Origin of the sequence: Streptomyces albicerus, assembly GCF_008905045.1 — a bacterium.
In the GTDB taxonomy this organism is placed as follows: Bacteria; Actinomycetota; Actinomycetes; order Streptomycetales; family Streptomycetaceae; genus Streptomyces; species Streptomyces albicerus.
Window position 1 is genome coordinate 1 of sequence record NZ_VWMY01000002.1, and the last position, 57,671, is coordinate 57,671.

The 57,671-nt window shown below is 69.9% G+C and carries 44 protein-coding genes and 5 pseudogenes; 37 read left to right on the forward strand and 12 right to left on the reverse strand.

The annotated features are described in order from the left end of the window. Window positions 1-105 precede the first annotated feature (105 nt). Window positions 106-1,545, reverse strand: a complete 1,440-nt coding sequence (gene gndA / locus GAS53_RS01550) for an NADP-dependent phosphogluconate dehydrogenase (protein WP_151475553.1) — start codon at window positions 1,543-1,545, stop codon at window positions 106-108. Between the two features lie 317 nt (window positions 1,546-1,862). On the opposite strand from gndA, the gene GAS53_RS01555 reads away from it, so the two are divergent. Further along, complete coding sequence (locus tag GAS53_RS01555) at window positions 1,863-3,026, forward strand: transglycosylase family protein (RefSeq protein ID WP_151475554.1); 1,164 nt, start codon at window positions 1,863-1,865, stop codon at window positions 3,024-3,026. Here the strand turns inward: GAS53_RS01555 and GAS53_RS01560 are convergent. After that, the gene (locus tag GAS53_RS01560; protein WP_151475555.1) at window positions 3,016-4,308 is read right to left on the reverse strand and encodes a DMT family transporter; all 1,293 of its coding nucleotides are present in this window, start codon (window positions 4,306-4,308) and stop codon (window positions 3,016-3,018) included. The two genes, GAS53_RS01555 and GAS53_RS01560, sit on opposite strands and share 11 nt — an antisense overlap. 221 nt (window positions 4,309-4,529) lie before the next feature. On the opposite strand from GAS53_RS01560, the gene GAS53_RS01565 reads away from it, so the two are divergent. The 8 genes and pseudogenes from GAS53_RS01565 (at window position 4,530) to GAS53_RS01600 (ending at window position 12,109) form a co-directional block, all read left to right on the forward strand. Then, a complete protein-coding gene (locus GAS53_RS01565; protein ID WP_151475556.1) occupies window positions 4,530-5,258 on the forward strand; it encodes a (2Fe-2S)-binding protein in 729 nt (242 codons plus the stop codon). A 115-nt stretch (window positions 5,259-5,373) separates the two neighbouring features. Continuing rightward, entirely contained in the window at window positions 5,374-6,525 is a 1,152-nt protein-coding gene (gene glgA / locus GAS53_RS01570) for a glycogen synthase (RefSeq protein ID WP_151475557.1), read from the forward strand. A 60-nt stretch (window positions 6,526-6,585) separates the two neighbouring features. Continuing rightward, complete coding sequence (gene glgC / locus GAS53_RS01575) at window positions 6,586-7,806, forward strand: glucose-1-phosphate adenylyltransferase (RefSeq protein WP_151475558.1); 1,221 nt, start codon at window positions 6,586-6,588, stop codon at window positions 7,804-7,806. 26 nt (window positions 7,807-7,832) lie between these two features. Beyond that, window positions 7,833-8,270: an HIT family protein gene (locus tag GAS53_RS01580; RefSeq protein WP_151475559.1), complete on the forward strand. Its 438-nt coding sequence runs from the start codon at window positions 7,833-7,835 to the stop codon at window positions 8,268-8,270. Between the two features lie 39 nt (window positions 8,271-8,309). Beyond that, a pseudogene (locus GAS53_RS01585) lies at window positions 8,310-8,674 on the forward strand (glycoside hydrolase family 2); the annotation flags it as partial. 86 nt (window positions 8,675-8,760) lie between these two features. Further along, complete coding sequence (locus tag GAS53_RS57550) at window positions 8,761-8,886, forward strand: hypothetical protein (RefSeq protein WP_263974095.1); 126 nt, start codon at window positions 8,761-8,763, stop codon at window positions 8,884-8,886. A 173-nt stretch (window positions 8,887-9,059) separates the two neighbouring features. Next, window positions 9,060-10,421 (forward strand): wax ester/triacylglycerol synthase family O-acyltransferase, encoded by a 1,362-nt coding sequence (locus GAS53_RS01595; RefSeq protein WP_151475560.1) that lies wholly within the window; start codon window positions 9,060-9,062, stop codon window positions 10,419-10,421. Window positions 10,422-10,612: 191 nt separating this feature from the next. Beyond that, window positions 10,613-12,109: an SDR family NAD(P)-dependent oxidoreductase gene (locus GAS53_RS01600; protein WP_151475561.1), complete on the forward strand. Its 1,497-nt coding sequence runs from the start codon at window positions 10,613-10,615 to the stop codon at window positions 12,107-12,109. A gap of 220 nt (window positions 12,110-12,329) precedes the next feature. Here GAS53_RS01600 and GAS53_RS01605 read toward each other — a convergent pair whose 3' ends face one another. Continuing rightward, window positions 12,330-13,985 carry an IS1182 family transposase gene (locus tag GAS53_RS01605; protein WP_151475562.1) on the reverse strand — a complete coding sequence of 552 codons (1,656 nt, stop codon included), beginning with the start codon at window positions 13,983-13,985 and terminating at the stop codon, window positions 12,330-12,332. 271 nt (window positions 13,986-14,256) lie between these two features. Between GAS53_RS01605 and GAS53_RS01610 the strand changes: the two are divergent. From GAS53_RS01610 to GAS53_RS01630, 5 genes and pseudogenes are all read left to right on the forward strand, one after another. Further along, a pseudogene (locus GAS53_RS01610) lies at window positions 14,257-14,631 on the forward strand (transposase); the annotation flags it as partial. Window positions 14,632-14,934: 303 nt separating this feature from the next. Then, the gene (locus GAS53_RS01615; protein ID WP_151475564.1) at window positions 14,935-16,134 is read left to right on the forward strand and encodes a hypothetical protein; all 1,200 of its coding nucleotides are present in this window, start codon (window positions 14,935-14,937) and stop codon (window positions 16,132-16,134) included. 11 nt (window positions 16,135-16,145) lie between these two features. After that, on the forward strand, window positions 16,146-16,736 hold the full coding sequence (locus tag GAS53_RS01620; RefSeq protein ID WP_151475565.1) for a hemerythrin domain-containing protein: 591 nt from the start codon (window positions 16,146-16,148) through the stop codon (window positions 16,734-16,736). Window positions 16,737-16,897: 161 nt separating this feature from the next. After that, entirely contained in the window at window positions 16,898-18,106 is a 1,209-nt protein-coding gene (locus tag GAS53_RS01625) for a PP2C family protein-serine/threonine phosphatase (protein WP_151475566.1), read from the forward strand. Between the two features lie 102 nt (window positions 18,107-18,208). Continuing rightward, window positions 18,209-18,616, forward strand: a pseudogene (locus GAS53_RS01630) (DUF2071 domain-containing protein); the annotation flags it as partial. Between the two features lie 8 nt (window positions 18,617-18,624). Here the strand turns inward: GAS53_RS01630 and GAS53_RS01635 are convergent. Next, entirely contained in the window at window positions 18,625-19,827 is a 1,203-nt protein-coding gene (locus tag GAS53_RS01635) for an IS110 family RNA-guided transposase (RefSeq protein WP_151475567.1), read from the reverse strand. 261 nt (window positions 19,828-20,088) lie between these two features. On the opposite strand from GAS53_RS01635, the pseudogene GAS53_RS01640 reads away from it, so the two are divergent. From GAS53_RS01640 to ctaD, 3 genes and pseudogenes are all read left to right on the forward strand, one after another. Further along, window positions 20,089-20,391: pseudogene (locus tag GAS53_RS01640) on the forward strand (DUF2071 domain-containing protein); the annotation flags it as partial. Beyond that, window positions 20,388-20,956, forward strand: a pseudogene (locus GAS53_RS01645) (hypothetical protein); the annotation flags it as partial. The pseudogenes GAS53_RS01640 and GAS53_RS01645, both read left to right, overlap by 4 nt. Before the next feature lie 274 nt (window positions 20,957-21,230). Further along, on the forward strand, window positions 21,231-22,943 hold the full coding sequence (ctaD, locus tag GAS53_RS01650) for an aa3-type cytochrome oxidase subunit I (protein ID WP_192582903.1): 1,713 nt from the start codon (window positions 21,231-21,233) through the stop codon (window positions 22,941-22,943). 63 nt (window positions 22,944-23,006) lie between these two features. Here ctaD and GAS53_RS01655 read toward each other — a convergent pair whose 3' ends face one another. The 4 genes from GAS53_RS01655 to GAS53_RS01670 all read right to left on the reverse strand — a co-directional run bounded on the left by GAS53_RS01655 (window position 23,007) and on the right by GAS53_RS01670 (window position 26,207). Continuing rightward, the gene (locus GAS53_RS01655) at window positions 23,007-23,819 is read right to left on the reverse strand and encodes an SDR family oxidoreductase (protein ID WP_151475568.1); all 813 of its coding nucleotides are present in this window, start codon (window positions 23,817-23,819) and stop codon (window positions 23,007-23,009) included. A 60-nt stretch (window positions 23,820-23,879) separates the two neighbouring features. Next, entirely contained in the window at window positions 23,880-24,335 is a 456-nt protein-coding gene (locus GAS53_RS01660) for a hypothetical protein (RefSeq protein ID WP_151475569.1), read from the reverse strand. Window positions 24,336-24,489: 154 nt separating this feature from the next. Then, window positions 24,490-25,119: an MBL fold metallo-hydrolase gene (locus GAS53_RS01665; RefSeq protein WP_151475570.1), complete on the reverse strand. Its 630-nt coding sequence runs from the start codon at window positions 25,117-25,119 to the stop codon at window positions 24,490-24,492. Next, window positions 25,119-26,207: an S-(hydroxymethyl)mycothiol dehydrogenase gene (locus tag GAS53_RS01670; protein WP_151475571.1), complete on the reverse strand. Its 1,089-nt coding sequence runs from the start codon at window positions 26,205-26,207 to the stop codon at window positions 25,119-25,121. Before GAS53_RS01670 ends, GAS53_RS01665 begins: the two co-directional genes overlap by 1 nt. A gap of 393 nt (window positions 26,208-26,600) precedes the next feature. On the opposite strand from GAS53_RS01670, the gene GAS53_RS01675 reads away from it, so the two are divergent. Further along, a complete protein-coding gene (locus GAS53_RS01675; RefSeq protein WP_151475572.1) occupies window positions 26,601-26,774 on the forward strand; it encodes a hypothetical protein in 174 nt (57 codons plus the stop codon). A gap of 65 nt (window positions 26,775-26,839) precedes the next feature. Next, window positions 26,840-27,322 (forward strand): GNAT family N-acetyltransferase, encoded by a 483-nt coding sequence (locus GAS53_RS01680; protein WP_151475573.1) that lies wholly within the window; start codon window positions 26,840-26,842, stop codon window positions 27,320-27,322. A gap of 151 nt (window positions 27,323-27,473) precedes the next feature. Here the strand turns inward: GAS53_RS01680 and GAS53_RS01685 are convergent, their stop codons facing one another. Then, the gene (locus GAS53_RS01685) at window positions 27,474-28,835 is read right to left on the reverse strand and encodes an amidase (protein WP_151475574.1); all 1,362 of its coding nucleotides are present in this window, start codon (window positions 28,833-28,835) and stop codon (window positions 27,474-27,476) included. Window positions 28,836-29,089: 254 nt separating this feature from the next. On the opposite strand from GAS53_RS01685, the gene GAS53_RS01690 reads away from it, so the two are divergent. Together GAS53_RS01690 and GAS53_RS01695 are read left to right on the forward strand one after the other, a co-directional pair. Next, window positions 29,090-30,961 carry a family 20 glycosylhydrolase gene (locus GAS53_RS01690; RefSeq protein ID WP_225858663.1) on the forward strand — a complete coding sequence of 624 codons (1,872 nt, stop codon included), beginning with the start codon at window positions 29,090-29,092 and terminating at the stop codon, window positions 30,959-30,961. Window positions 30,962-30,979: 18 nt separating this feature from the next. Then, window positions 30,980-32,548, forward strand: a complete 1,569-nt coding sequence (locus GAS53_RS01695; RefSeq protein WP_151475575.1) for an alpha-L-fucosidase — start codon at window positions 30,980-30,982, stop codon at window positions 32,546-32,548. A gap of 235 nt (window positions 32,549-32,783) precedes the next feature. Here GAS53_RS01695 and GAS53_RS01700 read toward each other — a convergent pair whose 3' ends face one another. After that, the gene (locus GAS53_RS01700; protein ID WP_151475576.1) at window positions 32,784-33,827 is read right to left on the reverse strand and encodes a LacI family DNA-binding transcriptional regulator; all 1,044 of its coding nucleotides are present in this window, start codon (window positions 33,825-33,827) and stop codon (window positions 32,784-32,786) included. A 223-nt stretch (window positions 33,828-34,050) separates the two neighbouring features. On the opposite strand from GAS53_RS01700, the gene GAS53_RS01705 reads away from it, so the two are divergent. From GAS53_RS01705 to GAS53_RS01730, 6 genes are all read left to right on the forward strand, one after another. Further along, the gene (locus GAS53_RS01705) at window positions 34,051-35,343 is read left to right on the forward strand and encodes an ABC transporter substrate-binding protein (RefSeq protein ID WP_151475577.1); all 1,293 of its coding nucleotides are present in this window, start codon (window positions 34,051-34,053) and stop codon (window positions 35,341-35,343) included. 5 nt (window positions 35,344-35,348) lie between these two features. Next, on the forward strand, window positions 35,349-36,266 hold the full coding sequence (locus GAS53_RS01710; protein WP_151475578.1) for a carbohydrate ABC transporter permease: 918 nt from the start codon (window positions 35,349-35,351) through the stop codon (window positions 36,264-36,266). Next, window positions 36,263-37,174 carry a carbohydrate ABC transporter permease gene (locus tag GAS53_RS01715; RefSeq protein WP_404829162.1) on the forward strand — a complete coding sequence of 304 codons (912 nt, stop codon included), beginning with the start codon at window positions 36,263-36,265 and terminating at the stop codon, window positions 37,172-37,174. The genes GAS53_RS01710 and GAS53_RS01715 overlap by 4 nt, the downstream gene beginning before the upstream one ends. Before the next feature lie 71 nt (window positions 37,175-37,245). Further along, window positions 37,246-38,475, forward strand: a complete 1,230-nt coding sequence (locus GAS53_RS01720; RefSeq protein ID WP_151475579.1) for a glycoside hydrolase 5 family protein — start codon at window positions 37,246-37,248, stop codon at window positions 38,473-38,475. A 35-nt stretch (window positions 38,476-38,510) separates the two neighbouring features. Further along, window positions 38,511-40,529 carry an endo-beta-N-acetylglucosaminidase gene (locus tag GAS53_RS01725; protein ID WP_151475580.1) on the forward strand — a complete coding sequence of 673 codons (2,019 nt, stop codon included), beginning with the start codon at window positions 38,511-38,513 and terminating at the stop codon, window positions 40,527-40,529. Window positions 40,530-40,597: 68 nt separating this feature from the next. Next, window positions 40,598-43,615: an alpha-mannosidase gene (locus GAS53_RS01730; RefSeq protein WP_151475581.1), complete on the forward strand. Its 3,018-nt coding sequence runs from the start codon at window positions 40,598-40,600 to the stop codon at window positions 43,613-43,615. A 130-nt stretch (window positions 43,616-43,745) separates the two neighbouring features. On the opposite strand, the gene GAS53_RS01735 is transcribed toward GAS53_RS01730, so the two are convergent. Next, window positions 43,746-44,468, reverse strand: a complete 723-nt coding sequence (locus GAS53_RS01735; protein WP_151475582.1) for a FadR/GntR family transcriptional regulator — start codon at window positions 44,466-44,468, stop codon at window positions 43,746-43,748. A 166-nt stretch (window positions 44,469-44,634) separates the two neighbouring features. Between GAS53_RS01735 and GAS53_RS01740 the strand changes: the two genes are divergently transcribed. The 8 genes from GAS53_RS01740 (at window position 44,635) to GAS53_RS01775 (ending at window position 52,623) form a co-directional block, all read left to right on the forward strand. After that, window positions 44,635-45,720: a sugar ABC transporter substrate-binding protein gene (locus GAS53_RS01740; RefSeq protein WP_151475583.1), complete on the forward strand. Its 1,086-nt coding sequence runs from the start codon at window positions 44,635-44,637 to the stop codon at window positions 45,718-45,720. Next, a complete protein-coding gene (locus tag GAS53_RS01745) occupies window positions 45,717-47,216 on the forward strand; it encodes a sugar ABC transporter ATP-binding protein (RefSeq protein WP_151475584.1) in 1,500 nt (499 codons plus the stop codon). Before GAS53_RS01740 ends, GAS53_RS01745 begins: the two co-directional genes overlap by 4 nt. After that, on the forward strand, window positions 47,209-48,249 hold the full coding sequence (locus GAS53_RS01750; protein ID WP_151475585.1) for an ABC transporter permease: 1,041 nt from the start codon (window positions 47,209-47,211) through the stop codon (window positions 48,247-48,249). Before GAS53_RS01745 ends, GAS53_RS01750 begins: the two co-directional genes overlap by 8 nt. Window positions 48,250-48,337: 88 nt before the next feature. Then, window positions 48,338-49,678: an L-fuconate dehydratase gene (locus GAS53_RS01755; protein WP_151475586.1), complete on the forward strand. Its 1,341-nt coding sequence runs from the start codon at window positions 48,338-48,340 to the stop codon at window positions 49,676-49,678. Next, a complete protein-coding gene (locus GAS53_RS01760) occupies window positions 49,675-50,430 on the forward strand; it encodes an SDR family NAD(P)-dependent oxidoreductase (RefSeq protein ID WP_151475587.1) in 756 nt (251 codons plus the stop codon). Before GAS53_RS01755 ends, GAS53_RS01760 begins: the two co-directional genes overlap by 4 nt. A gap of 20 nt (window positions 50,431-50,450) precedes the next feature. Continuing rightward, on the forward strand, window positions 50,451-51,461 hold the full coding sequence (locus GAS53_RS01765; RefSeq protein WP_151475588.1) for an aldo/keto reductase: 1,011 nt from the start codon (window positions 50,451-50,453) through the stop codon (window positions 51,459-51,461). After that, complete coding sequence (locus tag GAS53_RS01770) at window positions 51,458-51,772, forward strand: L-rhamnose mutarotase (protein ID WP_151475589.1); 315 nt, start codon at window positions 51,458-51,460, stop codon at window positions 51,770-51,772. The genes GAS53_RS01765 and GAS53_RS01770 overlap by 4 nt, the downstream gene beginning before the upstream one ends. Then, entirely contained in the window at window positions 51,769-52,623 is an 855-nt protein-coding gene (locus GAS53_RS01775) for an amidohydrolase family protein (protein ID WP_151475590.1), read from the forward strand. Before GAS53_RS01770 ends, GAS53_RS01775 begins: the two co-directional genes overlap by 4 nt. Here GAS53_RS01775 and GAS53_RS01780 read toward each other — a convergent pair. Then, window positions 52,611-54,032, reverse strand: coding sequence for a lipase maturation factor family protein (locus tag GAS53_RS01780; RefSeq protein ID WP_151475591.1), 1,422 nt, complete (start codon window positions 54,030-54,032; stop codon window positions 52,611-52,613). The two genes, GAS53_RS01775 and GAS53_RS01780, sit on opposite strands and share 13 nt — an antisense overlap. A gap of 136 nt (window positions 54,033-54,168) precedes the next feature. Between GAS53_RS01780 and GAS53_RS01785 the strand changes: the two genes are divergently transcribed. Together GAS53_RS01785 and GAS53_RS01790 are read left to right on the forward strand one after the other, a co-directional pair. Continuing rightward, window positions 54,169-55,452 carry a DUF6777 domain-containing protein gene (locus GAS53_RS01785; RefSeq protein WP_151475592.1) on the forward strand — a complete coding sequence of 428 codons (1,284 nt, stop codon included), beginning with the start codon at window positions 54,169-54,171 and terminating at the stop codon, window positions 55,450-55,452. 60 nt (window positions 55,453-55,512) lie between these two features. Continuing rightward, the gene (locus tag GAS53_RS01790) at window positions 55,513-57,588 is read left to right on the forward strand and encodes a SpoIIE family protein phosphatase (protein ID WP_151475593.1); all 2,076 of its coding nucleotides are present in this window, start codon (window positions 55,513-55,515) and stop codon (window positions 57,586-57,588) included. The last annotated feature ends 83 nt before the right edge of the window (window positions 57,589-57,671 follow it).

The following is a 57,671-nucleotide window of genomic DNA, read 5'->3' on the forward strand; positions in this document are numbered from 1 at the left end:
CAGGGCGCAGCCCGTCTTTCAGGGGCGCGGGGCTGTGACATCATGCGGCTCCGCCGCGTGGGCGCGACCAGCCCCCACGACCCGCAGACAACAAACCGGCCACGTTCAGCCCGCTACTTCGGACCGATCCCCACCCCACAACGTGTGGAACGACCCCTCCCGATCGGTCCGCCGATACGTGTGCGCCCCAAAGAAGTCCCGCTGCCCCTGCGTAAGCGCCGCAGGCAACCGCTCCGCACGCAACGCGTCGTAGTACGCGAGCGCCGCAGCGAACCCCGGCGTAGGCACACCCTCGCGCACGGCGGCGACGAGAACCGCCCGCCAGTCGTCCTGAGCCGCCCCGATCTCCTGCGCGAAGGTGTCGTCGGACAGCAGACTCGGCAGGTCGGCCCGCGTGTCGTACGCGGCGCGGATGCGATCGAGGAACGCCGCGCGAATGATGCACCCGCCGCGCCAGATCGCCGAGACCGCACCGAGGTCGACGTCCCAGCCGTACTCGGCACTGCCGGCCGCGATCTCGTGGAACCCCTGCGTGTAGGACACGATCTTCGACGCGTACAGTGCCTGCTCCACCTGGTCCGCGAAGGCGGAGGCCTCGGCCTCGCTCAGCGCCGTGGCCTTCGGTCCGGCGAGCCCGCGCGAGGCCTCGCGCAGCTCGGTGTGACCGGAGAGGGACCGCGCGAAGACGGCCTCGGCGATGCCCGACACCGGAACGCCCAGGTCAAGCGCGATCTGTACGGTCCAGCGGCCCGTGCCCTTCTGCTCGGCCCGGTCCTGCACCACGTCCACGAAGGGCTTGCCCGTGGCCGCGTCCACGTGCGACAGCACCTCGGCGGTGATCTCGATCAGGTAGGAGTCGAGCCGTCCCGTGTTCCAGGTGCGGAAGATGTCCGCGATCTGCGCGGGGGAGTAGCCCGCCACATCGCGCAGCAGCTGGTACGCCTCGCCGATGAGCTGCATGTCGGCGTACTCGATGCCGTTGTGCACCATCTTCACGAAGTGCCCGGCCCCGTCGGGACCGACGTGCGTGACACACGGCGCGCCGTCGGCGGCCTTCGCGGAGATCTTCTCCAGCATCGGACCGAGCGACTCGTACGATTCGACCGGACCGCCCGGCATGATGCTCGGCCCGTGCAGCGCGCCCTCCTCGCCGCCGGAGATGCCCGCGCCGACGAAGTGGATGCCCTGCTCGCGCAGTTCGCGCTCCCGGCGCCGGGTGTCCGCGAAGTGTGCGTTGCCGCCGTCGATGATCATGTCGCCAGGCTCCAGGAGCGGGGCGAACTCCTGGATCACCGCGTCGGTCGGCTCACCGGCCTTCACCATGATCACCAGGCGCCGCGGCCGTTCGAGGGCGGCCACGAACTCCTTGGCGGTCTCCGTCGAGATGAAGTCGCCCTCGCTGCCGAATTCCTCCACCAGCGCGCGCGTACGCGAGGCCGTGCGGTTGTGCAGGGCGACCGTGTATCCGTTGCGCGCGAAGTTACGGGCGAGATTGCGCCCCATGACCGCGAGACCCGTGACGCCGATCTGGGCTGAACTGCTCATACGGTTGGCTCCTAAAAGGTCCTGAATCGGTGGTGCCGGTCGTGCCCGCCAGTTTGCCCCACTGACCATCCTGACGTGCCGGTACGCCGACCGCACATCCTGACTTGCCGATGGTGTGTACGCAGCGGAGCCGCCCCTGCCTCAGCCACGCGCCGAACTTCGCCGTCACACCTGCCACGGGCATACACAGCAACACCGGCCAACGAGGGTCCATTCCAGGTCACTTGGCGAGTCAGAGCGGCCGATAGCCCTCTTGTCATGGCCAGTTAGCAGCGTTTACTTTTGCCGCTCCTGACGCTTGTCGAGGGGGCTCCGTCATGGCCGTACGCGGTCGGCATCGCCGGTATCAGCCGAACAGGATCAACCGCGCCTCACTCACCGTCACGGTGGGCGGCGCCGGAATGGCGATACCGCTCATCGGTACCGGCGTCGCGCACGGGGCCGACGTGGACACCTGGAACAAGGTCGCCGCCTGCGAGTCCACCAACAACTGGAAGATCAACACCGGTAACGGCTACTACGGCGGGCTGCAGTTCAGTCAGTCCACGTGGGAGGCATTCGGCGGCAGGACCTATGCGGCACGCGCCGACCTCGCCACCAAGGACCAGCAGATCGCCGTCGCCGAGAAGGTCCTGAAGGGCCAGGGCCCCCGTGCCTGGCCGGTCTGCTCGGTACGCGCGGGCCTCACGCTCGGCGGCGACACCCCCGACATCAACCCGTCGGGCAGCTCCACCCAGACGACCAAGCGCACCGTCCGCGACGTACAGCCGCAGACCACGCCCCAGTCCCAGGCCGGCACCGCCGAGATGTACACGGTCGTCCGCGGCGACACCCTCTCCGGCATCGCGGGCGCCCGCAAGGTCCCGGGCGGCTGGCGGCAGTTGTACGACACCAACCGCAAGGCCGTCGGCGCCGACCCGGACCTGATCGTGCCCGGCCAGCGGCTGAACGTGAAGCCGAAGGCCGCGCCGGGCAGCGGCGGCCCGTCACCGTCGACCGACAAGGCCTCGACGGAGAAGGCTTCGACCGACAAGGCCCCCACGGAGAAGACCGAGAAGAAGACCCGCCCGTCGACGCACACTCTCACCGCACCGGTGGACGGCGGCACCGGAACGCCGTACCACGCGGCGGGCTCCTCCTGGTCGAAGGGCTACCACACGGGCGTCGACTTCCCGGTGCCCACCGGCACGTCCGTCAAGTCGGTCGGGTCAGGCAGTGTCGTGACCGCGGGCTGGGGCGGATCCTTCGGCTACCAGGTGGTGATCCGGCACGGCGACGGCCGCTACACCCAGTACGCCCACCTGTCGGCGATCTCCGTGAAGCCCGGGCAGAGCGTGGTGAGCGGCCAGCGCATCGGCCGCTCCGGTTCCACGGGCAACAGCACGGGCCCGCATCTGCACTTCGAGGTGCGGACGGGGCCCGGTTTCGGCAGCGACATCGATCCGGTCGCGTATCTGCGCGCGGGTGGCGTCAGGATTTGACGTAGGAGCGGATCACCACTGGGGCGGGCAGCAACGGTAGGTAGGGAGCCGCGTAGTAGACGCCGCCGGGCCATTGAGCTTTGTCCACCGTGTCGTCGTCCGGCGTATCGCCAAGGGGCGGCGGCCCGTTGGACCCCGGTGGCGGCAGGAGGGCATCCTCCCGTGCGGAGCCGGAGCCGGAGCCGGAGCCGGAGCCGGAGCCGGAGGCAGCGGCGGCAAGCATCTCGGCGGGCGCGAACGTCTCTTCCCCTACCTGAGCCTCCTCCCGTACCCCCGCGGAGACCAGCCGCTCCGTCCGGACGGGCTGCTTGGGCAGAACGGCGGTCTCCTCGAAGCCCTCGAAGCGGTTCGTCCCGGCACCCAGGCTCGGCTCGCCACGCAGGCCGGGTTCGGCCCTCAGGGATCCGTCGGCCGCCGCCACGGCCGCCACGGGAACCGGCTCGGTACGCCCCGTGCCGCTGATCCGCTCCGTGGTGAGCAGGATCAGGCCGCCCGCGGCGACGACCCCGCAGCCCAGCGCGAGGGCGGTGCCCGTCTCGCCGTAGCGGAACGTCTCGCCGAACATCGTGAGGCCGACTGCGGCGGCCACTATGGGGTTCACGACGGTCAGCGTGGCCAGCGGCGCCGCGAGTCCGGCGCCCCGGTAGGACGCCTGCGACAGCAGCATCCCGGCGGTCCCCAGGACGCCGATCACGGCCAGGCTCGGTACATCGACGAGCGAGACGCCGCCCGTCCAGTCCACCGCGACCGACTTCGTGAACACCGACGACATACCGAAGGCGACGCCCGCCGCGATGGCCAGCAGCACACTGCGTACGGCCGGGTGCCGGTGCGCCGCGCGGGCCGCCATCATCAGGGCCACCACCACGCCGCCGGTGACCAGGGCCACCACCACGCGCTGGGTGCTGTTGAGGGACTGCGAGTCGGCCGTGCCGACCAGCGCGAGGAGACCGGCCAGGCCGACCGTCGCCATGATCGCGCCCCGCCAGGCGGTCGCTCCGGCCTTGCGGCGCACGAAGAGCGCCGCCATGGGAAGCGCGAACACGATGGTCAGCGCACCCAGCGGCTGGACCAGGCTGAGCGGTCCGTAGGCGAGCGCCACCACGTGCAGCAGCCCGCCGAGGCCGTTCAGACCCACCGCGGCCCACCAGACGAGCTGGCGCATGGGAGCGTACGTCGTGTCGGGCGTGTTCGCCGCGACCCGCTCCTGCACGATGGCCCCGCCGGCGTAGGCGACGGCGGAGACGAGAGAGAGCAGCACCGACAGCACGAGGGCGTTCATGTGTCACTCCTCCTCGTGTGGCGGACCGGCTCCGGTGAGCGGAGCGTCCGGCGCGGCGAACGGTCGGCTTCCATGGTTAATACGATCCCTCGCAAAAGCTCCCGTGTCGTCGTACCTGAGGATTCATTGGGTCCTACTGCCGATGGAGTACGACCTACGCCCACTCCTCCCCAGGTTGGGTGCAGCGACTACAACCCCCCTAGTGGCTCCCTTATGCCCGCTTGGTGTACTTGATCTCTGTGGACCTCGACCCCGATCTCGCCCGACTCGCCTCCCTCGAAGGTTTCTTCGCCCTGCGCACAGGACGGCCGCCGCTGCCGACGCTCGCGGAGGCCTACGCGACACAAAGCGTCACCGACGAGTCGGATCCGCTCACTTTCCGTGTCCGCAAGGTCGTACGGCTGCTGGACGCCCCCGAGACGCGGATCGGGGTCTCGGTGGCGCAGCAGGGGCTTGCCGCCCGGCTGTGGTCGGTGGCTCTGGGCGCGGCCGCGCTCTACGGGCAGGTGCCCGATCTCGACCCCCGGCTGCTGCGCTGGGACGTGGACGGCAGCGCGCCCGACGACCTGTGGCTGGCCGAGGTGCGCGCGCTCCCCGGCGACGCGGCGACGATCCGGCAGGTCGTGCAGCACGGCCACCTCGACCCCCTCGCGGCGGCGCTGCGGGCCCGGCACCCCGTCTCCGCGGGCCTGTTGTGGGGCAACGCCGCCTCGGCCCTCGCGGGCGCCGCACGCGAACTCGACAAGTGGTCCCGCGCCAACGGCCGTACCGAGGCGGGCGATCGCGCCCGCACACTCGCCGCCGAACTCCTCGACCACCCCGACCTGCGGGACACCGGCACCCTGAACGGCACGGTGTTCCGCAGGCGCAGCTGCTGCCTCTACTACCGGGTCCCCGGCGGCGGCGTATGCGGCGACTGCTGCTTCGTACGTCCTCCCCGTCGCGTCTGAGCCCGATTCCGCCGCGGCGGGCAGCGTCATGACCGCGGGCTTCCGTTGCGGTCTTCCCCACGGGCCACTTCTGGGTGACCATGAGGGAGTCAGCCGCTGAGACAGGGGGTTCCGGGTGCGAGTGGGACTGCTGACCCGGGAGTACCCGCCGGACGTGTACGGCGGTGCGGGGGTCCATGTCGAGTTCCTCGCCCGGGAGTTGAGGCCCCTCACCGACCTCGACGTGCACTGCTGGGGCGAGGGTGCCTCTGGCGGAGTCGTACGGCACCGGCCCTGGCCCACGCTCGACGGCGCGAACGACGCGCTGCGCACGTTCTCCGTGGACCTTTCCATCGCCGCCGCCCTCGAAGGCCGCGAACTGGTCCACTCGCACACCTGGTACGCGAACCTCGCCGGCCACTTCGCGAAACTGCTGTACGGCATCCCGCACGTCATGACCGCCCACTCCCTGGAGCCGCTGCGCCCCTGGAAGGCCGAGCAACTCGGCGGCGGCTACGCCCTCTCCAGCTGGGCGGAGCGCACCGCCGTCGAGGCCGCCGACGCGGTGATCGCCGTCTCCGGGGCCATGCGCGAGGACATCCTCGGCTGCTATCCGTCCCTGGACCCGGCGAAGGTGCGCGTCGTGCACAACGGCATCGACACCTCCCTCTACAAGCCGGACCACGGAACGGACGTCATCGACCGCATCGGTCTCGACCCGAGCCGCCCGTTCGTGCTGTTCGTCGGCCGCATCACCCGCCAGAAGGGCGTGCCCTATCTGCTGCGCGCGGTACGGGACATCGACCCGGCCGCGCAGGTCGTGCTGTGCGCGGGCGCCCCGGACACCGCGGAGATCGACCAGGAGTTCCGCGATCTGTTCCAGGAGCTCAGCCGCGTACGCGAGGGCGTGTTCTGGATCCCGCAGATGCTGCCGCGTCCGGACGTGATCCAACTCCTCACGCACGCCGCCGTGTTCGTCTGCCCCTCGGTGTACGAGCCCCTGGGCATCGTCAACTTGGAGGCGATGGCCTGCGGAACGGCCGTCGTGGCCTCGCGGGTGGGCGGGATCCCCGAAGTCGTCGCCGACGGCGAGACCGGTCTGCTGGTCTCCGTCGAGGACGATTTCGAGGCGCAGTTAGCGCGTGCCCTCGACTCGCTGCTCGCCGATCCGGAGGCCGCCCGGCGCATGGGCGAGGCCGGACGGGAGCGGGCGGTGCGGGAGTTCGGCTGGGACGCGGTGGCCCGGCGCACGGTCCAGCTGTACGAGGAACTTCTCAAAGAGGGGTAGTCCTCTGACAGGTGTAGTTCGAGAAAGTGGCACAAACCGGGCGGGTAGAGGGGCGGCGGCATGCGACGCGGTGGACCTTCGGTGCTGGGAATCGTACTGGCGGGCGGAGAAGGCAAACGCCTGATGCCCCTGACCGCGGACCGCGCGAAACCCGCGGTCACTTTCGGCGGAACGTATCGCCTGGTGGACTTTGTACTCTCCAATCTCGTGAACGCCGACGTCCTGCGGATCTGCGTCCTGACGCAGTACAAGTCGCACTCGCTCGACCGGCACATCACCACGACCTGGCGGATGTCCAGCCTCCTGGGCAACTACGTGACACCGGTCCCGGCGCAGCAGCGGCTCGGCCCGCGCTGGTACCTGGGCAGCGCCGACGCGATCCTGCAGTCGCTGAACCTCGTGCACGACGAACAGCCCGAGTACGTCGCGGTGTTCGGCGCCGACCACGTGTACCGCATGGATCCGCGGCAGATGCTCACCCAGCACATGGACAGCGGGGCGGGCGTGACCGTCGCCGGGATACGGGTGCCGAGAGGCGAGTCGTCGTCCTTCGGCGTCATCGCCCCCGGAACCGATGGCCTGACCGTCGACAGCTTCCTGGAGAAGCCCGCGGACCCGCCGGGCCTGCCCGACGACCCCGAGTCCGTCTTCGCTTCGATGGGCAACTACATCTTCACCACCAAGGCCCTGATCGAGGCGCTCCAGCGGGACGCCGAGGAGGAGAACTCCGTACACGACATGGGCGGTTCGATCCTGCCGCAGCTCACCGACCGCGGCGAGGCCCAGCTGTACGACTTCAGCCAGAACCACGTGCCCGGCGAGACCGTCCGCGACCAGGGCTACTGGCGTGACGTCGGCACCCTCGACGCGTACTACGACGCCCACATGGACCTGATCGCAGAGCGGCCCGCCTTCAACCTCTACAACCGCAGCTGGCCCATCTACACCCACTCCGGCCAGCTGTCGCCTGCCCGGTTCAACGCGGGCGGCATAGCCAGCGAGTCCATCATCAGCGCGGGCTGCCTGATCCGCGGCCAGGTCACCCGCTCGGTCCTCTCGCCGGGCGTCGTCGTCGACCCGGGCGCCGTCGTCCAGGGCTCGGTCCTGCACGACAACGTGCACATCGGCCGGGGCGCCGTCGTCCGCGGCGCGGTCCTCGACAAGAACGTACAGGTGCCCCCGGGAGCGACGATCGGCGTCAACCCGGAACGGGACGAGGAGCTCTACACGGTCTCCAAGGGCGGCGTGATCGCCCTCGGGAAGGGCCAGCAGGTGTCGTAGACGGTCGTCGCGGAGAGAGCCGGGTCGTGAGCGAGTGCGTCTTCTGCGCCATTGCGCAAGGTGAGGCCGAGGCCAGCACCGTCTACGAGGACGAGGCGGTAGTGGCCTTCATGGACCTCCAACCCGTCACGCCCGGCCATCTCCTCGTCGTCCCCAAGGCGCATGCGGTCGGCTTGGAGGACCTCGAGGAGACCCTGGGTGCCCATGTATGGGTGGTGGCCCACCGGCTCGCCCGTGCGCTGCGTCGCTCACCCCTGCGTTGCTGTGGCATCAACTTCTTTCTGGCCGACGGCGAGGCCGCCATGCAGGAGGTCTTCCACGTGCACCTGCACGTCTTCCCCCGCTTCCTCGGGGACGACTTCCGGATCGACGCGGACTGGCGGGTGCGCGAGCGTGCCGAGCTCGACGAGAGCGCGGCCGCGGTCCGCGCCGGCCTCGCGGCACTCGCTCCCCGGCAGACCTGAGGAGCCTGTTGGCTTGTCATGAGCTCGGACAGGACGCGCGCCGAACAGACCAAGGCCTGGGACCCGACGCGGCCGGTCAACGACATGTCGGGCCTCAACCTGGGGGCCGACGGCGGCACCGGCGACCTCGTGGACGAGCACGGCTGTCCGAGCCCCGCCCTGCTGCCCGCGCCCGACGGGGCGACGACTACGTGGCCCGCCTCGCCGAGGTGCGTGCGCTGGTCTGCCTGGGTGGCAACGGCGCCGTCTACACCCAGATATCCGATGTGGAGGGCGAGCTGAACGGTCTCATGACGTACGACCGCAAGGTGATCAAGCCGGACGTGCCACGGCTGAAGGCCGCGCACGAGGCGCTGATCCGCGACGCGTCCCAGGCAGCCCCGGCGGGTTGCCCGGCTGCCTGACCCGACGAGGACGGAGGTCTTCCGTATGAGACCGACAACGGAGGCCTTCCGCATGCGATGGACCCGGCGCCTGCACGGGGCCGGGGGTGACGGCTGCCGCCAAGCAGGGCGGCGGCCTCGCCGCTCCCGCTGTCCGCGCCGCCGGGCTGGCCGGGGGCGGCTCACTGGCGGTCCTGGCGGGCACGGCCGTGGACGCCGCGCCGCCGCCCTGAAGTGATTCCGCCCACCCTGACGGGACCTCATAGGCCACACGAGTCCCGCCCCCTTTCACCGGCGGCCGGACTTAATCTGCTGTTAACTGTGCGTAGCTTGATCGTACTTGACCGTAATCGCCCAGGCGGGTTTGACTGCTTGCTCACCCGTCGTCGACGCGAGAGCCAAGCCCTTGACCTCTGACCTTCTCGCACCACTCGACCTGGCGTTCTGGAACATCGAGTCCGCCGAGCACCCGATGCACCTCGGGGCTCTCGGGGTCTTCGCGGCCAACTCGCCCGCCGCGGCCCCGCACGCGGCGGACCTGCTCGCGGCCCGCGCGGCCGGTGTTCCCGGGCTGCGCATGAGGATCCGGGACGTCTGGCAGCCGCTCGACCTGCGGCAGCCGCTGGCCTTCGATCTGCGCCGACCGCTCGCCTTCGGAGGCGCCGCCCGCGAGCCCGCCCCGGACTTCGAGCCGTTCGACCACGTTCGGCTGCACGCCCCCGCCGCGGACTTCCACGAGGCCGCGGGCGCGATCATGCAGCGCCCGCTGGAGCGCGGCAAGCCCCCGTGGGAGGCCCACGTCGTGCCCGGCGTGGACGGCACCTCCTTCGCCGTGCTCTTCAAGTTCCACCACGCCCTGGCCGACGGGCTGCGGGCCCTGACGCTCGCGGCGGCAGTCCTCGACCCCATGGACATGCCCACGCCCCGCCCGCGCCCCGAGGAACCCTCGCGAGGCTTCCTCCCCGACGTGCGCAAGCTGCCCGGCTTCGTCCGCGGCACACTCTCCGACGTGAGCCGGGCCCTCGACATCGGAGCCTCCGTGGCCCGCGCCACCTGGGGCGTACGGTCCTCCTCCGCCCTGGTCTCGGAGCCGACCGGCACCCGCCGCATCGCGGGCGTGAACGTGGATCTCGACGAGGTGCACAAGATCCGCAAGAGCGCGGGCGGCACCGTCAACGACGTCCTGATCGCCGTCGTCGCCGGCGCCCTGCGCCGCTGGCTGGACGAGCGCGGCGACGGCAGCGAGGGCGTGGCGCCCCGGGCCCTGATCCCCGTCTCGCGGCGCCGTCCGCGCACCGCGCATCCGCAGGGCAACCGGCTCTCCGGTTACCTGATACGGCTTCCCGTCGACGACCCGGACCCGCTCGGACGGCTCGACACGGTGCGTACGGCCATGAACCGCAACAAGGACGCGGGCCCCAACCGGGGCGCGGGTGCCGTCGCGCTGCTCGCCGACCACGTTCCGGCACTCGGCCACCGGCTCGGCGGGCCGGTCGTCGGCCAGGCGGCCCGGCTGCTCTTCGACATCCTGGTCACCAGCGTGCCGCTGCCCAGCCTCGGCATGAAGCTCGGCGGCTGCCCGCTGACCGAGGTCTATCCGCTCGCCCCGCTGGCCCGCGGTCAGTCCCTGGCGGTCGCGGTCTCCACGTTCCGCGGGCGCGTCCACTACGGGCTCGTCGCCGACGCGGAGGCCGTGCCGGACCTCGACCGGTTCGCCAAGGCACTGACCGCCGAGGTGGAGGAGCTGCTCGCCGCCTGCGTGCCCTGAACCGTCGCCTCCGGGTCCAGTGGCGGGCTGCGGTCGCCTTCCCTGGGCCCGGAACAGGTGGCTTCTCCGGGCCCGGAAACGGCCGGTGATCACCGCGGGTTTGGTGCCTTTGCCCTGAGCTCCGTAAAATTCCGCCTTCGAAAGCGAGCGCGGTTCGAGCGCGGCGCGGAACCTGAGGAACGGCAACGGCGATGACGGTGACAGAGGACAGCCAGGCGGCCCCCGCCGTGGACACGGCAGAGGCCCCGGCAGGCTCGTACGGTCCCGGCATCGACCCGGAGCGGCTGGCCGTCTGCCTCAGCGTGCTCGAGGAACTCGACAAGCTGGAGGTCGACCACCCCGACGCCGTCGCCGTGCGCCGCGCCACCGCGGGCGTCTACCGCACGGTCAAGCAGCGCCGCCGCCAGGAGCGCAGGGCCGCCAAGACCGCCCATGACAAGGCGGTCACCGAGTCCACGGCCACCGGCTCCGCCCAGCGCATCGACGACGAGACCGAGGGCATCCTGCCGTCGTCGGTGACGGACGAGGGCCAGATCGCGGGGATACTCCAGCGCCCGCGCTCCTGCTACACCTGCAAGACCCGGTACGTCGAGGTCGACTACTTCTACCACCAGCTCTGCCAGAACTGCGCCGCCGAGAACCGGTCCCGCCGCGACGCCCGCACCGACCTCACCGGCAAGCGCGCGCTGCTCACCGGCGGCCGCGCCAAGATCGGCATGTACATCGCGCTCAGGCTGCTGCGCGACGGGGCGCACACCACGATCACCACGCGCTTCCCGAACGACGCGATCCGCCGCTTCAAGGCCATGCCCGACAGCGACGAGTGGATCGGCCGGCTGAAGATCGTCGGCATCGACCTGCGCGACCCGGCCCAGGTGGTCGCCCTCGCCGACTCGGTCGCCGCCGCGGGCCCGCTCGACATCCTGATCAACAACGCCGCCCAGACCGTACGCCGCTCCCCGGGTGCCTACAGCGAACTGCTCGCCGCCGAGTCGGGACCGCTGCCCGCCGGTGAACTGCCGCCCGCCGAGGTGATCGGCACCTTCGGCTCCGGCGCCGTGGCCGCGCTTCCCGTCGCCGGGGGCAGCGCGCTGACCGCGCAGGACGTCACCGACCTGGCCCTGGTGTCCGGCTCCGCCTCGCTTGAGCGGATCGCCGCCGGTACGGCCATCGACGCGGGCGGCCTCGTGCCCGACCTGCACGACACCAACAGCTGGATCCAGGCCGTAGAGGAGGTCACGCCGGTCGAGCTCCTGGAGGTCCAGCTCTGCAACTCCACCGCGCCGTTCATCCTCATCAGCCGTTTGCGCGCGGCGATGGCGGCCGCCCGGGCGAACCGCACGTACATCGTGAACGTCTCCGCCATGGAGGGTGTCTTCAACCGTGGCTACAAGGGCGCGGGCCACCCGCACACGAACATGGCCAAGGCCGCGCTCAACATGCTCACCCGCACCAGCGCCCAGGAGATGTTCGAGAAGGACCGCATCCTGATGACCGCCGTCGACACCGGCTGGATCACCGACGAGCGGCCTCACCCGGACAAGATGCGCCTCGCCGACGCGGGGTTTCACGCGCCCCTCGATCTGATCGACGGGGCGGCCCGCGTGTACGACCCGATCGTGCGCGGTGAGCAGGGCGAGGATCTGTACGGGGTCTTTTTGAAGGACTACGCGCCCGGCAAGTGGTAACGGGTCGCTGCGCGGGACTTGAGCAGGGTGTCTGGGCGCCGTCGTGAGGCTGCGGGTCGGGTGTGGCTGGTCGCGCAGTTCCCCGCGCCCCTAGCCCCAATGCCGTGACTCTGTTGGCGATCTTGCCGGGGTCAGTTGAGGGCGGTACAGAGGGCGCGGAAGTGGCTGGGTGCCCGTCGGGGACGNCAATGCCGTGACTCTGTTGGCGATCTTGCCGGGGTCAGTTGAGGGCGGTACAGAGGGCGCGGAAGTGGCTGGGTGCCCGTCGGGGACGGGTCGGTTCGGCGATCCAGTCGGCGATGCGGGTGACATTGCAGGCCAGTGCGGTCAGGACGTGCCCGATGTGCGTTTTCGGCAGGCCGCGGTAGCGGGTTCGGCGCAGGCCGTAGGCGTGGACGTTCTGGGAGAGGGTGGCTTCGACGCCGGCGCGGATCGCGTACCGGCGCTGCCAGTCCTCGGTGCGCTGGTCGAGACGGTTGTGCTGCTGGATCTCATGCAGTTCGCGGGTGGGCAGCAGCGCGAGTGAGCGCGGACCACTGACCGCGTCGGTGCACTGCGGGCGCACGGGGCAGGCCAGACAATTGGCCTTGTCGAACTTGACCTGGATGTAGTCGTGCCCGCTGATGCGCAGAGGCCGCCACTCGCGGCTGAGGTTGCCCTGGGGGCAGGTGGCCCGGCGGTGCTCCCAGTCGATCGAGAAGGCGGCCTTGTCGAACCCGGCTCCGCTTTTGGCCTGGTGGCTGTGGTCGGGTGCGACCGGGCCGAGCAGGGTGATGCCGTGCACCCGCCGGGCGCGTTCGATCTGCACGGGGCTGACGTAGGCGGCGTCGACCGCGTGCTCGGCCGGAGTGAGGTCGATCGCCGCGAGGTCGTCGTGGATCTGGGCGGTGAGCTTGCCGTCCTGGACCGGGGCGATCGTGGTGGCCACGTGCACGACCACCTCCGGCAGTTCTGACGTGCACGTTTCGGTGAAATGGGTGCGGTAGCCGGACCAGGTGGTGTCCCGTTTGACGCAGTAGTGCGCATCGGTGTCGTACGGGGAATCGAACCGCAGCGACGCGGGTGGCAGCGCGTGGCCGTCGCGCCAGCGCAGCAGCCCGCGGGCGTCCCAGTAATAGTGGTGCACCCAGACCCGGCGCAGGATCTCCACCTGCGTCAGTGTCCGGAGCCTGGTCGGGGCGCCGGCCGCCCACGCGGCGGCCAGGATCTTCTGCCCGTCCCGGCCGATGGCCTCTGCCAGGGCGGTGACCCCGGCCTTCCCGCCGGGGACCTTGCCGATCTCCACCTTGCGCCCGTAGCGCTTGTCCCACTCCGGCTCGACCAGCGGCAGCAGCCAGTCCGGGTCCGCCTGGGCGAGCTGTTCCAGAGCGGCCCGCAGACTCTCGCCGACCAGCTCCAGCCGGCTGAGCGTGCGTACCGCCGCGAGCACGTGGGTCGCGTCGGTGCGCTGCCGTCCGCCGGATTTGAGCAGTCCGGCCTCGGCCAGCCGGTGCAGCATCACCTGCAGCAGCCGGTCCGCGGCGTCGGCCTCGGCCAGCCGGGCCCGGAACTCGCACAGCACCGAATGGTCGAAGCCGGGATCGTCCAGCTCCAGGCCCATCGCGTATTTCCAGTCGATCCTGGTGCGGACCGCGTTCGCGGCCGCACGGTCGGACAGGTTCTCCGCGAACTGCAGCACCGACACCAGCGCCAACTGCCCCGGCGACAAGCCCGGTCGACCGTCCTTGGGGAACAGGTCCGCGAACTCCTCGTCCTTGAACACCACATCCAGCCGGTCCCGCATCAGCATCGCCGGCGTGCCCTTCGGGCACGCCGCCCACGCCGTCAACACCGTTCGCGTCGGGATCCGTTGGTAACTCCTGGCCCGCAAGGACATCTCCGGCCCTCTCCCCGGAACCACCCCGCCTCATCCCAGCAAACCGCCGAACAGACGACCTGTCAGCATCCCCGGCAAGATCGCCAACAGAGTCACNCTCTCCCCGGAACCACCCCGCCTCATCCCAGCAAACCGCCGAACAGACGACCTGTCAGCATCCCCGGCAAGATCGCCAACAGAGTCACAGCATTGCCCCTAGGGCACGTATCGAGTCGTGATCAATCTGTGGCATTCGCTCTTGTGGCGGGGTCTGGACCGTAGGTCTTCTTGCGTGACGCGAGTGCAACTGACTGATGAGGAATGGGAGTTCATCGGGCCGTACCTGCCGACCGGTGAGTACGGCCCGTATCCCGAGCGGCTGCTGCAGCAGTTCGAGGGCGTGATCTGGCGGTTCAGGACCGGCGGGCAGTGGCGGGAGATGCCGATGGAGTTCGGCGCCTGGTCGACCGGTCACAACCGCTTCCGGCAGTGGCGTGACGCGGGTGTCTTCAAGGCCCTGCTGGAGGGCCTGATCGCGGAAGCCGCGAAGCGGGGTGAGGTGGATCTGTCCTTGGTCAGTATCGATTCCACCACCGCGCGCGCCCATGACGACGCTGCCGGGACGCACATGGGCGAGGACGTCCTCACCACCCTGGAGAAGGCCGCCGCAGGTCGCCTGGTTCACGGTTGATCGTCACTGCCAGCCACCTGTCCGTACCGGGCGGTGCCGGCGGGTGCGTCCGCGACCGTTGTTGCCCCGGCACCGCCACGCAACCCTGCCGAGGAGCCGTGGCCGAGCGTTCAGGTGCCTTGTGCCGGGCCGCCGACCGAGTGACGGCCAGTAGCGGCCCGGCGGGGAAGCCCGGGCTCGTGCCCGGGCGCCGAACATGGCTGACATTTTCCCTGCGGAGAGTGATCTCCTCGAAGTGGGAGACCCGCCGTATCCACCATCGGCTGTCAGGAGGCACAGGTGACCTTCAATCCCCTGGATCAACGCGGTATCCCCTTGGACCGTCAGCTCAGGAACTGGCGCGAGCTGAACGTCAAGCCGATCGACCCCGACCACGGTGATCCTTACACCCGCTGCCGGATCATCACGATGAACGGCATTGAGGTCGAGTCGATCCTGTTCAGTCATCAACTGGCCCGCAACACGGTCGATCCCGAGGTCAAACGGCAGCTGGCCGAGGTCCGCTACATCGAGCACCAGCAGCAGAAAGCGGTCAACTGGCTGCTTCCCGGGGTGTCTTCGGTGTTGGAGACCACCATCGCCTACGAGCAGGTGGCGGTCGATCTCACGGCCTGGGTCGCCCGGATGGAACCGGATCCGTACCTGAAGCAGGCCTACCAGTTCGGTGTGCTCGAGGACTTCGACCACCTGTACCGGTACGCCAACCTCTACGAGATGATCGAGCACCGCAAGGCGGAGTCGATCGTCGAGGGCCTGACCGAGGTGATGCCGGGACGGCCCACGAAGTTCCACCACCGTCACCCGACCGACAACGTGCGCGACCCCTACGACACCATGCGCACCGACCCGCTGTCGAAGCTGCACGCGTTGACGATCATGTCGGCGGAGCAGCAGACCATGAACTTCTACATGAACGTCGGCCCACAGTACATGGAGCCGATCGCCCGCCAGCTTTACCAGGAGATCGGCCTCATCGAGGAGGAGCACGTCACCCACTACGAGTCCCTCGTCGACCCGGGCGAGACCTGGTGGGAGCAGCTCGTCAGCCACGAGTACAACGAGTGCTACCTCTACTACTCCTTCATGGAGCAGGAGAGCGACCCCAAGGTGAAGGCCATCTGGGAGCTGCACCTGAACCAGGAGCTGGAACACCTGCACATCGCCTGTGACCTGATGCGCCGTCACGACGGCCGGGACCCCGGGTCGGTCCTGGCGCCGCAGCTGCCCGACGTGCTGACCTTCGAGCCGAACAAGGGCTACCTCCGCGAACTGCTGGACACCCAGATCGACCTGACCACGCTCGGCGCCGGCTACGTACAGGAGGCGCACGAGCGGTTCGAGCGGATGCAGGAGCAGATCCACGGTGGCGAGGAGCCGCCCAGCGAACGGGTGATGGCAGAGCACGACGAGATGTTCGGGCGCGAGTACCGCATCGAGACCGAAGGCGAACACCCTGACCCCGCCCTGCGGGAGAAGTGAGGAGGCCCGCCATGTCCGAGCTTCACACGCCGCAGGCCGGCGAGGACGCCGCCTTGGACGACGATGTAGTGGCCCTCCTCATGCGTCAGCACGGGGACATCCGCAATCTCTTCGACGAGGTCGAGGCAGGCTCCGGGGACGAACGGCAGGAGGCCTTCCGTCGGCTGGTGCGCCTGCTCGCCGTCCATGAGACGGCGGAGGAAGAGGTGGTGCACCCGTTCGTCCGGCGCAACGTCACGGCCGGGGACGACATCGTGGACGAGCGTCTGCGGGAGGAGCGCTCGGCGAAGGAGACGCTGAGCGCTCTGGACGGTATGGACACCAAGGACCCCAAGTTCATGCCCCAGTTGCTGGCGCTGCGCACCGAGGTCCAGGAGCACGCCCGCGCGGAGGAACGCTACGAGTTCATCCACATCCGGCGCAGCGCCGACACCTCGACTCTCGCCTCACTGGCCAAGGGCATCAAGGCAGCGGAGGCCATGGCGCCCACCCACCCGCACCCGGGCGTGGAGTCCGCGGCGGCCAACGTGGCGCTCGGTCCGGTCGCCGCGTTGATGGACCGCACCCGGGACGCCGTCCGTAAGGCGATGGGCCTCGACTGATCTGTGTTCGTCCGGCCCGTCGGCGGCCGGGGCCCGGCCGCCGACGGGATCGGTACCCGGAAGGTGCCGATGTTCGGTACTGCCGACGGTAGCCTCGTGGTACCAGCGCTTTGCTGGCCCACACCTTCCTGCTTCCCGGTACCCGGGCCGAGGCGGTGATCATGACCGGCGACGGTACAGCGCTGATGCTGGGCGGGCTTCTGGACGACGCGCACCTGGCCGCGCTGGAGGACCTGCCCGATCTGCTGGCCGAGCACGCTGCCGTCGGCGGCCTGCACAACGCCCGGCTCTACGTGGCCGACCTGCGCCAGGTGACGCTGCGGGAACTGACCGGGCGGGGCCTGGACGCGTGGGAGGGAGGCCACGAGTACCCGATCGAGTCCTCCCTGCCGGGGCGGGCTTTCCGGTACACGCGCACGCTGTCCGGCCCGGAACCCGCCGGAGAGCGCCGCGTGTACTGGGTGCCGGTGCTGGACGGCACGGAACGCCTGGCCGTTCTCCGCGTCGAGGCCGCCGCCGACGGGCCGGACGCGGCGATGCGCCACCTCGCCTCACTGATGGGTCACCTGCTGGTCAGCAAGCGCCCCTTCAGCGACTCCTACGCGCGCCTCGTGCGCGGGCAGCCCATGAACGTCGCCGCCGAGATGCAGTGGAAGCTCACTCCTCCCCTGAGCCACGCCAACCGTCATGTGGTGATCGCGGCCGCCATGGAACCCGCGTACGACATCGCCGGCGACGCCTTCGACTACGCCGTGGCCGGCGACACCGTCCATCTGGCGATCTTCGACGCCATGGGCCACGACACCGCCGCCGGCCTGACCGCCAACCTGGCCGTTGCCTCCTGCCGGGCCGAACGCCGCCAGGGCACCGATCTGGCCACCATCAGCGAACGCATCGAGCAGGCCCTGTCGCAGGAGTTCGGCATCCAGCGCTACGTGACCGGGATCCTCGCCGACCTCGACGCCGCCACCGGCTCCCTCACCTGGATCAACCGCGGCCACCATCCCCCCGTACTGATCCGTGACGGCCGCTGGACGACCACCCTGCGATGCCGGCCGGCACACCCCATGGGCACCAGCCTCGGACTCGATGTCACGGTGTGCACCGAGCAACTGCAGCCCGGTGACCGGCTGCTGTTCCACACCGACGGCATCACCGAAGCCCGCGACCTCCGCGGCCGTGAATTCGGCCTCGCCCAGTTCACCGACTTCATCATTCGACACCACGCCGACGGGCTGCCCGTCCCCGAAACGCTGCGCCGGCTCATGCGGGCGGTTCTCGACCACCACCACGGCAGCCTCTCCGACGACGCCACCGTCCTGTTCCTCGAATGGCACGGGCCCGCACGAAACACGCAGCTGATCCCCTGACCTCGGCTGCGGAACGGCAGTCCCGGGCCCGTGACTTGGGCGTTTTCCCCGACCGTGGGTGGGGACTCGCCGACTGTGGTGGCTTATGGAGCGGAGCAGAGGGTGCGGGTGCCGGCCCTGCGGGCAAGCTGGCTGACCCAGACGTTCATCCACTGGCCCTTCCGGCCGGAGGTGGTTCAGGCCCTGCTGCCCGAGGAACTTGTGGTGGACGAGTACGACGGAGCCGCCTGGGTGGGGCTCACCCCCTTCGTCATGGCGGACGTGCGCCCTCCCGGCGTCCCCGCCGCGATGCCCGGACTCCCGACCTTCGAGGAGACCAATCTGCGCACCTACGTCCGCCATCGGAACGGGCGGGACGGGCTGTGGTTCCTGTCCATCGAGGTCGCCTTTCCCCTGATGGTGGCGGCTCGGGTCATCGGCGCGCCGTACAACCCCGGCAGCCTGAGCATCACCACGAGCGCGGACACCGTCTCGTACGCCGGTTCCAGGTGGACCGGGGGGTGCCTCTATGTCTTTGGTCAAGCGAGGCGTGGGGTTCGGGGTTCGTAGAAGGTGCCGTCGCGGAGCATCGCGAAGAGCACGTTGATCCGTTGCCGGGCCAGGCGGAGAAGTGCCTGCGTGTGGGTCTTCCCGCGGGCGCGGCACTTGTCGTAGTAGGTGCGGGAGGCGGGGTCGTGCAGGGCGGCGAACGCGGAGAGGAACATCGCGCGTTTGAGCTGCCGGTTGCCGCCGCGTGGGGCATGTTCGCCGTGGATCGAGGTCCCGGAGGACTTCGTGGTCGGGGCAAGGCCGGCGTAGGAGGCCAGGTGGGCGGCGGTGGGGAAGCTGGTGCCGTCGCCGACGGTGACCAGCAGTGTTGCGGCGGTCCTGACCGCGACCCCTGGCATCGAGGTCAGGACCTTGGCAAGAGGGTGGTCCTCCAGCAGGGTGCTGATCTGGGCTTCTGTCGCCCGGCGTTGTTCATGGACGGCGCCGAGGGAGCGGGCCAGCGACGGGATCACGATGTCGAGGGTGCCGGTGCCCGGGACGACGACGGTCTGCTCGTCGAGCGCGTCGAAGACATCGTCGATCAGCCGCTTCGCCATGCGCGGGGCCTTCGGGCGGATCACCTCGACCAGCCTGCGGCGTCCGGCCTTTCGCAGCGCGGCCGGGGATCCGTAGCGTTCGAGCAGCCAGGTCACGGCTTGGTGGTCCAGACGCGGGCCCAGGACTCGTTCCAGCGACGGGTGGAACTGGGTGAGCAGGCCGCGGATCCGGTTGGAGGTGCGGGTGGCCTCGGCCGCGAGATCCTGGTCGAAGCCCACCAGCACGGTCAGCTCGGCGGTGATCTCGTCGGTCAGTTCCAGCGAGCGCAGGGTGTTTGGCATGGTGCGGGCCGCGTCCGCGATCACCGCGGCGTCCTTCGCGTCGGTTTTCGCCTCGCCGGGGTAGAGGTCGGCGATCCGCCGCATCGCCAGGCCGGGCAGGTAGGCGACCTTGCAGCCCGCGTCCCGGGCGACGGACAGAGGCAGAGCGCCGATGGAGGCCGGCTGGTCCACGATCACCAGGACGGTGCCGAACTTGGTCTTCAGCTTGTCGAAGACGTCCCGCAGCTTCGGTTCGGTGTTGGGCAGCTGTTTGTCGAAGACCTTCTTGCCTGCTGGGGTGAGTCCGTGGCCGTGGTGGGCGCTTTTGCCCACGTCCAGGCCGAGGAAGACGCCTATCTCGTCGCTGTCGTTCAAGCCGTCCTCCCGAACGGATGTCGTGCGTGCTGGCCTGGGCGTTGGCGTCGTGCGCGCATCCACGTTATGCAGACCTGCCGCCCGCGTACGGCCGGGCGTTGCGCTCGGCGGGGCGGTAGTCGGACCTCTCATCAGCGTCTCCAACGGCGCCTCTCGGGCCCGGTGGCACCACCCCCCAGGTCATCGGTTCGACAGGGGGGACCAGTCATGCCGGGCCCGGAGGCCAGCAGTCCTCTTGCAGGACCGCGAAGAAGATAACGGGGGGGGCGTTCCTACCGCCTCGTCGTCCGTCACGGAGATCCCATCGCGCCTACGGAGCGGGACGTGTGGCTGACCTCGCGGTGGCGGGCGTACACCCGCCGACTGGGGGTTCTCTGGGAGACGCCCGTGGAGCACGAACCGTGGCCGCTGACCGACGCCACGGTCGATGTCATGGAGGAGACGCTGACCACTGCGGCAGGCCTCCCCTCACCCGTCGGTGAGCCTCTCGTGCATTTCTCGAAAGGAGTCAGGCACGTACGGCTCGGGGCTTCCAGGCCCTGTCTCCCGGAAGCCAACGGATGAGCCGGATCTTCGGCGAAGCCACGCGACACCCACGACTGCGTTTCGACGGCTGGATCGCGGGCCTGGGTACCTCCTCCGGTACGCGCGTCGTGCTGGGGCGCTGGCTGCGGTCGCCGTTCGGGCCGTGCAGCGACGTGATGCTGGAGTGGGCCGACGGGGAACGGCTGTTGTTGGCTCCCACCCGCCGGACGGCGGAATTCATCAGCTGCACCGACATCTTCGACACAGTGCGTGTCGTGCTGGTCGGCGTGAGCGTCGCGGACGACACCTGGAACGCGACCGCCGACCCCCTCCGCCTGCGCTTCACCACCGGTCGCCGGGGGCTTCTGGGCTTGCTGCTGCGTGCCGTCCCCTGCGCGCTCGTCCGCCGTCCGGTCTGGAGTGCGCTGACGGACCGGCCCGCCCGCGTGTTGCTGGTCGGCGTACGGACTCGTGGCACTGCCGGTGGGGCCGCGAGGAGCGGTACGGCGCACGGGATCTGCGGCCGATCCGCGCGGTGTCGGGCGTCTTCGAGGGTAGGGGCCTGGGCGCGGTGGCGGCTGTCGAACCGCCCCTGCGGTTCGGACGCGCACACCCCTCGCGGATTCACCCCCGGCAGCGCCCTGGCCGTGACCCGCCGCGCCGCGTATCAGGGCTCGCGCACAGGGCGTCGGGAAGGACCCCGGGGCGGCTGACGGGGCCACGGGCCACACGTCCATTCTGCCCCCATTGGGCCGCTCCCCGGTGTGGTGCCGAATCGGCAGGACTGAATTCCGCCGGGCTGGTTACGCGCTGCGCCACGCGAAGGCAGGCAGGGCCTGCCCGTGCACCGCACCGATTGCTGCCGAGTGAGGGAACTGATGGCGCCCCGTACCGAACCCGTTGCTCCGGTCCCGGCGGCCGAACGCCGCAGCAGAGGCCAGGTCATCGTCACCTGGCTGACCACGACCGACCACAAGAAGATCGGCCATCTCTACCTGATCACATCCTTCGGATTCTTCCTGATCGGCGGGGCGCTGGCGATGGCGATCCGGGCTGAGTTGGCCCGGCCGGGTCTGCAGTCGCTGTCCTCCGAGCAGTACAACCAGGCGTTCACGATGCACGGCACGATCATGCTGCTGTTGTTCGCCACCCCCACCTTCGCGGGGTTCGCCAACGCGATCATGCCGCTACAGATCGGCTCGCCGGACGTGGCCTTCCCGCGGCTGAACATGTTCTCGTACTGGCTGTTCCTCTTCGGCGGGCTGATCGTTCTGAGCAGTTTCCTCACCCCGCAGGGCGCCGCCGACTTCGGCTGGACCGCTTACACGCCCCTGAGCGGCGGCGAGCGCACCGCCCATGTCGGCGGCGACCTGTGGATCATGGGGCTGGCACTGGCCGGCTTCGGCACGATCCTCGGCGCGGTCAACTTCATCACCACCATCATCTGCATGCGCGCCCCTGGTATGACCATGTTCCGCATGCCGATCTTCACGTGGAACGTACTGCTCACCTCGGTACTGGTGTTGCTCGCCTTCCCCGTCCTGGCCGCCGCCCTGTTCGCACTGGAGGTGGACCGGAAGTTCGGCGCGCACATCTTCGACCCGGAGAACGGCGGAGCGATCCTGTGGCAGCACCTCTTCTGGTTCTTCGGCCACCCCGAGGTCTATATTCTCGCCCTGCCCTTCTTCGGCGTGATCACCGAGATCCTCCCCGTCTTCTCCCGCAAGCCGATCTTCGGCTACATGGGGCTGGTGGGCGCCACCATCGCCATCACTGGCCTGTCCGTGACCGTATGGGCGCACCACATGTTCGCCACCGGGGCCGTGCTGCTGCCCTTCTTCTCCTTCATGAGCTTCCTGATCGCGGTGCCCACCGGGGTGAAGTTCTTCAACTGGATCGGCACGATGTGGAAGGGCTCGGTCTCGTTCGAGCCACCGATGCTGTGGGCGGCCGGCTTCCTCGTAACGTTCCTCTTCGGCGGCCTGACCGGCATCCTGCTCGCCTCGCCGCCGCTGGACCTCCACGTCCACGACAGCTACTTCGTGGTCGCCCACTTCCACTACGTGCTCTTCGGCACGATCGTCTTCGCCATGTTCGGCGGATTCAGCTTCTGGTGGCCGAAGATGACTGGCACGATGCTCGACCACCGACTGGAGAAGATCCACTTCTGGACCCTGTTCGTCGGCTTCCACACCACCTTCCTCGTCCAGCACTGGCTCGGCGCCGAGGGCATGCCCCGCCGCTACGCCGACTATCTGGCCGCCGACGGCTTCACCGCCCTCAACACCGTCTCCTCCATCGGCGCCTTCCTCCTCGGCCTGTCCACCCTGCCGTTCCTCTACAACGTGTGGAAGACCGCCAAGTACGGCGAGCGGATCGAGGTCGACGACCCCTGGGGATACGGCCGCTCCCTGGAATGGGCCACCTCCTGTCCCCCGCCTCGCCACAACTTCGCCGTCCTGCCGCGCATCCGCTCCGAATCCCCCGCCTTCGACCTGCACCACCCGGAGATGGCAGAGCTCGACCAGCGCGAGCACACCGGCAAGCGCGACGTCATCGACGCCGAGGGCCACGGAGGCGAACGGCCATGAGGCGCAAGGCGCACCCACCCCGTACGTCGACCGGGACCGCGCACTGGTCGACGAGGTGGAGGGCTAGGGGGCGCCCTGTCCCGGGGCACGCGATCGCAGGCGTTCATGCACGGCGTACGCCGTTGCCGTGTGCGCCGCTCTGACCCGTGTACCGCCGTCCACCAGCAGGTCCGCCCCCGTGATCCAGTCCGCCGCGTCCGAGGCCAGCCATACGACGGCCCGTGCGATGTCCTCGGGCTCGCCGATGCGGCCGAGTGGGAGCCCGGCGGCCAGCTCTTCCTCCGCCGACTCCCACACAAAGCGGGCCATCTCGGTGCGTACGAGACCCGGGGAGACGGAGTTGACCCGCACCTTCGGGGCCAGCTCGCCCGCGAGCTGTCGGGTGAGGTGCAGCAGGGCCGCCTTGCTCGTGCCGTACGCGCCCACGTTCGGGCCGACGTGGGCCGCGCCCTCGGTGCAAATGTTGACCACCGAGCCGCCGTGCTCGCTCATCCAGGCCCGCCACGCGTGCTGCACCAGCCGCAGCGGTGCCTCGACGTTGACGGTGAAGGCCTCGCGCCAGCGGTTCGGGTCGGCGTCCATGAGGGGGCCGTAGGGCTGGTTGGTCGCCGCGTTGTTCACCACGATGTCGATGCGCCCGAACTCGCGCAGCGCCAGCCCGGTCAGCTCCCGCAGATGCGCCGGATCGGCGACCGAGCCCGCGAGCCCCACGGCACCGAGTTCCTCGGCGGCCCTGCGCACCCCGTCCGGATCACGAGCCGTCACGCACACCAGCGCCCCCGCAGTGCGGAGCGCCTCGGCGACGGCCAGCCCGATCCCGCGCGAGGCCCCGGTCACGATGGCGACCCTGCCTTCGAGTCCGTACGGCGACGTCATCCGCGTACGGTCTCATGACGGGCCGTCAGTCAACAGTCCTCGGCCGGGAGCAGATGGTCGTCAGTCGACAGCCCCCAGCCGTGCGTGGCCGGCCGAGACGAGTTCCAGCACCGTGCGCCAGTCCTCCAGGACCCCGGCGTCCAGACCGGCCGTGCGGGCGGCTTCGTCCGCCTGCCGCAGGATCAGCACGTCCTCCATGACCGGGTCGTTCTCCCAGCCCTCCCTCTGGAGGCGGACGAGACGGGCGACCCGCTCGCCGAGCAGCGGCCGTACCACGTCGGCCGCGAGGTCCGTGTGCCCCGCCACGTCACCGGGGCGCAGCAGCTGCCCTATGCCGTGCACCAGGCCAGCCACCTGGAGTTCCTTGTCCGCGGGACGACTTCGGCGCAACAGTGCGGCGGTCTGCAGCGCGTGATCGTGCAGATTGACCGGAGGGCCGCCGTGGTGGGCGGTGTCCCAGGCCCCTCGGCAGGCGTGCAGCAGATCCATCAGCTCTTCGACACTGCGCAGCTCCATGCGCCAGTCCTCCCTGCGGGCGAGAAAGGCCGTTGTCTCGCGCCAGCAGATCATGGCCAGCTTTCGACCGGACCAACGGGAACTGAACTGCGAACCGTGGAATGCCCCCGCCCCGGGGCCGCCATGCCCGGGGGCCGGGGCGGGCAGACCCGTCTCAGTGACCCCGGTCGATCCACTCCTGAAGATGCGGGGCCTCGGCGCCGACCGTCGTCGAATCGCCGTGACCCGTGCGGACCACCGTCTCGGCGGGCAGGGCGAGCAGCCGGGACCGGATGGACTCGACGATCGTCGGGAAGTGGGAGAACGACCGCCCCGTCGCACCCGGCCCGCCCTGGAACAGGGTGTCGCCGGTGAAGACGGTGCCCAGCTCCGGAGCATGCAGGCACACGGCACCCGGAGCATGACCCGGTGTGTGCAGGACGGTCAGCTCCACACCCGCCACGGAGAGCCGTCGGCCGTCGGAGAGCTCACCGTCCGGCAGACGGTCCGGGTGGGTCTGCTTCCACAGGGGCAGGTCGTCCGGGTGGAGCAGGATCGGTGCGCCCGTACGGGCCGCGAGGGCCGGGGCCGCGTCGATGTGGTCGTTGTGGGCGTGGGTGCAGACGATCGCCCGGAGCGTACGGTCGCCCAGCGCGTCGGCGATGGCGTCGGCGTCGTGTGCCGCGTCGATGACCACGGCCTCGGAGTCGTCGCCCACGATCCAGACGTTGTTGTCGACGTCCCAGGTGCCGCCGTCCAGGCTGAACGTGCCCGAGGTGACGAGGTGCTCGATACGGGCGGCCATCACAGCACCACCACCGAGCGCAGTACGTCACCCTGGTGCATACGGTCGAAGGCCTGCTCCACCGCGTCGAGTTCGATGGTCTCCGTGACGAAGGCCGCGAGGTCGAGGCGGCCCTGCTGGTGCAGGTCGACGAGCATGGGGAAGTCGCGGGAGGGCAGGCAGTCTCCGTACCACGAGGACTTCAGCGAGCCGCCGCGGCCGAAGACGTCCAGCAGCGGCAGTTCGAGTTTCATCTCCGGGGTGGGGACGCCGACCAGGACGACCGTGCCGGCCAGGTCGCGGGCGTAGAAGGCCTGTTTGTAGGTCTCGGGGCGGCCGACCGCCTCGATGACGACGTCGGCGCCGAAGCCGCCGGTCAGGTCGCGGATGGCCTCGACGGGGTCGGTCTCCTTGGAGTTGACGGTGTGGGTGGCGCCCATGGTGCGGGCCTTGTCGAGTTTGCGGTCGTCGATGTCGACGGCGATGATCTTCGCGGCGCCGGCCAGGTTCGCCCCGGCGATGGCCGCGTCACCCACGCCGCCGCAGCCGATGACTGCCACCGAGTCACCGCGTCCCACCCCGCCGGTGTTGATCGCCGCGCCGATGCCGGCCATCACGCCGCAGCCGAGCAGCCCGGCGACCGCGGGGGACACGGACGGGTCGACCTTGGTGCACTGGCCCGCCGCGACCAGGGTCTTGTCCGCGAAGGCGCCGATGCCCAGGGCGGGGGAGAGTTCCGTGCCGTCCTCCAGGGTCATCTTCTGCTGCGCGTTGTGGGTGTTGAAGCAGTACCAGGGCCGCCCGCGCAGACAGGCCCGGCACTGACCGCACACCGCACGCCAGTTGAGGATCACGAAGTCGCCGGGCTCGACGTCCGTGACGCCCTCGCCGACCGCCTCCACCACGCCCGACGCCTCGTGGCCGAGCAGGAAGGGGTAGTCGTCGCTGATGCCGCCCTGTTTGTAGTGCAGGTCCGTGTGGCACACCCCGCACGCCTGGACCTTCACCACGGCCTCGCCGGGACCCGGGTCCGGGATGAGAATCGTCCGGATCTGCACCGGCTCGTTCTTGCCGGGTGCGATGACACCGCGTACCTGCTGGGCGGCCATGTCGGGCTCCTTCGCGTGGACATTGGGGCGTTTGATCATGTTGGCACAGGGCCGGAAGGGTGGATCCGTACCTGTGGACAACCGAGTGAAACACGCCGAACCGAAGGCCGAAGGACCCCGAACGACTTCAGACGGTTACACCTTGTTTTCAGCCCCATCGAGCGGGCACCCGCTCATATGGGTACTCTGTACGGGACGGACAGCTTATTTGGGTCCCACCCACACCCACGGTCCGTCCCGGGACAAGCCGGTCACCACGGCCTGCTCTCACATGAGTTGACAGGCGCCACCGCGTCCGAACGGCCTCTACTCGAACCCGAGCGGGCGTCAGGCGACCGGTAGCAGAGTGGTCCTGCACGCCCCGAGGGTGACCCGACACATAAGGAGTGCGCGGTGACACCGGAGACGACGAATCGCGATCAGCGCCCCAAGGAACGCACGGAGCACACGGGCCGCAGGCCCGAGGAGCTCGGCAGCCTCGAGGTCTGGGCCAGGTCCGCCCCGATCCGCCTGGCGGGTTACGAGGACGACCTCGCCGAGCCCCACATCCTGCCCAGCGTGGACTGACCGCCCGAGGCCACCGCAGGACCCTCTCGAATGCTGATCGGCATGGGCGTGCCAGACTCGCGTCCATGCTGATCAGGGAAGCCGCGGCCGACGACTGGCCGCGGATCTGGCCTTTCTGGCACCGCATCGTCGCCGCCGCCGAGACCTACGCCTGGGACCCGGACACCTCCGAGGAGGACGCCCGGGCCCTGTGGATGGCACCGGGCAAGCGCGTGTACGTCGCCGAGGACGACACCGGAGCCGTGGTCGGCTCCGCCTACGTCACCCCCAACTACGGCGGCCCCGCAGCTCGCATCGCCAACGCCGGCTTCATGGTGGACCCGGACCACTCCGGCCGTGGCATCGGCCGAGCCCTGGCCGAAGACATCCTCAGAACGGCCAAGGCGGACGGCTACCGGGCGATGGTCTTCAACACCGTGGTGGAGACCAACCCCGCGGTAAAGCTCTGGACGTCCCTGGGCTTCACGATCCTGGGCACGGTCCCGGACGCGTACGACCATCCGCGCCACGGGCGGGTGGGCCTGCACATCATGCATCGAGCGCTCTGATCACTCATGGGTGCAGGCGGCTGCTTCCTCAGGGGTAAAGACAGCCGCCTTCTTCAGGGGTGCGGGACGCGGCTCTTCTTGGGGCGCGCGGAGCGGCCCCTTCAGGGGCGCGGGGAACTGCGCGACCAGCCCCCACCGGCCCGAACCTCCCCTACGACCCTTCTCGCGCAGCCCCCAGCGGAGCAGTCCGCCTCCAAGGCCGCAGCTCCTCCAACTGCCCCGCAAGTTCCAGCAGTGTCCCCTCGGACCCGGGCAGCCCCACCAACTGCACAGAGCACGGCGCCCCCGACGGCAACGCACCGAACGGCACCGCCATCGCCGGCCACCCCGTCAGATTCCACGGCGGCGTCAGCGGCGAGTAGTTGCTGTTGGCCCACACATTCCGCAACCACCCCCGCTTGTGCCAGTCCGCGGCAGCGGGCCCCCGCCGAGCAAGCGCCGGAGTGAGCAACACCTCGTGCTCGGCAAAGAACGGCTTCATCCGCTCCCGCAACTGCTCCCGCCGCGCCCCACCCCGCACCGACTCCACGAACCGCCGCCCCACAGTCGCGTGGACCCGCGTCCGCCGCGAGAGCCGCCGCAGATCAAGATCCTCCGCATCCACCGCCGTCCCCGCCGTCCAGTGCACGAGCGAGGTCGCACCCAGCCACACCGGATACGGCGGGTCCGCCCGCCGGACCCGATGCCCCGCACCCGCAAGCAGCTCACCCGCCTCACGGGCCGCGGCCGCGTAGCGCCGACTGACGGTGATCCCCACCAGAGGGCTGCGCACGGAGACGGCGACCGTACGAGTGACGGGCTCCTCGGCGCGTACGACATCGGTCGCGGCCAGCACCGAGAACATCAGCCGCGCATCCTCGACGGTCGTCGCCAGCGGCCCGTTCTCCGACATCCCGAACCAGTCACCGTGACCGATACCCGCCGGTATGACGCCGTGCCCCGGCTTCACCCCGATCAGCCCGCAGTTGGCAGCGGGTATGCGCAGCGACCCCATTCCGTCATTGCCGAGGGCCAACGGCACCATGCCGGCGGCGACCGCCGCCGCGCTGCCGCCGGAGGAGCCGCCCGCCGTGCGCGTGGTGTCCCACGGGTTGCGGGCCGTACCGTGCACGCCCTCCGTGGTGCCGAAGACGCAGAGCTCCGGCACGTTCGTCAGACCCACTACGACAGCGCCCGCCGCACGCAGTCGCGCCACGGTGGCGTGGTCCTCGTCGGCCGGAGAGTCCGGGGTCGCGGCCGAGCCGTTGCGGGTGGATTCGCCGCGTACGGCCAGGTTGTCCTTGACCGCCACCGGCACACCGGCGAGGGGGAGTTCGGCCAGATCGGTGCGGGCCGCCACCTCGTCCGCCTCGGCGAGCGCCGCCGTCGCGCGCAGGTGACGGAAGGCGCCCACGCGGGCGTCGAGCAACTCGATCCGCGCGAGGTGCTCGGCCACCACCTCGCGGGGCGTGACCCGCTTCTCGCGTACGGCGGCGGCGATCTCGGCGGCGGTCCGGCCGGCCCAGCTGGTCACGGTGGCTCCTCGGGGGCGTGTGCTTACTGGCGAGTACGAAGAGCACTGTGCCCGGACATGCGGCGTCCCGTCGAGAGCCGTCACGCTTGGACATTCGCTCCGCTCTTCTTGGACTTTTCGTGCCACGGCTGTCCGGTCGTACACATGGAGTGGCAGGTCATCCGACCACTGGCTCAACTTGGCTGACTTCACACCCCATTGACAGGCCCTGGAGCCAGCCCAATCATCACACCTCCGATGAATGGAGGGTGCCCGTGAGCACGGAAGCCAGGAGTACGTATCCAAGACGGTCCCGGCTGGTCGGTGTCGTGACGGCCCTACTGCTGCTCACGGCGCCGGTCCCGGTGGCCCAGGCGGCCGAGAGTGCGGAGGCCGCCGCGCCTCCCGTCACCGTCCCCGCGCTGTCCGACTGGACGCCGGGAGCCGGAAACTATCTTTACGGACGCGGTACACGCCTCATCGCGGACGCCCCGGCGGAACGCCGCGTCGCCGACACCCTCGCCGACGACCTGCGCGCGGCGGGACACGGCACCGTCCCCGTCGTGAGCGGGGGAGCACGTACGGGTGACATCGTTGTCGACATCGCATCGACCAGGACCGCGCTCGGGAAGGAGGGGTACGAACTCCGCGCGAGCAAACGCCTTTCAGTCACCGCTGCCACCGAGACCGGCGCCTTCTACGGCACCCGGACCGTGCTCCAACTCCTGGCCCAGGGCGACCGGTTGCCCGCCGGACGCACCGTTGACGTCCCGCAGTACAAGGAGCGGGGCGTCGGCGTCTGCGCCTGCTACATCCACATCACGACGGACTGGCTGGAGAACCTCGTACGCGACATGGCGTACCACAAGCTCAACCAGCTGCTGCTCGAACTGAAGGTGAAGAGCGACGCGCACCCCGAGGCCAACACCTGGGGCTACTACACCAAGGACGAGATACGGCGTCTCGTCGCGCTCGGCGAGAAGTACCACGTCACGATCATCCCGGAGATCAACTCCCCGGGGCACATGGACCCGTGGATCGAGAACCGCCCGGATCTCCAGCTCACGGACTCCGACGGGAACAAACAGCCCTCCCGGCTCGACATCACGCGCCCGGAGGCCTTCGACTACTACACCAGCCTGATCGACGAGTACGGGGAGGTCTTCAAGGCCGACTCCTGGCACATGGGCGCCGACGAGTACATGCTCGGTTCCGACTTCGCCAAGTACCCGCACATCCTGGAGTACGCCCGGGCGAAGTACGGCCCGAACGCCACCCCGCAGGACGCGTTCATCGACTTCGTCAACCGCGTCCACGCCTACGCGGCGGGCAAGGGCAAGAAGCTGCGCATCTGGAACGACGGGCTCACCGGCGCCAACACCGTGCCCGTCACGGCCGGGACGACGGTCGAGCACTGGCTGAACGTGGCGACGAAACCGAGCCAGCTCATCGCTCAGGGCTACCCGTTGATGAACGCGGCGTACGCCCTCTATCTCGTGCGCGGCGGCTTCCACACGGACACCAAGGCGCTGTACGACCAGAGTTGGGATCCGCGCAGCTTCGAGGGCGAGAAGCTAGCCTCCCGCGCGGGCATCACCGGCGCGAAGATCAGCCTCTGGCCGGACAACGGGCGCGGCGAGACCGAGAACGAGGTCGCCGTCGACACCGATCCGGCACTGCGCCACGTCGCGCAGGCCACATGGGGGAGCCCTCATCCGGACGCCACGTACGCGGAGTTCACCTCGCGCGCGGCGTCCGTCGGGCACGCCCCCGGGTGGCGCGACCTCACACGTGTGCCGGTCGCGGACGGGACGTACACCTTCCGTGCCGGGACCAAGGCCGTCACGGCCGAGGTCGGGCGCACCCCGGACGGTTACGTGACCTTGAAGGCCGCGAACGGCTGTCTGGACGTACGCGGCGGCAAGCTCACCCTCAACGTGCCGCTCCAGCCCGGCGTCGAGGTGACGCAGCAGACCTGCGACGCGGCGAACACCTTGCAGCGCTGGCAGTTGGTGCCCGCGCAGGGCGGTTATCGGCTCGTCAACGCAATCACGCAGATGGCCGTACATGTCACCGGCGACGGACGGCTTGTGCAGTACCCGCCGGACCAACAGCCCCCTGCCATATGGACCTTGACCGCCAACTGACCTGAGGAGTCCACCCGCATGGCCGTCTCCAGACGTCTCTTCGTCACGGCAGCCGCCGCTGTCGTCGCCTCGAGCGGTACGTCCCTCGCCCTCGCGGCACCCGCCTCCGCGTCCTCCGCCGCCGCGTTCTCCGCCGAAGAACCGCAGTACCGGATCCCCGTCAGCCCCGACGACACCCCGGAGGAACTGGTCCGCAAGGCCTCCCAAGTCCGGCCCACGGAACGGCAGATCGCCTGGCAGGCCCTAGAACGCACCGCCTTCCTGCACTTCGGCGTGAACACCTTCACCGGTCTCGAATGGGGCACCGGGGATGAGGACCCCGAGGTGTTCCAGCCGGTCGGCCTCGACACCGACCAGTGGGCGCGAGCCCTGCGCGACGGCGGCTTCAAGCTCGCCATCCTCACCGTCAAGCACCACGACGGCTTTGTGCTCTACCCGTCGCGCTACACCAACCACACGGTGGCGTCGAGCAGTTGGCACGACGGTCAGGGTGACGTGCTGCGCTCGTTCGCCGACTCGATGCGGCGGCACGGCATCAAGGTCGGCGTCTACATCTCACCGGCCGACGAGAACCAGTACCTGCACGGCGTGTACGCGAACGGCAGCGCCCGCTCCGAGCACACGATCCCGACACCGGTGGAGAACGACGACCGTACGGACAGCGGGCCGCAGTTCACGCTCCCGGCCACCGACTACGGCGCCCACATGCTCAACCAGCTCTACGAAGTCCTCACCGAGTACGGGCCTGTCGACGAGGTGTGGTTCGACGGCGCCCAGGGCCACATCCCGCCGGACAAGGTCGAGAAGTACGACTGGGACAGCTGGTACGAGCTGATCCGGACCCTCGTGCCGGACGCCACGATCGCCGTGTCCGGCCCCGACGTGCGCTGGGTCGGCAACGAGGGCGGGTTCGCCCGCGAGAACGAGTGGAGCGTCGTACCCGTCCAGGAGAAGGACAACGGGCGCATGGACTTCGCGCTCTCGTACGACGCGCCCGACATGGGGGGCCGCGACGCCCTGGTCGCCGCGCAGCCCGTGGCCGACTACCTGCAGTGGTGGCCGGCCGAGGCCGACGTGTCCATCCGGGACGGGTGGTTCTACCACGCCGACCAACGGCCCAAGTCGGTCCAGCAGTTGACGGACATCTACTTCGGCTCGGTGGGCCGCAACGCGGTACTGCTGCTGAACGTGCCACCGGACATGGACGGTCTCCTCCCGGCCGCCGACGTCACCCGCCTGCGGGAGTTCCGCGAACGGATCGACCACGAACTGCCGGAGGACCTGGCACGCGGAGCCCGGGTGACGACCTCGCCGGGAACGATCACCGTCGACCTCGGCCGAACTCGCGAGGTGAACCGGATCCGCCTCGCCGAGGACATCCGACAGGGCCAGCAGGTGGAGGGCTTCGTGGTCGAGGCGTACTCCGGCGGCTCCTGGACAAGAGTGGCCGAGGCGGGCACGCTCGGCGCAAGCCGCATCCTGCTCCTGCCGACTCCGGTACGAGCCCAGCGCTGGCGCGTACGAGTAACGCGCTCACGCCGACCAGCTCGCCTCGCCCAGTTCGCGCTGTACCGCTCACAAACCTGACAACTCGCGAACCTGGTGGCGTCGGGCAGGGTCGCGCCCTTCAGGGGCGCGGGGAACTGCGCGCCCAGCCACAACGAACCCGCAGCCACAACACCTCCCCGGGCCCCGGCACCCTCAGGGGCGCGGGGAACTGCGCGGCCAGCCACAACAAACCCGCAGAGACCCAACACCCCCTCCGCCCCCCTTTCCTGATGTTGGGGTGGCCGTCACAAACGACGGCCACCCCAACCCCCGCTCAAGCCCCGCAGGGCCCCGTACTCTCGCGCGAGATCAACCGCGGCACCGGCACCTGCACCGTCCGCGCAGGCCCGCCGTCCACCAGCGAGGTCAGCTCCTTCGCCGCGGTCCGGCCGAACTCGACCGTGTCGCGGGACAGCGCCGACAGCCACGGCTTGACCATGCGGCACAGCGCCGAGTCCTCCCAGGCGACGACCGAGACGTCACCGGGCACCGAGAAGCCCAGCTCCGTCGCGGCGGCGACCCCGGCGACGGCCATAACGTCGTTGTCGTAGACCAGCGCGGTCGGCGGCAATCCGGCCTCCAGCACGCGGCGTGTGACGGCGGCACCCTCCGCGTCCGAGTAGTCCGTCGTCACCGAGCGCACTTCGGCGAGCCCGAGCCGTTCGGCCTCGGCCCGGAGCGTACGGATCCGTCGCTCGGTGTGCGCGAGCCCCGGCAGGCCGGCGATGTGCACGATCCGGCGGTGCCCCAGCGCGTACAGCTGGTCCACGACCGACGCCATCGCGCCCGCGTCATCGGCCCAGACGGTGGACAGGCCGGGGTGCCGCGCGTCCGGTGCCCCGCCGATGACCACGGCGGGCAGCCCCAGCTCGTCGAGCAGGTCGGGGCGCGGGTCGTCCGTCCGGGGGTCGACGACCATCACCCCGTCCACGCGGTGTTCCGCCCACCAGCGCCGGTACACCGCGCACTCGTCGTCGACGTCCTCGACCACCTGGAAGAGCAGGCCGAGATGACGCTCCGCCAGGACTTCCTGGATGCCCGAGATGAGTTGCAGGAAGAACGAGTCCACGCCCAGGGTGTCCGCGGGCCTGGCCACGACGAGGCCGACCGTGGCCGTGCCCTCGCCGGACAGCTGGCGCGCCGCCGTGCTGGGCCGCCAGCCCAGTTGCTCGGCGACCCGGCGCACCCGGTCGCGGGTGATCTCGGAGACCCCTGGCCGGTCGTTGAGCGCGAACGAGACCGCGCTCTCGGAGACCCCGGCGCGCTGCGCGATGTCCTTCATCGTCGGTCGGCGCGCGGGAGACCGCTTGGCTGGCAACCTTGCTCCCCATTTCAGTGAAGCCCCGCACTAATGCGCTTGAGCTGAACCACTCTAAAGCGCATTAGTGATCGGCGGCAAGTGTCGATTCTCAGGAGTCTGACCTGCGATTATGTCCAACTAATGAATTTAGCTGGTCGGAATCCATTGACTTCCTCACCGGGATGGATGCAAGGTCTGCCCGTCACCCCGCCCCACCCCGTCGCAAAGGAGCCCGGTCACCGTGCGCAAGCCTCGCAGAGCACTCGCACTAGCCGCTGTCGTCGCCCTAGCCCTGCCGCTCAGCGCCTGCGGCTCCGGCGGTGACGACGGCGGTTCCACGGACGCCTCCGGCAAGGTCGAGGGCGACATCACCTTCCAGACCTGGAATCTGAGGGCGAACTTCAAGCCGTACTTCGAGGGCGTGATCGCCGACTTCGAGAAGAAGTACCCCGGTACGAACGTGAAGTGGGTCGACCAGCCCGCCGAGGGCTACGCCGACAAGATCAGCGCGGACGCGGCCGGCGGCACACTGCCCGACGTCGTGAACGTCTCGCCGGACCTCGTCGCCCCGCTCGCCAAGGCCGGCCTCGCGCTCGACCTCGACAAGGCCGCCGCGAAGTACAAGAAGGAGTACCTGCCGGGCGCGTGGGCGAGCCATGAGATACCGGGCATGGAGGGCACGTACGCCTTCCCTTGGTACCTGAACACCGGCCCGCTCTTCTACAACAAGTCGCTGTTCAAGGAGGCGGGCCTGGACGCCTCGAAGCCCCCGAAGACGTACGACGAACTCTTCGCCGACGCCCTGGAGCTGGCGGAGAAGAGCGACGGCAAGGTCGCCACCCTCGCCAACGTGCCCACGATCGAGGACTTCGGGCGCTACGGCGTCGAGCTGATGAACAAGGAGGGCACCGCGTTCGCCTTCAACGACGCCAAGGGTGTCGAACTGCTCACCAAGTACAAGGAGTTGTACGACGCGAAGGCGCTCGACTCGCAGGCGCTGACCGCGACGCCCGAGTCGTCCGGCAAGAAGTTCCTGACCGGAGCCGTCGCGATGAACCCGGGCAGCGCGCTGGACCTCGGCAACTTCAAGAAGCAGGCGCCGAACCTCTACAAGAACATCGGCATCACCGACCAGATCACCAGCACCGGCAAGGTCAACATGTACGTCATGGGCGTGATGGTGAACGCCCAGACCAAGCGGACGCCCGCCGCGGTCGCCTTCGCGCACTACGTCACCGACGCGCAGAACCAGATGTCGTTCGCAAAGAAGGTCGCGATCTTCCCGAGCACCGCCGGTTCGCTGGACGACCCGTACTTCACCAAGGAGGACGGCACGGACGAGACCCGGGTCCGGGTCGCCGCCGCCAAGTCCCTGAAGAACGCGGTCAATTACACGCCGGTCCTGTTCAGCGAGCAGATGAAGACCGAGCTGCGCAACTCCGTCGCCAAGGCGTTGCAGGGCAAGGAGAGCCCCAAGGCGGCGCTCGACAACGCTGTCAAGGCGTGTGACCGACTGCTCCAGCAGCAGGGCTGACCGACATGGCGAGTTCCTCCGGCACTGCGCGGGTGACCGGCCCCGTCGCGCGGGTGCGGCGCCAACTGCCCACCAGTCCCTGGCTGTTCGCCGCCCCCGGGCTGCTGGTCGTGGGCGTCTTCATCCTCTATCCGTTCGTCTCCACACTGGTCAACGCCTTCACCGACCGCCGGACCCTGATCCCCGGTGAGTTCGTGGGTCTGGCCAACTTCCGGGAGCTGCTGCACGACGAGATGTTCTGGATCGGACTGCGCAACAGCACGCTGTACGTCCTCGGGGTGGTCCCCGCGCTCGTCCTGCTCCCGTTGCTGCTCGCCCTCCTGGTCCAGAAGAACATCCCCGGCATCGCCTTCTTCCGGTCGGCGTTCTACACCCCGGTCGTCGCGTCCATCGTCGTGGTGGGCCTCATCTGGGTGTGGCTGCTCGACGAACGCGGCCTGGTGAACTCGCTGTTGGAGGCGATCGGCGTCGGCAGGGTCGGCTTCCTCAGCGACCAGTGGCTGCTCCTGCTGAGCGCCATGGCCGTCACGGTCTGGAAGGGCCTCGGCTACTACATGATCATTTATCTGGCCGCGCTCGCCAACGTGCCGCGCGAACTGCACGAGGCCGCGTCGGTGGACGGCGCGGGCGCGGTACGCCGCTTCTTCACGGTCACCGTGCCCGCCGTCCGCTCCACGATGGTGCTGGTCGGCGCGCTCTCCTCGGTCGCCGCGTTCAAGGTGTTCTCCGAGGTGTACCTGATGGCGGGCCCGGACGGCGGCCCCGCGGGCGAGGACACCACCCTCGTGATGCTCGTGCAGCGCACCGGCACCGGCCTGACCGGCCGTGTCGGCTACGCCTCCGCCATCTCGGTCGTCGTCTTCGTCGTCACCGTCGCGCTGATGCTGCTCGTGCTGCGCGCCGACCGGAAGGAGGACGCGTGAGCGTCGCCGAGAAGGTGCGTGAGTCACCGGCCGTCGTAGACACACAGCGCCGCCCCAAACGCGTCACCGACGAACACGGCCGCCGTATCCGGGTGTGGGAACTCGCCCTGCGCTACCTGCTGTTGCTCGCGGTCCTCGCGCTGACCGTCGGGCCGTTCCTGTGGCAGCTGTCCACGTCCCTGAAGGGCCCGACCGAGGACATCTTCAGCTCGCCGCCCAAGTTCCTGCCCAGCGACCCGACCCTGCACAACTACGAGCGCGTCGCCGAGACCGTCCCCGTATGGGACTACGCCCTCAACTCGCTGAAGGTCGCCACCGCCAACGTCGTGACGAACTGCGTCGGTGCGGCCCTCGCGGGCTACGCGCTCGCCCGGCTGCGCTACCGCGGGCGCAAGGTGGCCACGCTCGTGTTCATCCTCGCCATGCTCGTGCCCGTGGAGAGCATCATCATCGCCCAGTTCACGACGATGCGTGATCTCGGCCTGAACAACACCCTCATCGGCGTGCTGCTGCCCGCCTGCATCGCCTCGATGAACGTCCTGCTGATGCGCAACGCCTTCCTCAACCTCCCGTACGAGATCGAGGAGGCGGCCTTCGTCGACGGAGCGAACGCGTGGCAGCGGTTCCTGCGGATCGCCGTGCCCTCGGTGAAGGGCACCCTCGCCGTCGTCGCGATCTTCGCCTTCATGGGCGCCTGGGACGACTTCCTGTGGCCGCTCATCGTGCTCAGCGACCCGGACAAGTTCACCCTGACCATCGGCCTCAACTATCTGCACGGCACCTTCGCCAACGACGAACGGCTCGCCGCCGCCGGCACGATCATCGCCGTGGCACCGCTGATCGCCCTCTTCGCCTGCCTCCAGCGGTACTTCTTCCGCGGCGTCGGCGAAGGCGCGGTCAAGGGCTGAGAACCGAACCGCACCGCCGTCAGGGCTGAACCCACACCCCCACATACGCACCCCAGAACCAGGACTCCTGCATGCCTTCTGCCGTGCGCTTCGGCGTCAACTACACCCCGAGCGAAGGGTGGTTCCACCACTGGCTGGACTTCGATCTCGACTCCGTACGCGCCGACCTCGACTCCATCGCCGCACTGGGACTGGACCACATCCGGGTCTTCCCGATCTGGCCCTACTTCCAGCCGAACCGCTCGCTGATCCGCCCGCGTGCCGTGGAGCAGCTCGTCGACCTCGCGGACGCGGCCGCCGAGCGCGGCCTCGACGTCAACGTCGACGGTCTGCAAGGGCACTTGTCGAGTTTCGACTTCCTGCCCGCGTGGACGCAGACCTGGCACCGGCGGAATCTCTTCACCGACCCCGAGGTGGTCGAAGGGCAGGCGGAGTATCTGCGGACCCTCGCGGCGGCGCTCGCCGACCGGCCCAACTTCATCGGGATGACCGTCGGCAACGAGGTCAACCAGTTCTCCGCGGGCCCCCACCCGGACCCCGACCGGGCCACACCCGCCCAGATCGACGCCTGGCTGGAGCGGATACTCACGGCCTGCGAGAAGGGCGCGCCGGGCAAGCTGCATCTGCACGCGGAGTACGACGCGACCTGGTACCAGGACGACATGCCGTTCACGCCGGCCCAGGCCGCTCGGCGCGGCGCCGTCACCGCCGTCCACTCGTGGGTCTTCAACGGCACGGCCCAGCGGCACGGACGTACCGCGGTCGCGACCGAGCACCACGCCGCGTACCTGGTCGAGCTGAGCAAGGCCTGGGCCGACGATCCGCGTCGCCCGGTCTGGCTCCAGGAGGTCGGTGCCCCGGCACCGCTCGTCCCCGCCGAACACGCCGCCGCCTTCACCGCGGCGACCGTCACGAACGCCCTGGACTGCACCGGCCTGTGGGGCGTCACCTGGTGGTGCTCCCACGACGTCTCCCGCGACCTCGCCGACTTCCCCGAACTCGAGTACGGGCTCGGTCTGCTGACCAACGACCGCCGCCCCAAGGACAGCGCGCGAACCCTGGCACGGATGGCCCGCGAGCACACATACGCGCCGAAGACCCGCACCACCGCGCTGGTCGTCGCCGACAGCCCCGCCACCCGTTCGCTCTGCGCGCCCGGCGGACCGGTCTTCGAGGCGTTCTTCCGGCTCACCGCCGACGGCGCCCGCCCGACCACCGTGCTGGCGTCCCGCACGGCCGATGAGGAGCACCTCGCCGCCCGCGGCATCACCGAAGTCGTCACTCCCGACCAGGTTCCGTAACGCCCACAAGAACTCCCACAAGGAGGCACTTGCCCGTGAACCCCACCAGACGCACCGTCCTGCTGGTCGCCGGCACCGGGGCCGCGGCCGCCCTGCTCCCGGCGTCCCCCGCCGCCGCCAAGCCGAAGGCCGCCGCCGCACTCCAGCCGTACGCCTCCTACTGGTACCCGGACTCGCTGCCCTCGGGCTCCCCGGACGCGGGCATCACCTGGCGCAGCCTGAAGGCCTGGCGCGCCGCCGACGACACCGACCTGGCATTCAACGCGGCGTCGGTGCCGCTCGCCGCGCGCTTCACGCCGACGCCGGCGAACACGACGGCACGCGCGGGCCAGGCCCGTATCCAGTCCCTGGTCTCCTTCGGCCCGACGGCGAGCAACCCGTCGCAGGGCTCGGCCACCGCCGACTACTACGCCCTCACCCACTGGTCGTACGTCGACGAGCTGGTCTTCTGGGGCGGCTCCTCGGGCGAGGGTCTGATCCTCGCGCCCAACGCGCCGATCGTGGACGCCGCCCACCGCCACGGTGTGCCCGTCCTCGGCAACGTCTTCCTGCCGCCCGTCGCGTACGGCGGACAGCTGCAGTGGACCCGCGACCTGGTGCAGAAGGACGCGGCCGGGCGCTACCCGCTCGCCGCCCAACTCGTCGCGGTCGCCGAGGCGTACGGCTTCGACGGCTGGTTCGTCAACGCCGAGACCGGCGGCGGGAACGCCGCCCTCGCCACCGACATGCTCGGCTTCCTCACCGAGCTCAAGACGCTCGGCAAGGCGAAGGGCCAGCGCGTCACCTGGTACGACTCCATGACGGTGAACGGCTCGGTGAGCTGGCAGGGCGCGCTCAACAACCAGAACAGGGTGTTCTTCCAGGCCGCCGACTCCATGTTCGTCGACTTCCGCTGGTCGTCGAGCAGTCTCGCCTCCTCGGGGCAGACAGCCCAGCAACTCGGCCGCAGCCGCTACGAGTTGTGGGCGGGCGTCGACGTGGAGTCCAACGGCTGGAACTCCTCCGTGAACTGGAACGCCATGGTGCCGAGCAGTTCGGCGCACGTCGTCTCGGTGGGCTTCTACCGGCCCGAGTGGACCCGCAACCACCTGCCCGCCGGGCGCACCCCGGGCGACTTCCACGCCGCCGACGACCGGTTCTGGACCGGACGTTCGCTCGATCCGGCCCGACCCGACTCCGGCGACACCTGGCGCGCACCCGCCGTCTCCGTCGCCGACCGCTCGACGGTCTCCGGAGTTCCGTTCGCGAGCGTGTTCAACACCGGGCACGGACTGCGCTGGTACGAAGACGGAAAGGTCACCTCGACCGCCGCCTGGAACCACCTCGGCCTCCAGGACCGGCTGCCGTCCCGGCGCTGGGTCGTGCGGACCACCGGCCAACGCCCGTCCGTCACCTTCGACTTCGCGGACGCGTGGCGCGGCGGAAGCAGCGTCCTGGTCGACGGGGCCCTCGATGCGCCCGCCACGGTGGACCTGTACGCGACCAGGCTTCCGCTCACCGAGGACACGGTCGTCGAACTGACCCATCGTGTCGACTCGGGGGACGTGACCGTCGAGCTGGCCGTCGCCACCGCCGAACCGGCGGGTCCGGGGCAGCCGTACGCGTACACGTATTTCCCGGTCACGGCGGGCGGCAGCTGGGGAACCTCGACCGTACGGCTGACCGGGCTTCCGGAGGGCGGCACGGTGCACGGTCTCGGTGTCCGGCTCACCGGGGCCGGTGGTGCCGTGAAGTGGCGGCTCGGCGGTATCGCCGTACGCGACGGGGCCGCCCAGAGCCCGGCCGCCCCGGTCGACCTGCGTGTGACCGGTGCCTCGGGAGGCGATCTGCGCTTCGCGTGGCGTGCTCCTTCCGGCGGCGACGTACGCCAGTACACGCTGCACCGGGTCCTGCCGGACGGCACCCGGCGCTTCCTCGGAGGAACCGCCCAGCGGGCCTTCTTCGTTGGAGGACTGACGCCCGAAGGAGGCGAGCAGACGGCGCGGTTCGAACTCCGGGCCGTGGGGGAGCTTTACACCGCGTCGGACCCCGCGACCGTCACCCACACCTGGTGACCGCCGCACCCCGGGTGACCACGGGCACCCAGCAATAACCCGCACAACGGAGTTACGGAGCACCCCGCATGCATGACGACCGCAGCCTGGTCGAAGCCCGCCTCAAGCGCGTCCTCGACGAGCGCATACGACCCGCCGTGTACCCCGAGTCCGTACCGCTGGAGGTGGCGGTGTGGCATGCGCCCGGCGAGCCGGTGCCGGTCGCCGAAGGACTGGCGGCCGAGCCCTCGCCGGTGGCGGTCGGCGACAGGTGGGGTGCTCCCTGGGGCACCAGCTGGTTCCGCGTGACCGGGACCGTGCCCCGGGAGTGGGCCGGGAAGACCGTCGAGGCGCTCCTCGACCTCGGCTTCGACGAGAACATGCCCGGCTTCCAGTGCGAGGGCCTCGTCTACCGGCCCGACGGCACCCCCGTGAAAGGCCTCAACCCCCGCAACCAGTGGGTGCGGATCGGTGCGCCCGTCGAGGGCGGTGAGGAGGTGCGGCTGCACATCGAGGCCGCGTCCAACCCCGTCATCCTCGACTACCACCCCTTCCTGCCCACGCAGTTGGGCGACAAGGAGACGGCGGGCAGCGAACCGCAGTACAAGCTGGAGCGGATGGACCTCGCCGTCCTCGACGAGACGGTGTGGCAGCTCGTCCTCGACCTGGAGGTGCTCGGCGAGCTGATGGCCGAGCTGCCGGTGGAGTCCGCGCGGCGCTGGGACATTCTGCGGGCGATCGAGAAGGCCCTTGACGCCGTGGACCTCCAGGACGTGGGTGGCACGGCCGCCGCGGCCCGCTCGCACCTCGAAGGCGTGCTGGCGGCCCCCGCCGTCCCCTCCGCCCACCGCATCAGCGCCGTCGGCCACGCGCACATCGACTCGGCCTGGCTGTGGCCGCTGCGCGAGACCGTACGCAAGGTCGCCCGGACCACGTCCAACATGACCGCCCTGCTGGAGGACGAGCCGGACTTCGTCTTCGCCATGTCGCAGGCCCAGCAGTGGGCCTGGGTGAAGGAGCACCGGCCCGAGGTGTGGGCCCGGGTGAAGAAGGCCGTGGCCGACGGGAGGTTCGTTCCGGCCGGCGGCATGTGGGTGGAGTCGGACACCAACATGCCCGGCTCGGAGGCGATGGCCCGTCAGTTCGTGCACGGCAAGCGGTTCTTCCTCGACGAGTTCGGCATCGAGAACGACGAGGCGTGGCTGCCCGACACCTTCGGCTTCGCCGCCGGACTGCCGCAGATCATCAAGGCGGCCGGCTCCAAGTGGCTGCTGACGCAGAAGATCTCGTGGTCGCAGACCAACAAGTTCCCGCACCACACCTTCCGGTGGGAGGGCATCGACGGCACGCGGATCTTCACCCACTTCCCGCCCGTGGACACGTACAACTGCTCCATGAAGGGGAGCGAAATCGCCCACGCGGCAAGCAACTTCAAGGACAAGGGCGTCGCCCGGCACTCCCTCGCGCCCACCGGCTGGGGCGACGGTGGCGGCGGCACGACCCGCGAGATGGTCGCCAAGGCGGCCCGTATGCGGGACCTCGAAGGCTCGGCGACCGTGGTCTGGGAGACCCCGGAGAAGTTCTTCGAGAAGGCGGAGGCCGAGTACCCCAACGCCCCTGTGTGGGTGGGCGAGTTGTACCTGGAGCTGCATCGCGCCACGCTCACCAGCCAGGCCAGGACCAAGCAGGGCAACCGGCGCAGCGAACACCTCCTGCGCGAGGCCGAACTGTGGGCGGCGACCGCCGCGGTCCGGACCGGATTCCCCTACCCGTACGAGGAGTTGGACCGCCTCTGGAAGACGGTGCTGCTCCACCAGTTCCACGACATCCTGCCCGGCTCGTCCATCGCCTGGGTGCACCGCGAGGCCCGTAAGACCTACGAGGCCGTCGCCGAGGCCCTGAACGGCATCATCGACGCAGCCCAGCGCGCCCTGGCCGGTGAGGGGTCGACCGCCCTCGTCTTCAACTCGGCGCCGCACACCCGCGACGGGGTGCCCGCCGGCGGCGCACGGACCCCGGCCGTCGGTGGCGAGTGCACGCTGGTGCCGCGTACGGACGGCGGCTATGTGCTGGACAACGGACGGCTGCGGGTCGAGATCGACGCACGCGGACTCGTGGTCTCCGCGTTCGACCTCGCCGCGGACCGCGAGACCCTCGCGCCCGGCGAGGCGGCCAATCTGCTCCAGCTCCACCCCGACTTCCCCAACATGTGGGACGCCTGGGACGTCGACGAGTTCTATCGGAACACGGTCACCGACCTGGTGGACGCCGACGAGGTCGTCCCCGGCGAGGACGGCGTCTCGGTGCGGATCGTGCGGAACTTCGGCGCGTCGAGGGTCGCACAGACACTGTCGCTCGCGCCGGGGGAGTGGCGGCTCGACATCGACACCGAGGTCGACTGGCACGAGACGGAGAAGTTCCTGAAGCTGGCCTTCCCGCTCGACGTGCACGCCGAACGGTACGCGTCCGAGACGCAGTTCGGGCACTTCTTCCGGCCGACGCACACCAACACGTCCTGGGAGGCCGCCAAGTTCGAGGCCTGCAACCACCGGTTCGTCCACATGGAGGAGCCCGGCTGGGGCGTCGCCGTCGTCAACGACTCGACGTACGGCCATGACGTGACGCGTACGGTGCGCGACGACGGCGGTACGACCACCACGGTCCGCGTCTCGCTGCTCCGTGCTCCGCGCTTCCCCGACCCCGAGACCGACCAGGGTGTCCACCGCTTCCGGCACGCGCTGGTGCCCGGTGCCGGGATCGGCGACGCGGTGCGCGAGGGGTGGCGGATCAATCTGCCCGAGCGGAGGGTCGTCGACGGGGCCTCGGAGGTCGCGCCTCTGGTGACCGTCGCACAGGACGCGGTCGTGATCACCGCGGTGAAGCTCGCCGACGACGGCAGCGGTGACGTGATCGTCCGCTTCCACGAGTCACGCGGCGGGCGCAGCCGGGCCACCCTCACGGCGGGCTTCGAGATCGCGGCCGTCACGGTCACGGATCTGCTGGAACGGCCCCTGCCAGAGGCCACGACACCGGAACAGGACGGCCGGCGCATCACACTGAAGCTGCGCCCCTTCGAGCTGGTGACGCTGCGCTTGAAACGAGCCTGAGGCATCGCGCCCCGCGCCCCTCAGGGGCGCGGGGCTGTGACATATGCGGCTCCGCCGCGTGGGCGCGATCAACCCCCACCGGCCCGCGGCTTCATCACCACGGACCCAGCCCCACCCCCAGCTCCAGCCCCTAAGGCTGGAGCTGGGTCCGCAGCCACTGCTCCACCTCGCCCACGTGGGAGGCCGCGGCCGCGCGGGCCGCCTCCGGGTCGTGGGCGACGAGCGCGCGATGGATCGCGGCATGCTCCCGCCGGGTGCGCTCGAACGCACCCTCCTCCTGGTACCCGCGCCAGACCCGCGCGCGGAACGTGCGCGAGGACAGGCCCTCCAGGATGGCCGCCATCGTGTCGTTGCCGGCCGAGGCCACGATGGCGCGGTGGAAGGCCAGGTCGTGGGAGAGGATCTCCTCGGGGTCGTCCGTCGCGTTCATGGCCGTCAAGTGCTTCTCCACTTCGGCCAGTTGGTCGGCGGAGATCCGTGCGGCCGCCAGCGCGGTCGCGGTCGACTCCAGGATCCTCCGCACTTCGAGCAGTTCGACCAGGCGCGGGCCGCGGGAGAGGTCCGCGACCACTCCGAAGGTCTCCAGCAGATCCCCGGCCTCCAACTGCGTGACGTAGATCCCGGACCCGTGCCGGGCCTCCAGGACACCCAGGACCGTGAGCGCCCGGATCGCCTCGCGCATCGAGCTGCGTGAGATGCCCAGCTGGGTCGCGAGATCACGCTCGGTCGGCAGTCGCGCGCCCGGTTCCAGACGGCCCTCGCCGATCATCGCCTTGATCTGGTCTATGGCGCGCTGCGTCACGGTGCCCTTCTGCGGGGCCGTCGTCGTCCCCTGGGGCAGGCTCTCGTCCATGCCGCATCCTCCCGTCGCCCGGTGCGCCGCAGTCTAACCACTCAGGTGGTCGGACCACTACGCATCGAAACAGTGAAAAATTGGGGGCAAGGGGTGTTGTGAAGGGGAAGTGGTCTGATAAATATGCGTGGCACCTGCTCGATCACGCTCAATGAGGAGCCGATAGATGGCCGGCAGAACAGTGCGGTACCGGAACGGACGAAGCACCTCGCGGGCGATACGTGCGGTGGCTGCGGCCGCCTGCGCCACCCTCGTGCTCGCGGCTTGCGGCAGCACCAAGGACAACGTCGCCTCCGACGGTGACGGCGGAGGCGACGGCAGCGGCAAGGTCGGGGTGATCCTGCCCCTGCTGACCTCGCCGTTCTGGCAGTCGTACAACGACTACGTACCGAAGATGGCGAAGACCGAGGACGTCGACGCCCTCAAGACCGTGAACTCCAACAGCGATCCCTCGCAGCAGATCACGGACATCAACAACCAGCTCAACCAGGGCGTGAAGGGCCTCGTCGTGGCGCCCCTCGACAGCGCCGCGATCTCCGCCGGGCTCGACCAGGCCGAGCGCAAGGGCGTGCCCGTGGTCGCCGTGGACGTGGCGCCCGAGAAGGGCAAGGTCGCGATGGTCGTACGGGCCAACAACGTCGCGTACGGCGAGAAGGCCTGCGAGTACCTCGGCAAGCAGATCCCCTCGGGCAAGGTCGTGCAGATCATGGGCGATCTGGCCTCGGTCAACGGCCGTGACCGCTCCGAGGCCTTCCGGACCTGCGTCAAGAAGAACTACCCGAAGCTGAAGGTCCTGGAGATCCCCGCCAAGTGGGAGTCCGACACGGCCGCCTCCAAGCTGGACACGCTCCTCAACGCCAATCCGGACATCAAGGGCATCTACATGCAGGCGGGCGGCGTCTACCTCGCGCCCACGCTGCAGACCCTCAAGTCCAAGGGGCTGCTGAAGAAGGCCGGCGAGAAGGGCCACATCACGATCGTCTCGAACGACGGCATCCCGCAGGAGTACGACGCCATCCGCAAGGGCCAGATCGACGCCACCGTCTCGCAGCCCGCCGACCTGTACGCCAAGTACGGCATGTACTACATCAAGGCGGCGATGGAGGGGAAGACGTTCGAGCCGGGCCCGACCGACCACAACTCCGAGATCGTCAAGCTGCCCAGCGGCATCCTCGAGGACCAGCTGCCTGCGCCGCTGGTGACCAAGGACAACGTCGACGACCCCGAGCTCTGGGGAAACACGGTCGGATGAGCACACCACTCGTTGAGGCGCGAGGGATAGCCAAGCGGTACGGCCCCACCGTCGCCCTCGCCGACGGACAGTTGACCGTGCACGCGGGCGAGTCCCACGCCCTCGTCGGCCGCAACGGCGCGGGCAAGTCCACCCTCGTCACCGTCCTCACCGGACTCCAGGCCCCCGACGAGGGAACGGTCAGCTTCGACGGCGAGCCCGCGCCCCCACTCGCCGACCGCGACGCCTGGCGCCGCAAGGTGGCCTGCGTCTACCAGCGGCCCACCGTCGTTCCCGAGCTGACGGTCGCCGAGAACCTCTTCATCAACCGGCAGCCGCAGGGCCGCGGCGGCTTCATCAGCTGGCGCCGGCTGAAGACGGAGGCCGCCGAGGTCCTTCAGACCTGGGACGTCCACGTCGACCCGGAGGCGCGGACCGCCGATCTCAAGGTCGAGGACCGCCAAATGGTGGAGATCGCCCGGGCGTTGAGCTTCGGCGCCCGGTTCATCGTCCTCGACGAACCGACCGCGCAGCTCGACAACCGGGAGATCGAGCGCCTCTTCACGCGCATGCGCGCGCTCCAGGAGTCGGGCGTCACGTTCCTGTTCATCTCGCACCACCTCCAAGAGGTGTACGAGGTGTGCCAGACCGTGACGGTCCTGCGGGACGCCCGCTGGATCACCACGGCACCGGTGGCCGAGCTGCCGCGGGCCGCGCTGGTGGAGGCCATGGCGGGTGAGTCGATCGCCGCCGTGGAGGAGAAGGCCGCCCGTGGGGAGGTGGAGGACGGCGCGCCCGTCGTGCTCGAGGCCAAGGGGCTCACGTCGGAGTCGTACGAGAGCGTCGACCTGACCGTCCGCGGTGGCGAGGTCGTCGGCCTCGCCGGATCCAGCGGCAGCGGCAAGATCGAGCTCGCCGAGTCCTTCGCGGGGCTGCACACGCCGACCGGCGGCAGTGCCCAACTGGTCGGCAGGCGGCTGCCGTTCGGCGATGTGACGGCCGCCCTGCGGGCCGGCGTCGGCTGCGTCCCGCGCGACCGGCACGACCAGGGCCTCGTCTTCGGTATGACCGTCGGTGACAACGCCACGATGAGCGTCCTGGACCGTCTCGGCCGGTACGGATTCGTCGGTACCGACCGCAGACGGGGCTTCGCGGACGAGCTGATCGAGCGCCTCGACATCCACACCGAGGGGCCCGACCAGCCCGTCTCCGACCTCTCCGGCGGCAACGCGCAGAAGGTGGTGATGGCCCGTGCCCTCGCCTCCGACCCCCGGCTGCTCGTCCTGATCAACCCCACCGCCGGCGTCGACGTGAAGTCCAAGGAGTCCCTGCTGTCGCGCATGGACTCGGCCCGGGACGACGGCACCGCCGTCCTCGTCGTCTCCGACGAACTCGACGACCTGCGCCGCTGCGACCGCGTTCTCGTCCTCTTCCACGGCCGTGTCGTCGCCGAGCACGCGGCGGGCTGGCGCGACCACGAGCTGATCGCCTCAATCGAAGGAGTGGACCATGGCTGACACGAAGGCCCCGTCGGCCTCGCCCGCCACCCCCGTCCGGCCGGTGAAGAAGAGCGCCGCCAACGCCAAGTCCGTACTCCTGCGCAGGGCACGCGAACTCGCCCTCGTACCCGCGCTGTTGCTGCTCCTCGTCCTCGGCGCGTTCGTCAACGACGCGTTCCTCACCGAGCAGAACCTGATCTCCATCCTGGGCGCCTCGGCCGCGCTCGCGATGGTCGTGCTCGCAGAATCGCTGGTGCTCATCACCGGCAAGTTCGACCTCTCCCTGGAGTCGGTCGTCGGCATCGCGCCCGCCGTCGGCGCGCTGCTGCTCCTGCCCGCCGCACAGTCCGGCTGGGGCACGGAACTGCCGGCCGGGCTCGCCCTGCTCGCGATCCTCGTCGTGGGCGCGATCATCGGCGGCTTCAACGGCATCCTCGTCGTGAAGTTCAAGCTCAACGCGTTCATCGTGACGCTCGCGATGCTGATCATCCTGCGCGGTCTACTGGTCGGGGCGACCAAGGGCAAGACGCTGTTCGGGATGCCCGACGCCTTCTACACGCTGGCCACCACCACCTTCCTGACCGTGCCCATCTCGGTGTGGCTGGCGGCGGCCGCGTTCGGCGTCGCGGGATTCGTCCTCAAGTACCACCGCTGGGGGCGCGCCCTGTACGCGATCGGCGGCAACGCGGACGCGGCACGCGCGGCCGGCATCCGCGTCGAGCGCGTGATGCTCGGCGTGTTCATCATCGCGGGGACGCTCGCGGCGGTGGGCGGCCTGATGCAGACCGGCTATGTGGGCGCGATCAACGCCAACCAGGGCCAGAACATGATCTTCACGGTGTTCGCGGCCGCGGTCATCGGCGGCATCAGCCTCGACGGCGGCAAGGGCACGATGTTCGGCGCCCTCACGGGCGTCCTCCTTCTTGGCGTCGTCCAGAACCTGCTCACCCTTGCGCAGGTTCCGTCCTTCTGGATCCAGGCCATTTACGGAGGAATCATCCTGGTTGCCCTCATGATTGCCCGTGTGACGACCGGCCGGGCCCAGGACTGAGCCAGTGGCCGAGCCACTCACTGGCCCACTGGCTCAGCCACTCCTCCGACTTCGCGACCGTCCAAGTACCGGACCGAAAGGCCCTTCCGTGTCCTCATCTGCCGCCCGCATCACCGCGGTTGACACCTACGACATCCGCTTCCCGACCTCGCGCGAGCTCGACGGCTCCGACGCCATGAACCCGGACCCCGACTACTCGGCCGCGTACGTCATCCTGCGCACCGATGCGGCCGACGGCCTGGCGGGGCACGGCTTCACCTTCACCATCGGGCGGGGCAACGATGTCCAGGTCGCCGCGATCCAGGCGCTGCGCCCGCACGTCGTGGGCCGGCCGGTGGACGAGCTGTGCGCGGACCCGGGGTCGCTGGTGCGGGACCTGACGGGGGACAGCCAACTGCGCTGGCTCGGGCCCGAGAAGGGCGTGATGCACATGGCGATCGGCGCCGTCGTCAACGCCGTCTGGGACCTCGCCGCCAAGCGCGCCCACAAGCCGCTGTGGCAGCTGCTCGTCGACGCCACCCCCGAATGGCTCGTCTCCCAGGTGGACTTCCGCTATATCGCGGACGTTCTCACCCCCGAGGACGCGCTCGAGCTGCTGCGCAAGGGCCGGGCGGGCGCCGCCGAGCGCACCGAGCTGCTGAGAGAGCGCGGCTTTCCCGGCTACACCACCTCACCCGGCTGGCTGGGCTACTCCGACGAGAAGCTCACCCGCCTCGCCCGCCAGGCCGTCGCCGACGGCTTCACCCAGATCAAGCTGAAGGTCGGCGCGGACCTCGCCGACGACGTACGCCGCTGCCGTGTGGCCCGTTCCGTCGTCGGCCCGGGCATCCGTATCGCCATCGACGCCAACCAGCGCTGGAACGTCGACGAGGCCATCGAGTGGACCAGGGCGCTCGCCGAGTTCGACCCGTACTGGATCGAGGAGCCCACCAGCCCCGACGACGTCCTCGGCCACGCCGCGATCCGCAAGGCCGTCGCGCCGGTCAAGGTCGCCACCGGCGAGCACGTACAGAACCGCATCATCTTCAAGCAGCTGCTCCAGGCCGGCGCCATCGACGTCCTGCAGATCGACGCGGCCCGGGTCGGCGGCGTCAACGAGAACCTGGCGATCCTGCTCCTCGCGGCCAAGTTCGGCGTCCCCGTCTGCCCGCACGCGGGCGGCGTCGGGCTGTGCGAACTCGTCCAGCATCTCTCGATGTTCGACTACGTGGCGCTGTCCGGCACCACCGAGGACCGCGTGATCGAATACGTGGACCATCTGCACGACCACTTCCTCGACCCGGTGGTGATCAGAGAGGGTCACTACATGGCACCCACGACACCGGGCTTCTCGGCCACCATGAAGCCGGAGTCCATCGCGGAGTTCACGTTCCCCGGCGGCACCTTCTGGGCCGCCGACCTCGACCGGCAGAAGGGGCAGGCGGCATGAGCGACTTCGAGGGCCTCAAGGCGTTGGTGACGGGCGGCGCATCCGGTATCGGACGGGCCACCGCGGAACTCCTCGCCACCCGCGGCGCCCAGGTCGCCGTGCTCGACCTGGACCCCTCGTCGGTCGACAAGCCCCTGCTCGGCTACCAGGCCGACGTCACCGATGACGCGTCCGTACGCGCGGCCGTGGCCGCCGCCGTCGCCGACCTGGGCGGACTCGACGTACTCATCAACAACGCGGGCATCGGCGCCCAGGGCACCGTCGAGGACAACGACGACGAGCAGTGGCACCGCGTGCTGGACGTCAACGTCGTCGGCATGGTCCGTACGGCTCGCGCGGCGCTGCCGCACCTGCGGGAGTCGTCGCGTGCCGCGATCGTGAACACCTGCTCCATCGCGGCCACCGCCGGCCTCCCGCAGCGCGCGCTCTACTCGGCGTCGAAGGGTGCCGTGCTGTCCCTCACCCTCGCCATGGCCGCCGACCACGTCCGCGAGGGCATCCGCGTCAACTGCGTGAACCCCGGCACCGTCGACACCCCGTGGGTCGGCCGCCTCCTGGACGCCGCACCCGACCCGGCCGCCGAACGGGCCGCCCTGGAGGCCCGCCAGCCCACCGGCCGTCTCGTCTCGGCATCCGAAGTGGCGGGCGCCATCGCCTACTTGGCGAGCCCGCTGTCCGGCGCGACCACCGGCACCGCACTCGCCGTGGACGGCGGAATGCAGGGGCTGCGACTGCGCCCGGTGGCCAAGTGAGAGGGCCATTGAGCGGGCCGGTGAACAGGCTCGGCCGCAGCGGCGTCGAGATCACCGCCCTGGCCCTCGGCACCGCCGGCATCGGGAACCTCTACACCGAGGTCGGCGACGAGCAGGCGTACGCGACCGTGCACGCCGCCTGGGACGCGGGCATCCGGTACTTCGACACCGCGCCGCACTACGGCATCGGCCTGTCCGAACGACGCCTTGGGGCGGCCCTGCGCGAGCGCCCGCGGTCGGCGTACACGATCTCGACCAAGGCGGGCCGCCGCCTGGAGCCCACCGAAGCGGGCGGCGACGACCTGGCCAACGGCTTCGCCGTGCCGGCCACGCACCGCCGCGTGTGGGACTTCAGCGCGGACGGCGTACGCCGCAGTCTGGACGCCAGTCTGGAACGGCTCGGCCTCGACCGGGTGGACGTCGTCTACCTCCACGACCCCGACGACCACGCCGAACAGGCCTTCCGCGAGGGCTACCCGGCCCTGGAGAAACTCCGCTCGGAGGGCGTGGTGGGCGCGATCGGCGCGGGCATGAACCAGGCCGAGATGCTCACCCGCTTCGTCCGCGACACGGACGTCGACGTGGTGCTGTGCGCCGGGCGCTACACCCTCCTCGACCAGCGGGCGCTGACCGAACTGCTGCCGGCCGCGCAGCGGCGCGGGGTATCGGTCGTGATCGGCGGCGCTTTCAACTCCGGCCTGCTGGCCGACCCGAAGCCCGGAGCGACGTACAACTACGCGGCCGCACCACCCGAGTTGCTGGACCGCGCCCTGGCCCTCAAGGCGGTGGCCGACCGGCACGGCACCACCCTGCGGGCCGCCGCCCTGGCCTTCTGCGCCGCCCACCCGGCCGTCGCGGGCGTCCTCGTCGGCGCCCGGTCACCGCACGAAGTCCGCGACTGCGCCGAGCAGTTCGCGGCGCCGGTGCCCGCGGCCTTCTGGCAGGAGCTGCGGGACGCGGATCTCCTGCCCGCCGAAGCTCCCGTGCCCGGCGAGAAGCCGTCCGAGGAGTCGCCCGAGGAGCCGTCATGAGAGTCGCCCTGCACACCAAGGTCCGCGCCGACCGTGTCGCCGAGTACGAGGCCGCCCACCGCGAGGTCCCCGAGGAACTCACGGACGCGATCCGCGTCGCCGGCGCCACCTCCTGGACGATCTGGCGCAGCGGCACCGATCTGTTCCACGTCCTGGAGTGCGAGGACTACCCGGGACTGCTCGCCGAGCTGGAGAAACTGCCGGTCAACATCGCCTGGCAGGCCCGGATGGCGGAGTTGCTCGACGTGGTGCACGACTACTCGGCCGAGGGTTCGGAGGCGGGGCTGCCGGTCGTGTGGGAGCTGCCATGACGGGACGTACGGCTGCCGTCGACGCCCACCATCATGTGTGGGACCTCTCCGTACGGGACCAGGACTGGATCACCGGACCCGAACTGGCGCCCATCAGAAGGAACTTCGCCCTCGAGGACCTGGAACCACAGGCGCACGCCGCCGGAGTCTCCCGAACCGTCCTCGTGCAGACGATCACGGTGGCGGAGGAGACCCCGGAGTTCCTGGCCCTCGCCGAGGGCAGCGACCTGATCGCCGGAGTCGTCGGCTGGACCGACCTCACCCACCCCGGCGTGGCCGACGAGCTGTCCCGGCTGCGAGACCTGCCGGGCGGCCGCCACCTCAAGGGCATCCGCCACCAGGTCCAGGGCGAGCCGGACCCCGAATGGCTCCTGCGCGAGGACGTACGCCGCGGACTGACAGCCGTCGCCGCGGCGGGCCTCGTCCACGACCTGGTCGTCCTCCCGCACCAACTCCCCTCCTGCGTACGGGCGGCCCAGCGCCACCCCGAACTCACCTTCGTGCTGGACCACTTGGGCAAACCACCCATCGCCTCGGGCGAGCGGGAACCCTGGGCCACCGACATCCGCGCACTCGCCGCCCTGCCGAACACCGTCTGCAAACTGTCCGGAATGGTCACGGAGGCGAACCCGAAGGACTGGGCGGTGAGCGACCTGGCACCCTACGCGGACACGGCGCTGGAGGCCTTCGGCCCGAGCCGCATCATGTTCGGCTCCGACTGGCCGGTGTGCACGCTCGTCGCCTCGTACGCCGAAGTCGCCCACATCACCGCCCAGTTGACCGAGAAGCTCAGCGAGAGCGAGCGCGAGGAGATCTTCGCGGGCACCGCGACCCGTGTCTACGACCTCTGAGCCATGGCGTCCAGCCGCGTCGGCGGCAGGAAGTCCCGTACGTACGTCCGCTCCCAGCAGGCGCCCGTCTCCCGCAGTTCCTGCCAGGTGGTGTACCGGTAGCGGAAGAGGCGGGCCCGGACGTAGCGGGGCGGTGCGTCCGGTGGGAACGGGGAGCGGCGCAGGAGCCGCAGCGTGTCGCGGTCGTTCTCCAGGAGCCGCTCCATCAGGCCGGCGAACCACGAGCCGGCGTAGGCGGGGGAGAGGGCGGCGAACCACATCAGCCAGTCGAGCCGCAGATGGTACGGGGCGAACTGGCGCGGCCAGTGGCGTGGATCGCCCGGCTTGCCCTTGAACTCGTACTCGCGCCAGTCCGCGTCCTCGCGCGGTACGTCGTCGGCCGTGCCCTCGACCACCACCTCGTACCGGATCCGGCTGACGCTGCCGAACGCCCCGTACGTGTTCACCAGGTGGAGGGGGTCGAAGGAGCGGTTCATGATCTGGCGGCGGGAGATCATGTTGCGGACCGGGTGGTAGCTCAGCGCCAGGAGCAGTGCGGCGACCGCGAGGACCACGACCTCGTACCAGAGCGGGGCGTCGGGGACGCCCGGGGCCGTGCCGGGGAGTTCCAGGGCCGATACGGCCAGCACGATCGTGATCCAGTTCAGCCAGGAGAAGTTGCCGGACAGGACCAGCCACAGTTGGGTGACGATCATCAGCGATGCCGCGGCCGTGGCGATGGGCTGCGGGGTGAACAGCAGGACGGGTACGACGAGTTGGGTGAAGTGGTTGGCGGCCACCTCGACCCGGTGGAACGGCTTCGGGAGATGGTGGAAGAACCAGCTCAGCGGGCCCGGCATCGGCTGCGTCTCGTGGTGGTGGTCGAGGCAGGTCAGCTTGCGCCAGCACTCGTCGCCGCGCATCTTGATCAGTCCCGCCCCGAACTCGACGCGGAACAGGATCCAGCGCAGCAGGAACAGGACCACGATCGGCGGGGCGATCTCGTCGTTGCCCAGGAAGACCGCGAGAAAGCCGGTCTCCAGGAGCAGGGACTCCCAGCCGAAGGCGTACCAGGTCTGGCCGACGTTCACGATCGACAGGTAGAGGACCCACGGGACGAGCCAGAGCACCATGGCGCCCCAGAGCGGCAGTTGACCGTCCAGTCCGGCGATGAGCGCCACCGACACCGCGCAGCCGGTCCAGGCCCAGGCCGCGAAGAAGCGGTCGGAGTAGTGGAAGTGGAACACGCTCGGCGCCTGCCGGAACGGCACTCGCGCCACGAACCGGGGCACCGGCAGCATGCCGCGCTCACCGAGCAGCGCGCGGAACTGCAGCGCCGCGCTCAGGAACGCGACGAGATAGAGCACGGCCAGAGCCCGCTGGAAGACGATCCGGCTCGTCCAGTACTCGGGGGCTGTGAACCACTCCACGGCGCTTGCTCCCTTCCCTTCCATTGTGACGCTGCGTGACTCTCTCGGCTTGCGGGGTTCCCGGGACCGGCGCAGACAATGGTGGACATATTGGCCGGAATGGACCGGGATTGACGGGGACGGACGGGAGAACGTGGTGCACATACCCACCAGAACCCTCGTCACGGCCTGCGCGCTCTCCGCGGCGCTCCTCGTCGCGGGCTGCGGCGGCGACGAGGACACGGCGTCCCGCACCTCCGGCACCGTCGACGGCGAGGTCTTCCTCCAGCCGGTCGCGGCCCAGGGCCCGGACCCCTTCACCGGCTCCACGGCCACGACGACCGCGACCCCGCCCCCCGTCACCCGTACGCCCCAGTCGCCGCCCACCACGGGCAGCGCCCCGGCCACGGCGGAAGGCGCACGGTCCGTCTCGGGCGCCACACCGGGCCTCTACGGCGGCACCCAGCGAGTCGGCAGCTGCGACGTCCAACGGCAGATCCGCTTCCTCACCGCCGACCAGGCCAAGGCACGCGCCTTCGCGCAGGCCGCCGGCGTCTCCCAGCCCGGCATCCCCGACTATCTGCGCGGCCTGACCTCGGTCGTGCTGCGCGCCGACACCAGGGTCACCAACCACGGCTTCCGGGACGGCCGGCCGACCAGCTACCAGTCCGTACTCCAGGCCGGCACCGCCGTCCTCGTCGACAACCGCGGCGTACCGCGCGTGCGCTGCGCCTGCGGCAACCCGCTGAAGCCGCCGGTCGCCTTCGAGGGAACCCCGGGACACAACGGCAGCCCCTGGCCGGGCTACCGGCCCGCCAAGGTCATCGTGGTGACCCCGGCCCCGCAGATGATCGTCAACATCACGATCATCAACATCCAGAACAACACGTGGATCGAGCGGAGGATCGGCGACCACGACGGCGACGAGGACCGCGTCGTGCCGCCGCCCGTCGACGACCCGGAGAGCCGGAGCCCGGGCATGTCGTCGCTGTCGCCCGATGAGTCGTCGCCCGATGGTTCATCGGAAACCCCCGACGAGTCCCTGAGCCCCGACGAGTCACCGACCGACTGCGTCACGCCGACCGTGACCGTCACCCCGGGCGAGCCGGACGAGCCCCCGACCGAGGAGCCCATGGACCCCTCGACCCCAGAGGACTGCCCCACTGCCACCGTCACAGCCACACCGGAAACCCCGGGCGACGAGCCGCTCCCGCCTCCCGATGAGAACACCGCCCCGGAGACGGAGACGCTGCCCGACACGACGGTGCCCGACGAGTCCGACGTCGTGGAGCCCGAGCCGCCCCTGGATTCCTCGGAGGACTCCCCGGAGAGCGAGGTCGGCCCCGACAGCGTCCCGGACAGCGCCGACGTACCCGACGGCGGCGGCCTCATCCCCGACGAGTCGAGCGTGGACTCGGCTCTCGACACGCTGGACAGCTGAGTGGTCCGTCGGCGATACCCACAAGTCGAATATTCGGCCAAATCCTGGCAAGGTAAGGCCATGGTTGATCGGGGAGCGAGCGCCCTGTCACTCCCGGACGACTGGCCCGCCCACCCGGATCCGATCCTGGCGCTCAACCGCATGGGCAGCTTCGACTGGGACCTCGACACCGGCCTCATGCATATGGATGCCGTGGCCCACGAGATCTTCGACGTGCGCTCCGACGAGTACGACGGCCGCCCCGACACGCTGTCCATACGGGTGCCCCCGACGGAGGCCCGCCGCCTCGACGCCCATGTCTCCCAGGCCATCAAGGACGGCAGCGAGAACTACGGGGCGTACTTCCGCGTCCGCCGCCGTGACGGCACCCTGCGCTGGACCCACACCCAGGGCTACATCCGGCGCGACGAGACGGGCCGGCCGCGCCGCATCATCGGCATCATCCGCGACGCCACCCAGGAACTCAGCGAGGCCGAGGCCCGCCGCGAGCAGGCAGCTCTGGACGAGGCCCGCCGCCAGCAGACGAACGTCGTGCAGATCACCACCGCGGCGCTCGCGCACGCCCACACGGTCCAGGACGTCATCGACGTCCTCAAGGACACCCACGGCGTCACCCATCTCGGTGCGACCAGTCTGGTCATGGGCCTGGTCGAGGCGGGCCGGATCCGGCTGGTCGCCGAGGGCCCCGAGGGCAGCTTCGTGCCGGGCACCCTGGTCACCCGTATCGACGAGCAGTACCCGATGAGCGAGGTCGTGCGCACCCTCGCCCCGCGCTTCATCGAGTCGCCGGAGGAGTTCGCCGAGTCGTACCCGCTGCTGTGGCCGCACATCACCGACCTGGACATCACCTCGGCCGCCTATCTGCCGCTCATCGCACAGGCCAGGCCCATCGGTGCCATGGGGCTGCTCTACAACGACCGGCGCGGCTTCTCCGCCGAGGACCGCAACGTCCTCGTCGCGCTCGGCAGCAGCATCGCGCAGAGCCTCCAGCGGGCCATGTTCTACGAACAGGAGAAGGACCTCGCGCAGGGCCTCCAGCAGGCCATGCTGCCGCGCTCCATCCCCAGCGTTCCCGGCGCCGACATCGCCGTGCGCTACCGCTCCGGCTCCGTCGGCCGGGACATCGGCGGCGACTGGTACGACGTCATCCCGCTGCCGGGCGGCCGCGTCGGCGCCGTCATCGGCGACGTCCAGGGCCACGACACGCACGCGGCCGCCGTCATGGGCCAGCTGCGGATCGTCCTGCGCGCCTACGCGGCCGAGGGCCATGCCCCCGCCACTGTCATGGCCCGCGCCTCCGTCTTCCTGCACGAACTCGACACCGAACGCTTCGCGACCTGCCTGTACGCGGAGGCCGACCTGTCCACCGGCGTGATGCAGGTCGTCAGGGCGGGCCACATCGACGCGCTGGTCCGTGACACGGACCGCAGCTGCCACAGACTCCCCGTCGAAGGAGGCCTGCCGCTCGGCCTGTCCGCCGAGTTCGGGCGCCTCGAATACCCGGTCAACACCATCGAACTCGACCCCGGCCAGACCCTGCTGCTGTGCACCGACGGCCTCGTCGAACAGCCCGGGATCGATCTCGACGAGGGCATGCGGACCCTCCGGGCGCTCATCTCCACGGGCCCCGACGACGTACGCGACCTCGCCGACCGGCTCATCGACGTGGCCGAGGAACGCGGCGGCGAGGACGACGTGGCGCTGCTTCTGCTGCGCCGCATAGGTCTCGACGCGCAGCGTTCCGGCGGTCGGCTCCAGCAGCTCGTCGGGCCCGGCGATCCCGAGGCGCTCGCCGAGTCCCGGCACATGATCCGTGCGGCTGTGCGCGCCTGGGGGGCGCGTGAAAAGGCTGACGACATCGAGTTGGTCGCGGATGAGTTGATCACCAATGCCCTGATGCACACGGAGGGCTCCGCCATCGTGACGTTGCGCGTCCTCGCGGGTTCCGACCGGCGCATCCGTGTCGAGGTGGAGGACGCGTCGAGCGCGCTGCCGCGGCGGCGGGAGGCGGGGGAGTCCGGGGTTTCCGGGCGGGGGCTGCTGTTGGTGGACCGGCTCGCGGATGTGTGGGGTGTGGAGGCGCGGGGCGGAGGCAAGTGTGTGTGGTGCGAGTTCTTGGCGTCGGACCGGGAGTGAGTGGGGTGGGGCCGGTCGGTTGTTACGTGCGGGCCGTCTGTGGCTGATCGCGCCCACGCGGCGGAGCCGCGTAGTGTCACAGC

Coding starts and splice junctions, on each gene's coding strand:
- gndA (WP_151475553.1), bottom strand. CDS start 1,545: ATGAGCAGTTCAGCCCAGATCGGCGTCACGGGTCTCGCGGTCATGGGG.
- GAS53_RS01555 (WP_151475554.1), top strand. CDS start 1,863: ATGGCCGTACGCGGTCGGCATCGCCGGTATCAGCCGAACAGGATCAAC.
- GAS53_RS01560 (WP_151475555.1), bottom strand. CDS start 4,308: ATGAACGCCCTCGTGCTGTCGGTGCTGCTCTCTCTCGTCTCCGCCGTC.
- glgC (WP_151475558.1), top strand. CDS start 6,586: ATGCGACGCGGTGGACCTTCGGTGCTGGGAATCGTACTGGCGGGCGGA.
- GAS53_RS01600 (WP_151475561.1), top strand. CDS start 10,613: ATGACGGTGACAGAGGACAGCCAGGCGGCCCCCGCCGTGGACACGGCA.
- GAS53_RS01605 (WP_151475562.1), bottom strand. CDS start 13,985: ATGTCCTTGCGGGCCAGGAGTTACCAACGGATCCCGACGCGAACGGTG.
- GAS53_RS01620 (WP_151475565.1), top strand. CDS start 16,146: ATGTCCGAGCTTCACACGCCGCAGGCCGGCGAGGACGCCGCCTTGGAC.
- GAS53_RS01625 (WP_151475566.1), top strand. CDS start 16,898: ATGACCGGCGACGGTACAGCGCTGATGCTGGGCGGGCTTCTGGACGAC.
- ctaD (WP_192582903.1), top strand. CDS start 21,231: ATGGCGCCCCGTACCGAACCCGTTGCTCCGGTCCCGGCGGCCGAACGC.
- GAS53_RS01655 (WP_151475568.1), bottom strand. CDS start 23,819: ATGACGTCGCCGTACGGACTCGAAGGCAGGGTCGCCATCGTGACCGGG.
- GAS53_RS01660 (WP_151475569.1), bottom strand. CDS start 24,335: ATGGAGCTGCGCAGTGTCGAAGAGCTGATGGATCTGCTGCACGCCTGC.
- GAS53_RS01665 (WP_151475570.1), bottom strand. CDS start 25,119: ATGGCCGCCCGTATCGAGCACCTCGTCACCTCGGGCACGTTCAGCCTG.
- GAS53_RS01670 (WP_151475571.1), bottom strand. CDS start 26,207: ATGGCCGCCCAGCAGGTACGCGGTGTCATCGCACCCGGCAAGAACGAG.
- GAS53_RS01680 (WP_151475573.1), top strand. CDS start 26,840: ATGCTGATCAGGGAAGCCGCGGCCGACGACTGGCCGCGGATCTGGCCT.
- GAS53_RS01695 (WP_151475575.1), top strand. CDS start 30,980: ATGGCCGTCTCCAGACGTCTCTTCGTCACGGCAGCCGCCGCTGTCGTC.
- GAS53_RS01710 (WP_151475578.1), top strand. CDS start 35,349: ATGGCGAGTTCCTCCGGCACTGCGCGGGTGACCGGCCCCGTCGCGCGG.
- GAS53_RS01720 (WP_151475579.1), top strand. CDS start 37,246: ATGCCTTCTGCCGTGCGCTTCGGCGTCAACTACACCCCGAGCGAAGGG.
- GAS53_RS01730 (WP_151475581.1), top strand. CDS start 40,598: ATGCATGACGACCGCAGCCTGGTCGAAGCCCGCCTCAAGCGCGTCCTC.
- GAS53_RS01735 (WP_151475582.1), bottom strand. CDS start 44,468: ATGGACGAGAGCCTGCCCCAGGGGACGACGACGGCCCCGCAGAAGGGC.
- GAS53_RS01740 (WP_151475583.1), top strand. CDS start 44,635: ATGGCCGGCAGAACAGTGCGGTACCGGAACGGACGAAGCACCTCGCGG.
- GAS53_RS01745 (WP_151475584.1), top strand. CDS start 45,717: ATGAGCACACCACTCGTTGAGGCGCGAGGGATAGCCAAGCGGTACGGC.
- GAS53_RS01750 (WP_151475585.1), top strand. CDS start 47,209: ATGGCTGACACGAAGGCCCCGTCGGCCTCGCCCGCCACCCCCGTCCGG.
- GAS53_RS01760 (WP_151475587.1), top strand. CDS start 49,675: ATGAGCGACTTCGAGGGCCTCAAGGCGTTGGTGACGGGCGGCGCATCC.
- GAS53_RS01770 (WP_151475589.1), top strand. CDS start 51,458: ATGAGAGTCGCCCTGCACACCAAGGTCCGCGCCGACCGTGTCGCCGAG.
- GAS53_RS01775 (WP_151475590.1), top strand. CDS start 51,769: ATGACGGGACGTACGGCTGCCGTCGACGCCCACCATCATGTGTGGGAC.
- GAS53_RS01790 (WP_151475593.1), top strand. CDS start 55,513: ATGGTTGATCGGGGAGCGAGCGCCCTGTCACTCCCGGACGACTGGCCC.